We start from the raw sequence: 54,284 nt of genomic DNA on the forward strand, positions 1-54,284 counted from the left end.
CGGCCGCCAACCCGACGTCGTTCGGCGTTGCCCGCGTCGGACCGGTCTACACGCCACCCGAGCAGCGCGGACGCGGCTGGGCCGGAAACGCGGTCGCCGAGGTGTGCCGGCTGCTCACCGCCGAGGGGGCGCGGGTGTGCCTGTTCACCGACCAGGCCAACCCGGTGTCGAACCGGCTCTACGCCCGGCTCGGCTTCCGCCCGGTGGTCGACATGGCCAACCTGACTCTGGGCGACTGAGACGAGTCCGCCGCTCCGGTCAGCCGGCGAGGCCGAGCGCGGCCAGCCGGTGCGGGTCGGCGATCACGTCCACGGCGGCGATCCGGCCGCCGGTGACGGTGAACGCCATCACCGACAGCGGGCGGTCGCCGGCGGTCACCAGCACCCCGGCGGCGCCGTTGACGAGCACCGGCCGGGCGTGCGGGAACAGCCGGCCGAACGTGGTGGCCTGCGCCGCCACAGTCGCCGCGCCGGTCAGCACGACCGTGTGGCGGGCGTGGGCGCTCCCGGCGTCGGAGCGCAGCACCACGTCCGGGTGCAGCACGGCGATCAGCGCGTCGATGTCGCCGTCGCGGGCGGCGGCGAGGAAGGCGTCGACCACCGCTCGCTGCCGGGTCAGGTCGGGATCGGGCGTGGGCGCCTGTCCGCGTACCCGGCGGCGGGCCCGGCTGGCGAGCTGCCGGGCCGCCGCCGGTGAGCGGTCGACGAGCGGGCCGATCTCGTCGAACGGCACGCCGAACATGTCGTGCAGCACGAACGCGAGCCGCTCGGCCGGGGTCAGCGTGTCCAGCACCACGAGCAGCGCCAGGCCCACCGAGTCGGCGAGCACCGCGGCCTGCGCCGGGTCGCCCGCGCCGGCGTCCACCACCGGGTCGGGCAGGCGTACGTCCAGCGGGTCCTCCCGGCGTGCGGCGCGGGACCGCAACGTGTTGAGGCTGACCCGGGCGACCACAGTGGTGAGCCAGGCGTCCAGGTTGTCCACCGAGGCCGCGTCGGCGCGGGACAACCGCAGCCAGGTCTCCTGCACCGCGTCCTCGGCGTCGGTGAGCGACCCGAGCAGCCGGTACGCCACCGCCCGCAGCCGCGGCCGCTCCCGCTCGAACCGCTCCGCCAGCCCGGTGTCCATCACCTGAGCCTCCCCTCCCGCACACCGTCTCGACCCGCCGGGGAGCGCCGACGTGACCGGACGTGACGGCGCTCACACCTGTCACCGCGGCGGGCGGGCGCGGGTCGACGTGGCAGCACCGACAACGGGAGGACGACGATGAACGCACCCATTCTGGTCACCGGCGGCACCGGCACGATCGGCCGGCACGTCGTACCGCTGCTGCGCGCCGCCGGGCACCCGGTGCGCGTGCTCAGCCGGCGCGGCGGTCGCCCCGGCGACGGCGTCACCCACGTGACCGCCGACCTGCTCACCGGCGCGGACCTCGACCACGCCCTGCGCGGGGTGTCCACGGTGCTGCACCTGGCCGGCGGCGCGAAGGGCGACGACCGCGCCGCCGCCGACCTGGCCCGGGCCGCGCGCCGGGCCGCTGTGACGCACCTGGTGCACATCTCGGTGACCGGCGCCGACCGGGTGCCGCTGGCCTGGACGCGGTCCAAGCTCGACGCCGAACGCGCGGTGGCGGACTCCGGCGTGCCCTGGACGGTGCTGCGTGCCGCGCAGGTGCACGACCTGGTGCTGTCCATGCTGGCGGCGATGACGAGGCTGCCGGTGGTGCCGGTTCCGGGCGGGCTGCGGTTGCAGCCGGTCGACGCGGCCGAGGTGGCGGCCCGGCTGGCCGAACTGACGCTGGGCGCGCCGGCCGGGCTGGTCCCGGACCTGGCCGGGCCGGACACGTACGGCATCGGCGATCTGCTGACCGGATACCTGGCGGCCACGGGGAAGCGCCGGGCGCGGCTCCCGGTGCGCATTCCCGGACGGGCCGGCCGGGCGTATCGGGACGGCGCGAACCTGGCCCGGCCGGGTGCCGCGAGGGGCGTGCGGACCTGGGCCGGCTTCCTGGCCGACCGACTGCCGTCGCGGCCGATCGCCTGACCCGCCGCGGCGACCCTCGCCGCCGGTCAGGCGCCGGCGCGCGCAGTCGGGTGGAACTGCTCGAACATGACCTCGTAGCCGTCCGGGTCGAGCCCGTAGAAGATCCGCGCCCACCCCACGTCCTCCGGCTCCAGCGTCACCGGCAGCCCTTCCTCGCGCCACAGCGCGTACGTGGCGTCCAGGTCCGCGGTGGGCACGGTGAGCACGACACCGAGCCCCGGCGGCCCGGCCTTGACCTCGCGTTCCCGCTCCGCGTTGTGGTGCCCGTGGCGGTGCAGGTCGGACAGGATCAGCCAGGTGTGGCCGAACGTGAGGTAGCGCAGGTTCGGCTGATCCGCGTTCGGGATCTCCTTGAAGCCGAGTCGCAGGTAGAGCCGGTGGGAACGGTCCAGGTCACGGACCCGGAGCCCGAGCTTGAGCTGTCTGGCGGCCATCCCGCCGAGGCTAGCGGACTCCGGCTCACCAGCCGACCGAGCCGAGGCCGACCGGGGTGAGACGGCGCACCTGCGGCTCGATCCACTGTGCCGCGGTGACCAGTTTGACCAGCCGGTCGATGGTCTCCGGTGGCCCGGCCACGAAACTGCGCCGGTCGGCCGGGCAGCCGTACCGGTCGTCGAACGTGCCGCCGTCGAGCGCGCGTACCGCCATGCCGGCCTCGACGGCGAGCAGCATCCCGGCGGGCAGGTCGACCGCCTCGGGGCGGTAGCCGACGATGCCGTCGATGTCGCCGCGGGCCAGCATCACCCAGGACAGCAGCGGCGCCCACAGTTGCAGCACCCGGCGCGCGCTGGTGTCCAGCACCACCTTCAGCGCCCGGGCGGTGCTGTCGTCCCGGCGTACCTCGTGCCCCTGGGTCCAGGCCAGCACGGGCGCGGACGGCACCGGGCGGCGCGCGGCCCGCAGCGGCCGCGCGGCCGGGCCGGACGCGTGCACGAACGCGCCCCGGCCGCGCACCGCCGACCAGGTACGGCCCGCGACCGGGTCGTGCACCACGCCGAGCACCGGCGAGCCGCTGTCGCACAGGGCGATCCCGACCACGTACGCGGGCAGCCCGATCGCCACGTTGTTGGTGCCGTCGAGCGGGTCGACGAGCCACGCCCAGGTGGTGTCCGGGGCGTACTCGCCGCCCTCCTCGGCGATCACGCCGTGCTCCGGCCAGCGGGCCCGGATCCGGTCGACGATCAGCCGCTCGGCGGCCAGGTCGAGGTCGGTCACCAGGTCACCGGTGTCGTTCTTGGCCCGGGCGTGCACCTCCCCCCGGGTGCCCCGGCGCAGCAGGCGGCCCGCCGCCTGGGCGGCCTCCACCGCGAAGCGGTGCGCGTCGCGCAGGTCGGGCCCGCCTCTGCTCGGCTCCACGTCCATGGCTCCTCCAGCCAGTCAGCCCCGTGCCACCAGTCGCGCGATCTCCCGCGCCATCCGCGCGGTCTCCGCCGCGTCGCAGCGGTCCCGGCGTACCCGGTGGCTGCGCCCGTCCACCGCGCCGAGGCTCAGGTCGCACGCGCCGGGAGTGGTCCGGCCGAGCGCCACAGTCACCGCCGGCTCACCGGCGTCGACCTCCGAGGTGTGGAAACCGCCGGCGCGCAGCGCGTACGAGTCGCCGGCGGAGTGCGTCTCCACCGCCGCGGTCATCGCGGTGACCAGCCGGTCGGTGGCGGCCATCTCGTCCACCTCGCCGAGGCTGTGCACCTCGTAGACCCGCCAGGACGGGTCGGCCGGCGCGTCGTCGACCTCGATCAGCTCGTTGCGGACGGTGCCGTGCAGCACGTGGCTGAGCAGGTCCCAGCTGTGCGAGTGCATCGTGGAGGTGGTCGGGCGCACCGGCGGCGGGTCGGCCGGCCAGGCGTGCACGCAGATGCCGTCCAGGCCGTCGCGTTCCACTGGCAGGCAGGTGAAGCCGAGCGGGTGCCGGACCGCGCGCAGCGGCCGCCGCCCGTCGGCCACGTCGCCGAGCACGTCCAGCACCCAGCCGCGCAGCATCTCCGGCCGGGTGCCCCGGTCGATCTCCCGTTCGAGGTCGGCGTAACTGGTCATGAGTAGGGGTTCCTCGCCTGGACGGCCTTGCCGATGATGTCGGCGACCTCGCGGTCGCCGAAGGACCGGGGCAGCGTCAGGCCGAGGGCGGTGAACAACCGCCGTACCTGCTCGACCGACGGCTCGTCGTCGAGCTTGACCTGGGCCGCCGCCTCGATCGGCACGCGCCGGCTCTGCCGGCGGCTGTAGTCCAGCTCGATGTTGAAACGGTTGTAGTAGACCTCGCCGCGGTCGATGCGCAGCGCGGGCGTCTGCGGGTTCTCCTGGGTGATGACGACGCAGGAGGAGGAGAGGTCGTAGCGGAACGTGGTCATCTGCGCGGAGAGCCGGACGTCTATGGTGAGCAGGCCGGAGCGTTGCAGGTGCCAGCAGGCGGCCAGCACCGTCGCGTACGACTCCTTGCGGGTGCGGTCGACGGTCCACGGCTCGCCCGGCGCGTCCGGGTCGAGGCTGCGCCGGAAACGCGCGTACCGCTCGCAGACCTCCTCGTCGGTCGGGTCGATGATCTCGATCGCGACGGTGAGCGTGGCGTTGCGCCGACGGGCGTGTTCCAGGCAGTCGGGCAGCGTGACCGCGCGCAGGAAGGTGCCGGTGCCGCCCTTGAAGCTCCACTGGTCGGTGTGCCGCCGCGCCTCGGCGAGCGCCTGCCCGACCTCGCTGCCGTGCAGCACGCGCACCATGGAGACACTGTCGATGGCCTCGCGGGCCCGGTTCAGCGCGCCCTCCGGCCCGGTGATCTCCTGCATCTGCGGCACCAGGTCGGTCAGCCGGTCACGGGTGTCCGAGATGACCTGGCGGACCTCCCGCTCGGTGGTGCGCCGGCGCAGCCGGTCCCGCAGCATCGCCTGCGCGAGCAGGCCCAGGACCAGCAGGATCGCGCTGTTGACGACCTCCTGGTCGACCGCGTTGGTGAGGCCGAGCACGGACACCGTGAGCGCCAGGACGAGGCCGATGAACGCGTCGAGATTGGTCACGACCCAGGCGAGCAGGCGCGTCATGACATCCCCCGGTCGACGACGGAACCTCCATGATAGCCCGCTGTCAATGTCGCCATCACGCCCTGTTCCGCGGCGGTGGCGGTGCGCCGTGCCGGCGGGCGGCGCAGATCAGCGAACCGCCGAGCCCCGGCGCGGCACGGGCCAGCCGCCGCGAGGCCACCCACCGGCCGCCCGGCAGCCGCCAGCCGACCTCGTTGGACCGCAGTGCCACCGGCGTGAACCCGGCCCGGCGCAGCGTCCGGCGCAGCAGCGAGGCGGTGAACGGGCGGATGTGCAGCCACAGGTACGGGTGCAGCGGGTCGACCTGCCGCGGCGCCCGGCCGGCGAGGAACGCCAGCCGGTCCTGCACCGGCGCCAGGTTCGGGGTGGTGAGCACCAGCAGGCCGTCCACGGCCAGCACCCGGTGACATTCCCGCAGCAGCGTCAGCGGGTCGTAGACGTGCTCGATCAGCTCCCCGGCGAGCAGCCCGGCGAAGCTGCCGGCCCGGAACGGCAGCCCGCGGGTGGCGTCCAGCCGGACCGGCAGCGCCCGCCCGCCGGCCGCCGCGCGGGCGGTGCGCAGCGCCGTCTCGGCCATGTCCGCGAGCACCACCGGGCCGGGCAGCGCGGCCGGGTCGAGCATGCCGCGCGGCCCGCAGCCCAGTTCCAGCACCGGCCCGCGCCGGGTCACCCCCTCGGCCATCAGCCGGGCCGCGACCGCGCGGCGCACCCGGTGGTACGGGTCGTCGACGTACCCGTCGACCTCGGCGCCGTCGTGGTAGCGGTGATGGTTGGCGTGCCTGCCGTGCGCCTGCGCGCGGTGCGACGACGTCCCGGTCGGCGGCTCGGCCATCACCCCTCCACAGCGGACGCCGGCCCCTTCGGCGGCGTCCGCTCCAAGCCTCGCACCGCTTCCGCCTTCCAGGGTGTACATCCGCCCGGGGTACGCCGACGCGGCGGCCGGTCGTCCGGCCGCCGCGTCGGTGGGGTGCGTCAGACGGCCGGCGCCCAGTCGAGCCGCATGCTGTCGTCGTACTCGTCGCCCGGGATCCACCACGGCTCGCCGAAGCCGCTGGTGAAGACGATGATGTTGCCGCCGTCGGGCTCCGGGTTGCTGTCCGGGACGGACAGCGCGGCGCAGTAGCGCCCGTCCGGGGAGAACACCGGCGAGACGATGAACCGCGGTTCGTCGGTGAGCAACTTGAGCCCGGTGCCGCCGAGCCGGACCGATGCCAGCGACTGGTTGTGGCGTTCCTGGTCCAGATACCACCGGTTGGTGCTGAACACGATCCGCTGGGAGTCGGGCGTGAAGACCGCGTGATCCGCGAACTCGCCCGGTACGCGCTGGTAGACCAGTCGCGCCTTTCCGGTGGCCAGCTCCAGCACGCGCAACTGCCCACCGTCGGACCGGCTGAACCACTCCGTCACGATCATCGAGCCGTCCCGGGACCAGTTCGGACGCGCCATGTGGTGGCCCTCGACGAGGACCCGGCGGGCGCCGGTGTCCACGTTCACCGCTACCAGGCGGGAGTCGCCGATCACCATGGCCACCTCGGTGCTGTCCGGCGACCAGGTCGGCCACTCGTAGTGGAGGCCGAGCGGGTCGGTGATCAGCGTGCGGCTCTCCCCGGTGGCCCGGTCGTACAGGTCGAGAGTGGGGTCGAAGGCGGGACCGGGCTTCTGGCCGATCACGGCCAGGTAACGCCCGTCCGGCGAGGCGGCCGCGTCGGCGCCCGGGGGCAGCAGCACCTGCGGGGTGGTGCGCCCCGGGTTGATCTGCAGCACGCCGGCGCTGCCGGTGACGATCCACGGCCCGTTGACGCCCGCGGCGGCCGAGGCGGCCGGCCCGCCGGCCAGCCCGGTCGCGGTGACGGCGCCGGTGAGCGCCGCGGCGCGCAACAGCGTACGACGGTTCATCGTGGTCATGCCGCCACCTCCGTGGGGATCGCCGCGGCCCAGTCCAGCCGGGTGCTGTCGTCGTACTCGTCGCCGGGGATCCACCACTGCTCGCCGAAGCCGCTGGTGGACACGATGATGTTGCCGCCGTCGGGGTACTCGTTCTCCGGCGGGATCGACAGCGCCGCGCAGTAGCGGCCGTCCGGGGAGAACACCGGCGACAGGTAGAACCGGGGCTCGTCGGTGAGCTTCTTCAGCCCGGTGCCCCCGATCCGCACGGACGCCAGGGAGTGGTTGCTGGACTCCAGTTCGGGATACCAGCGGTCGGTGCGGAACACCACGCGTCCGGAGTCGGGCGCGAAGACCGGCGAGCCGAACAGCTCACCCTGCGCGCCGGGCGTGTAGAGCCGCCGCGCCGTGCCGGTCGCCAGTTCGAGCACACGCAGTTGCGGACCCTCCGAACGGCTGTGCCACCGCAGGACGATCATGGAGCCGTCCCGGGACCAGTCCGGGTCGGCCATGGAGTGAGCCTGGACCAGCACGCGGGTGCCGCCGGTCGCGACGTCGACTGCGATCAGCCGGTCGTTGTTCTCCCCGGTGACCAGGGCGATCTCCGAACCGTCCGGCGACCAGGTCGGCGCGCCGTAGCGGACACCGAACGGGTCGGCGAGCAGCGTGCGCTTCTGGCCGGTGATCCGGTCGTACACCGCCACGAACGGCTCCAGCGTGCCGTCGCCCGAGCGGGCCGTGTTGACCCAGGCCACGTACCGGCCGTCCGGCGACGCCTTCGCGTGGTCCCCGTTGGGCAGCAGCTCCCGCGGCGTGGTCCGGCCCGGGTCGACCTGGAGCACACCCCAGCCGACGCTGACCAGCCACGACCCGTTCACCGCGTCGGCGGTGGACACCGGTGCGGCGGACGCGGCGGAGGGCGCGGCGGCCAGCCCGGTCGCGGCGGCCAGGCCGGTCAGCGCCGCGGTGCGCAGCAGGGCACGACGATTCATTGCGGTCATTCGACAACCCCCGTGATAGACGTGGCCCCCACCCTCGCGAGTGGATCGACGCACCGGAATCGGGCGAGTGGCCGCTTCACGTTCGGCTGCTCGTCCATCACCGCCGGTGAACCGGGAGCGGCCCGGTACGCTCGCCCCGATGACCTCCGACGCGCTGCGCCGCGCCCTCACCGAACCGGGCGACCCGCCGCTGCTCCCGCTGCCCGGCGTGGTGGTCGAGCTGCTGGACGCCCTGGCCGCCCCGCCGCGCCTGGGCGCGCACCTGCGGCTGGTGCACGACGTCGCCTGGCACCTGACCGCCGCGTTCGCCGACCGGTTCGCCGCGGTGCCGTTCGACAGGCAGGCGGTGCTGTTCGGCGCCGCCGTGCACGACCTCGGCAAGGTCGAGCATCCCGCGGAGCTGACCGGCCCCGGATCGGCGCACGAGGAGGCGGGCTACCAGTTGCTGCTGCGCTTCGGCGTACCGGAGGAGCGGGCCCGCTTCGCGGTCACCCACGCCGCCTGGCACTCCCCCGGCGTGCAGCTGGAGGACCTGCTGGTCAGCCTCGCCGACAAGGTGTGGAAGGGCCGCCGCGTCACCGACCTGGAGCAGCTCGTGGTCGACCGGCTGGCCGCCATCACCGGCCGGGAGCGCTGGCAGACGTTCCTGGACCTCGACGACGTGCTCGCCGAGCTGGCCGCCGGCGCGGACCGGCGGCTGGCGTTCCAGGCCGAGCATCCGGTGTACGGCTGACGCCGCACCGACGCGGCGATGAGTCCGGCGCCGGCCGGCGGTCTTCCCTGGGTCCGTGTGCTCCGAATCTCCGGGAGGAAACATGAGCACCAGCGAAGCGCGAGGCCGGGTACGGGCGTTCGTCACCGTCTCCCTGGACGGGTACGTCACCGGCCCGGACGACCACGCGGGCCAGGGGCTCGGCGTCGGCGGCGAGCGGCTGCACCACTGGGTGATGGGCGGTCCCTGGACGTACGACTCGCCGCGCGAGCCCGGCGCCGGCATGACCGACGAGGACCGCGCGTACTTCGACGAGATGCTGGCGGGCACCGGTGCCGCGCTGTGCGGCCGGGGCATGTACGACAGCGCCGGCGCGTGGGGCGGCCGGAACCCGTTCCAGGCGCCCCTCGTCGTGCTCACCCACCGCACCGCCGACCAGCCCGACCCGAGCGCCGGTTTCCTCATGGTCGACGGGTTCGACGCGGCGCTGGCGGCGGCCCTGCGTACGGCCGGTGACGGCGCGGTGGTCATCGGCGGGGGCGCCGACGTGATCCGGCAGGCGCTCGCGGCGGGCGTGGTCGACGAGCTGGGCCTGTCCACCGCGCCGGTGATCCTCGGTGCCGGGAAGCGGCTGTTCGAGGGCTTCGACCGCGACGTCGACCTGGAGATCCGTGCGGTGCACCACTCGCGGTACGCCGTCCACGTCCGATACGCCGTCGGCCGCCGCGCGAGCGATACCGATTGACTTTCGATAGTTTCCGCGCGATAGTCGATGCATGTTGACGGCGCAACGCGCGGTGACGCCACTCCGCGCATTCCTGGTCCTGCTGTTCGCGATCCTGGTGCTGTTCCAGACCATGTCGCTGCCCGGGCAGTTCGCGCACATGGCGCGCGAGAACCCGGACATGGCGTACCTGCGGTGGCCCGCCACCGCGGTGACGATCTTCTGGGTGCTGTGCGTGCAGGTGGTGATCGTCTGCACCTGGCACCTGCTCACCCTGGTCAAGAACGACCGCATCTTCACCGAGGCGTCCCTGGGCTGGGTCGACGGGATCGTCTGGGCGGTCGCCGCCGCCTGGGTGGTGCTCGTCGGCGTGTTCCTCTACGTCGGCTTCAACGCCGACGACCCGGGGCTGCCGCTGCTGCTGTTCCTGCTGGTCACCGGCGTCAGCGTGCTGGGGCTGCTGATGGTCGTCCTGCGCGCGCTGCTGCGCCAGGCCACCACGCTGCGCACCGACATGGAAGCGGTGATCTGATGCCGATCGTCGTGCGCATCGACGTCGAACTGGCCAAGCGCAAGATGAGCGTCGGCGAGTTCGCCGAGCGCGTGGGGCTCACCCCGGCGAACGTCGCCGTGCTCAAGAACGGCCGCGCCAAGGCCGTCCGGTTCAGCACCCTGGAGGCCATGTGCCGGGTGCTCGACTGCCAGCCCGGCGACCTGCTCGAATGGGTCGCCGACGAGGAGGAACGATGAGATACCTGGCCGCCACCCTAGCCCTGCTCGCCGTCGCGCTCGGCGTCGCCGGCTTCGTGTACGGGGAGGCCGACGACTCGCCCGGCCTCCAGCTCCTGTCCGCGCTGCTCGTCATCGGCGCGGTCGCCATCGGCGTACGCGTCGCCCGGCGTACCCGATAGGGCCGGCGCCCCCTCGACGCCGGCCCTGTCGCTCAGCCCTTCACGCAGACGACCTGCTTGAGGTGGGCGACCACCTCGACCAGGTCCTCCTGCTGGGCCATCACCTCGGTGATGTCCTTGTACGCGCCGGGGATCTCGTCGACCACACCGGCGTCCTTGCGGCACTCCACCCCGGCGGTCTGCGCGGCCAGATCCGCGGTGCTGTACGTCCGCTTCGCCTGCCCCCGCGACATCCGCCGCCCGGCGCCGTGCGACGCCGAGCAGTACGCGTCCAGGTTGCCCTTGCCGCGCACGATGTACGAGCCGGTGCCCATCGAGCCGGGGATGATGCCCAGGTCCCCCTTCCCGGCCCGGATGGCGCCCTTGCGGGTCACCAGCACGTCCACCCCGTCGTAGGTCTCCTCCGCCACGTAGTTGTGGTGGCAGGAGATCGGCTCGTCGTAGCCGACGTGCGGGAACGCGTCCCGGACCACCTGGCAGAGCAGCGCGAGCATGACCGCCCGGTTGCGGCGGGCGTACTCCTGCGCCCACCACAGGTCCCGCCGGTACGCCTCCATCTCCGGCGTGCCGGCGAGGAACACCGCCAGATCCCGATCCGGCAGGCCGGTGTTGTGCGGCAGGCCGCGCGCCACCGCCATGTGCCGCTCGGCCAGCTCCTTGCCGATGTTGCGGGAACCGGAGTGCAGCATCAGCCAGACCCGGCCGTCGTCCGCGCCGCCCTGCTCCAGGCAGACCTCGATGAAGTGATTGCCGCCGCCGAGCGTGCCGAGCTGCCGCTGCGCCCGCGTCTGGAGCTGGGCCACCTTCCGGTCCAGCGTCGCGAACCGCCGCCAGAAGTCGTCCCAGCCGGCCTGCTCCAGCCCCCGGACCCGGCGCGGATCGACCGCGTCGTCACGCATCGCGAAGCCGACCGGGATCGCCGCCTCGATCGCCGAACGCAGCGGCGCGAGGTCGTCGGGCAGGTCGGCGGCGGTCAGCGAGGTCCGCACCGCGGACATGCCGCAACCGATGTCCACGCCGACCGCGGCCGGCGACACGGCCTGCCGCATCGCGATCACCGAGCCGACGGTGGCGCCCTTGCCGAAGTGCACGTCCGGCATCACCGCGACACCCTGCACCCAGGGCAGCGCGCCGATGTTGCGCAGCTGCCGGGCCGCCTGCGCCTCGATCGCGTACGGGTCGGTCCAGACCCGGACCGGTGCCCGGGTACCGGCCAGCGGGGTGAAACCCATCGTCGTCTCCTTGCTCATGTCCGTCTGACGTAGGCCGTACGGGACTCGAACCCGTAGCCTCCCGGGTGAGAACCGGGTGAGCTGCCAATTGCTCCAACGGCCCTCCGGCGGCGTGACGCCGTCGGCGGATCCACCCCGGACACGGAGAACCGCCCGGCTCCGGTCTGGGGGCGGGCGGTTCGCGCGGATCGTCGCGCCGGCGCTAGACGCGCCACCACCCTGGTTGCCACTGCCGTCGCCGGCCCGTGCCCGATTCGGGCAGCAGGACACCGGCGCGCGGCGCTTGCCGCTCGGCGCGGGTGCGGTTCTGCTGCGACACGGCAGGCTCCTCTGGTGGATCAGATCGACGTTGCCCGCTCACGGTACGGCCGCCGCACTCGGGCGGCAATGCGATATTCCTTCGGGCGCGTTGGTCACCGCGAGGGCGACGACCGGCGCACCCGCACCGCGGTTCCACTGTGCCGGGCGAGCCCGGCGGCCCGGCTGTCAGCCGGCGTGCGCCACCGGGTGGCGCCGCATCTCCTCCATGAACGGATAGCGCGCGGTCAGCTCGGCCAGCGTGATGCCGACCCGCCACGCGGCGGCGACCTGCGCGACCTGGAGCAGGTCGGTGGCGTCGCCCCGGGCCTGGACGTCGCCGTCCACCCGCAGGTCGATCATGAAGTAGCGGGCCTGGGAGCCGAGGCTGACGCAGACGACGCCCCGGGCGGAGGTCATCTCGGCGCAGGTGAACCGGCTGCGCCCCTGCTCGGGCGCGGTCACCTCGCCGACGTCGAGCTGGTGCGCGGCGGCGGTCGCCACGAGCGCGGGGGCGAGACCGCCGGGCTCGACCAGGTCCGGGTAGAGGCGCACACCCAGTGCGGCCGACACGTCGCTCATGACTGACTCCCACTTCCTCGTGACAGAGACCAGCAGCGCGCAGGTTACGGGTGTGTTTCCGGCACGCACGGCCATCTTTTCCCGTGCGACCGTCCCGGGGCAATAGGAACGCCCGCATCGAACCCCTCCGAGGTAGGCTGCCGCCTCATGGCGCTCATCCGGTGTGACTTCTTCTCCGAGGCGCTCGGCATGGGCACGTCGATGACGGTGCTGCTGCCCGATCGCGGCGCGGCCGGGATCGGCGTGCCGGGCACGGCCGCCGACGGTGACCCGCCGGTGCTCTACCTGTTGCACGGCCTGACCGACGACGACACGGTGTGGACCCGGCGCACCTCGATCGAGCGGTACGTGGCGCCGCTGGGGCTGGCCGTGGTGATGCCGCAGGTGCAGCGCAGTTTCTACTGCGACGAGGCGCACGGCAACCGGTACTGGACGTTCCTCAGCGAGGAGCTGCCCGAGGTGTGCCGGTCGTTCTTCCGGCTGTCGACCCGCCGGGACGACACGTTCGTCGCGGGCCTGTCGATGGGCGGCTACGGGGCGGTGAAGTGGGCGCTGCGCCACCCGGACCGGTTCGCGGCGGCGGCCAGCCTGTCCGGGGCGCTGGACGTGACGCGCCGCCGCCACCATCCGACCCATCCGGTCGACCCCGCGGTGTGGCACACCGTCTGGGGTGACGGCCCGGTGCCCGAGGACGACGACACGGTGGGGCTGCTGGAGCGCTCCGGCGACGACCGGCCGGCGCTCTACGTCGCCTGCGGCACCGAGGACTTCCTGTACGAGGACAGCATGCGGTTCCTCGACGTGGCCCGGAAACGCGACGTGCCGGTCACCGTCGACTTCGGTCCGGGCGACCACGACTGGGCGTACTGGGACGCGCGCATCTCCGACGTGCTGGCCTGGCTGCCGCTGCGCACGCGCTGAAGGCGGTGTAGCGGGCGGTGACCGCGCCGGCTCAGACGCCGACGGTGCCGTCGATCGCCTCGCGGATCAGGTCGGCGTGCCCGTTGTGGCGGGCGTACTCGTGCAGCATGTGCAGCATGACCAGGCGCAGCGAGACGTCCTCGCCCCAGCGGGCCTGGTGACCTGTCACGTCGAGCGACTCGGCCTCCCGCTCGATGCGCCGGGCGTGCTCGATCTCGCGCCGCCACGCCTCGAACGCCTCCGCCGCGTCGGCGTCGCGGGCGTCGTACGCCTGCTGGAAGTCGCCGCTGTCCGACCACACCAGCGGCACGTCCTCGGCGGCGATGACCCGGCGGAACCAGGTGCGCTCCACCTCCGCCATGTGCCGGACCAGACCGAGCAGCGACAGCGTGGACGGCGGCGACGCCGGCCGCCGCAGCTGCTCGTCGGTCAGCCCCTCGCACTTGAGGGCCAGCGTCGCCCGGTGGAAGTCGAGGAAGGCGCGCAGCGACTCCCGCTCGCCGGCGAGCAGCGGCGGGCCGATCCGTTCGGTCTCCATGAGCGCCGAGCCTAGCCGCAATCGATCATGGTGGAACGACCGCCTCACCGCAGCGACGAACCGGCCACCGGGAAGTCGAACCAGGTGTCCGGGTACGGCTCGTCGACGTACCGGTAGTGCCACCACTCCAGCGGATAGTTCTCGAAGCCCTGCGCGGACATCAGCCGGCGCAGCAGGTCCCGGTTGCTCCGGGCGGTGTCGCTGATCCGTGCGTCGGCGGTGTGGGCGCGCGGGTCGAAGCAGTCGAACCCGGTGCCCATGTCGATCGAGTCGTCGGCGAAGCGGCGGCCGGCCGGGTCGGTGCACGGCACGAGCGGCCGGCCGGGCGTGTACGCGGGCTGCGCGGCGGCGGAGACCGGGACCAGGGTCAGGTCGACGGTGCTGCCCCGGCTGTGCGCGGTGGGGGCGCCGATGTAGCCGTCGGCGAACAGCCGGTCCTTGGGTACGGCGGGGTAGAACTCCCCCTTCATCCGCTGCTCGCCGGGGAGTTTCGCCCAGGCGACGAAGTCGTCCGCCGCGCGCTGCGGGCGATAGCAGTCGTACACCTTGAGGCTGTGCCCGCCGGCGAGCGCGGCGGTCTGCACCCGGTGCAGCGCCTGCGCGGCCGGGCGGGTGAGCAGGCAGCGCGGTTCGGCGTACCCGTCGATCGGGCGGCCGACGAAGTTGTGCGGGCCCGCGTACCGGATGTCGGTGCGGACGGTGGGGTCGACGGTGGCGAGGTCCACGAAGTCCGCCGGGGCGCGCGGGCCGGTCGGCGTGGGTGACGGCGGCGCGGACGGCGACGGGGACGGCGCGGGCCGCTGGCAGGCGGCGGCGAGCAACGCGGCCGCGACGGCCAGGACCGCCGTCGCGCGTCTGCCGGTGCCCACCCGCCGTGTCTACCAGCCCGGGCGGGCCGGCATCGGCGGAACCGGTGGTCAGCCGCCCAGCACGGTACGGAGGAAGTCGACAGCGGCGGCGTCGTCGTCGATGCCGCCCGCCTCGTGGCCGTTGAACCGCCACACCGTCAGGTCCTTGTCGCCCCGGTACTCGTGGTAGGCGGCGTAGACGGTGGACGGCGGCGTGATCTCGTCCATCAGCGCGACGGAGAACCGGGCCGGCACCGTGGCGCGGCGGGCGAACGCGACGCCGTCGACGTAGCCGAGCGTGCGCAGCGCCTGCTCCTCGCGGTCCCGGTGCACGGCGAGGTAGTCGCGGATCTCCCGGTACGGCGTGGCGTCGGTGATCGTGATCGCACGCGGGATGTCGCAGAGGAACGGCACGAGCGCCACCGCCGCGCGCACCCTCGGCGCCAGCGCGGCGGCGGCGAGCGCGGCGGCCCCGCCCTGGCTGTGACCGAGCACGGCGATCCGGTCCGGGTCGACCGCCGGCAGCTCGCACGCGGCGTCCACGGCGCGGACCGCGTCGGTGAGGAAGCGCCGGTAGTAGTACCGGTTCGGGTCCTCGATGCCCCGGGTGGCCATGCCCGGCGCCTGCGGTCCGCCCGCGGCGACGTCGGGTGTGTCGCCGCGGCTCCACCCCGAGCCCTGCCCGCGCGTGTCCATCTGGAGGTGGGCGAAGCCGGCCGCGGACCAGAGCAGGTTCTCCAGCGCGTGGCCGCGCCCGCCGCCGTACCCGACGTACTGCACGATCGTGGGCAGCGGCCCGGCGGCGCCGCGCGGCACCCGCAGCCAGGCGCGGATCGGCTGTCCGGCGAAGCCGGGGAACGTCACGTCGAAGACGTCGACCCCGGTCAGCGGCGTCGGCAGCGGGGTCGCCGACACGGGGTCGCCGCACGAGCGCGCCTGTGCCAGAGTGTCAGCCCAGAACGCGTCGAAGTCCGGAGGCTCGTGCAGGTCGCTGCGGTGGGTACGGAGTTCGGCCTCGGTCAGGTCGGTGAACACGCCTCGGATTCCTCGTCCTTCGTCGGGGGTGGACGGCGAGCCGTCGAAGATGGCGGGCGCATTTCCGGAAGGTTTCCGCAACTCGTGCGAACGCTAGGGCCGGTCCGGCCTGTCGTCAAGCCCTCGGCGTACGGCAAGATGTGCGTGGGGCGGGACGGTCTACCGGTCGGTTCCGGCAGCCGGCGAAGGGAACACGGGTGAGCGCGGACGACGAGCGCAGGGTGACCATCACCGCGATCGCACGGGAGGCCGGCGTCTCGGTCCCGACCGTGTCGCGCGTGCTCAACGGGCGTTCCGACGTCGCACCGGACACCCGGGAACGGGTCGAGGAGCTGCTGCGCCACCACGGCTACCGGCGCCGGGGCAGTCGTACGGTGCGCCGGGCGGACCTGGTCGACCTGGTCTTCAACGACCTGGACAGCCCGTGGGCGGTGGAGATCATCCGCGGCGTGGAGGACGTCAGCCACGCCGCCGGGGTGGGCACCGTCGTCTCGGCGATCCACCGCGAGTCCAGCTCCACCCGGCAGTGGCTGCACAACCTGCGCGCCCGCGCGTCCGACGGCGTGATCGTGGTGACCTCGCACCTGAGCCCGGCCGTGCAGGCCCAGCTGCGGCGCCTCAACGTGCCGGTGGTGGTGGTCGACCCGGCGGCCGGCGTGGCCGCCACGGACGTGCCGGCGATCGGCGCCACCAACTGGACCGGCGGCCTGGCCGCCACCGAGCACCTGCTCAAGCTCGGCCACCGCCGGATCGGTTTCGTGGCCGGCCCGCCGCACCTGCTGTGCAGCCGGGCCCGGCTGGACGGCTACCGGGCCGCGCTGGCCGCCGCCGGAGTCGCCGCCGACGACCGGCTGGTGCAGCCCGGCGACTTCTACCACGCGTCCGGCTTCACCGCCGGTGGCGCGCTGCTCGACCTCGACGACCCGCCGACGGCCATCTTCGCCGCCAGCGACCAGATGGCGTTCGGGGTGTACGAGGCGGTGCGCCGCCGCGGGCTGCGGGTCTGCGACGACGTGAGCGTGGTGGGCTTCGACGACCTGCCCGAGGCGCGGTGGGCGTCACCGCCGCTGACCACTGTGCGCCAGCCGCTGGTGGAGATGGGCCGGCTCGCCGCGCGCACCGTGCTGCGGCTGGCCCAGGGCGACGAGATCGACTCGCCCCGGGTCGAATTGGCCACCGAACTCGTCGTACGGGACAGCACCGCCGGGCCCGCCTGCCGCTGATCCGGGCCGCTCCTTTCAGTCCTGTTCCGGAATTTCCGGCTCCCGCAGGGCCGACCCGGTCGACATGGCGACGGCGGCGGCGTGGCGGCGACGCCGGGCCAGCAGCAGCGCTCCCCCGGCCGTCAGCACCGCGCCCACCGCCACTGTCACACCCGCGCCCGGTCGCGGCCCGGGTGCCGATCCGCCGCCGGTCAGGCCGGCGTGCCCGGCCAGGGCCGAGGCCGCCCCGCCCGCCGGAGGCGCGGACCGGTCCAGCTCCCCCGGCTCGACCAGCCGTCCCACGGAGGCGTCGCGCGGCTGCGCGAACCCCCAGTCCAGCAGCGCCGCGCCCTGCTGCCAGCCCCGCTGCGTGGTCACCTCGGCGCCCAGCAGCGTGACCACCAGGCGCCGTCCGCCGCGCTCGGCCGCCCCGACGTACGTGTGCCGGGCCAGGTCGGTGAAGCCGGTCTTGCCGCCGAGCGCGCCCGGATAGTGGTCCAGCAGCATGTTGTCGTTGGAGATGGCGAACGCCTTCGCCCGCTGCGCCGGCTGGGCCGGTATCTGCGCGGACCGGGTGGCGGCGTACCTGCGGAACGCCGGGTCGGCGAAGCACGCCCGCGCGATGAGCGCCAGGTCGTACGCGCTGGTGAACTGCCCCGGTCCGTCCAGCCCGGACGGGGTGACCGCGTGCGTCTGCCGGGCGCCGAGCCGGTGCGCCTCCTCGTTCATCGCCCGTATCCCGCCGGCCAGTCCGTCCGGGCCGCCGCCGAGCCGGGCGAGCGCGTTGGCCGCCTCGTTGCCGGAGCGCAGCAGCAGGCCGAGCCAGATCGTCTCGATCCGGTAGCGCCCGCCCTCGACCAGCCCGGCCGCCGAGCTGCCCGGTTCGACAGCCAGGTCCCCGGCGGTCACCGTGACCTCCCGGTTCGGGTCCAGCCGGGGCAGCATGGTGGCGGCAAGCAGCAGCTTCTGCACGCTCGCCGGTACGCCGTACTCGTGCGGGCCGCAGCCGCCGAGCACCGCGCCGCTGTCCAGGTCCGCGACCACCCAGGAGGTGGCGGTCACCGCCGGTGGCGCGCTCGACGCGGGCGGGACGACCAGCCCGGCGGTGTCCAGCGCCGCGCCGCCGACGGCCCGCGCGGCCGGGTCGGGCGCCGGCGGCGGCTGCGGTGGCCGGGTCGACGGGGCCGGCACGTTCGGGCAGGGCGGCGCGGCCGGCAGCCGGCGTACGGGCGCGCGGACGGCGGCCGCCGCCGGTGTCGCCGGCGCCGGCAGCAGCAGGGCGGCGGCCAGCGCCACGAAGGGTCCCCAGGTCCTCATGACCCGGACGGTAGCCACGCCGACCCGAACGGGTCACCGGCTCCGGGATTCGCGTTCCGGCGCCGGGACCGCGCGGTAGGGTGCCGCCCGCTCAGGCGCGGCGGCGTCCCCGCCTGCGGGCGCGGCCCCGGCGGGCGGCGAGCACCGCCGCCACCCCGCCCACGGTGAGCGCCAGCAGGCCGGCGACCGGCACGATCACCCGCCAGTCCCCGTCGCCGATGCGTTGCAGCGCCGTCCCGGCCGGCCCCCGCCACGGCGGGGAGGCGGTACGGGTGGGCTCGGCGGCCGCCGCCTGCCGGGGCTGCGCCGCCTCGGCGTCCCGCTCGCCCGGCTCGACCAGCCGGCCGACCGAGGCGTCCCGGGGCAGCCGGAAGCCCCAGTCGAGCAGCTGGGCGCCCTGCTGCCAGCCGCGTACCGGGCGGGCCTCGGCGCCGAGCAGCGTCACCACGAGACGGCGTCCGTCCCGCTGCGCGGCACCGACGTAGCTGTGCCGGGCCAGTTCGGTGAAGCCGGTCTTGCCGCCGAGCGCGCCGGGATAGCGGTAGATGAGCTGGTTCTCGTTCTGGATCTGGAACCCGCCCTTCTTCAGCGCGGGCTGGGCCGGGATCTGCGTGCGCTCGGTGAGCGCGTACCGGCGGAACGCGGCGTCGGCGAAGCAGGCCCGCGCGATGAGTGCCAGGTCGTACGCGCTGGTGAACTGGCCGGGTCCGTCCAGGCCGGACGGTGTGACCGCGTGCGTCTGCCCGGCGCCGAGCCGGCGGGCCTGCTCGTTCATCTCGGCGACGCCGGCCTGTGCGCTGCCGGCGCCGAGGCGGGCCAGCATGTTCGCGGCGTCGTTGCCGGACTGGAGCAGCAGGCCCAGCCACAGCGTCGCCACGCTGTAGCGGCCGCCGACGAGCAGGCCGACGGCCGAGCTGCCCGGCTCGATGTCCAGGTCGGCGCGGGTGGCGACGGCGACCTGCTCGGGGTCCAGCCGGCTCAGCATGGTGGCGGCCAGCAGCAGTTTCTGGGTGCTGGCCGGGGTGCCGGGGACGTGTGGGCCGCACGCGCCGAGGACCGCGCCGGTGTCCAGGTCCGCCACCAGCCAGGTGGTGGCGGTGACCGCCGGGGGCGCGGGGCTGCCGGGTGGCATGACCAGCCCGGTGCCGGCCAGCGCCTCGCCGCCCACCGCCGCCTGTTCGGGTGTCGTGGCCGGCGGTGTCGGGCGCGGCGGCCGGCTGACCTTCGGCGCGGGCAGGCGCGGGCAGGGCGCGGTCGCGGGCGCGGCGGGGGCGGCGGGTGTGGTGGCCGGGGCGGCGGCGGCCGGGGCGGGCGCCCCGGTGGCGAGCAGGGTGACGGCGGTGGCGGCGGCCAGGACCCGGGCTCTCATGAGAAGGCACCCTACCGACACCGATGATCAGGTCCGGACGGCTCACCGGTGTCGTGACGCCGTGCCGATCGGGCGGTCCCGTTCGGTGACCGGCGCGGGTGTCAGCGCACGCCGCGCAGCCACCACCGCTGCCACGGTGTCTCCACCGCGCGCCGGTGATAGTGGGACCGGACCCAGGCCACCGCCCGCGCGGGCGGCAGCCCGTCCAGCACGGCGAGCGCGGCCAGCGCGGTGCCGGTGCGCCCGACGCCGCCGTGACAGGCCACCTCGACCCGCTCCCCCGCGTACGCCCGCCGCCGCGCCTCCCGCAGCGCGTCCAGGGCGTCGGCGCGGTCGGACGGGATCCAGAAGTCGGGCCAGCGGACCCGCCGGGCCGGCCACTCCGGCTCGGGACCGGGCGCCAGCAGCAGCGCGAAGTCGGCGGGCGAGGCGGGCGCGGCGACCTTGCGCCCGCGTACGGTGGCGCCCCCGGGCAGCGTGAGCAGGCCGGTCCGGTCGGTCCACGGTGTCGCGTCCATGGCTCATTGTGTCGCGTCGCCCGGACACGTGAGTGCCCGCCGGACGAGGTCCGGCGGGCACTCACGATCGAGCCGGGTCGTCCCCGGCGCGCCCCGGATCAGCCGAGGCGACGGCGGCGCCAGGCCATGGACGCCAGCAGCAGCACCGCACCGGCGGCGGCGAGGCCCCCACCGAGCTTCAGCGGCGTGCCGATGCTGTCACCGGTCACCGGCAGACCGCCGTGGTGCGGCGACTTGGTCGGCCGCGGCGGCAGGACGGTGCCGGTGGCGCTCGCGATCCGCCCGGACGTCAGGCCGGTGGCGGTGAACGTGTACCGGCCCGGCCGGGTCGGCCGGTAGGTGACGGTGAAGTTGCCGTTGGCGTCGGCCGTCACGGTGAACGTGGTCGGCGCGGGCTGCGGCTGGGCGCGGTTGGGCGTGTAGGCGACCGGCGCCATCGCCACCGTGCTGCCGTCGCTGCGCCGCGCGGTCCCCTCGGCCGGGGCGGCCGCGGGCAGACCCGAGATCGCCACGTCGATCCGCACCGTCTCGTTCGGCGCGAAGTTCGAGCCCCGCAGGGTGAACGTCTCGCCGAGCCGGATGGTGGTCGGTGAGACGGTCAGCGACGCGACCTCGGGCGGGTAGACCGGGGGCTGCGGCTGCGCCGCCCCGGCCGCGGTCGGCACGGCCGCTACGGCCAGGCCCACCGTGAGCGCCATGATGATGCGGGATAGCCGCATGATGGATTCCCTCCTACTGTTCACAGCTTGGTGCGTTGACTACTTGGGTGGTCCATGGGGTGACGGTGGGCGTGTGCACCAGCTCGGCCGTCCCGGCGCCGGTCTTGCCGGTGAGCACCGTGACGTCGAGCGTCCGGGTCTGTCCCGGGCGGGCCTCGACCTTCGCGACCGCCACCTGGCGGCGGCCGTCGGTGCCGCTGCCCATCGCGGTGTCCCGTCCGTCCAGCCGGCCGGTGAGGACGGCGCCGCCGGTGGGCGTGTGCACGGAGACGAAGGTGCGTGCGGTGTACTTGTCGCCGGCCAGAGCCAGCCCGGTGACCGACTTGCTCAGGCCCGACTTCGGGGCGGTGGAGTGCACCGTGACCTTCAGCCGCAGCTCGCGGCGTCCGTCCGGGTGGCATTCGCCGACCGTCACGGTGGCCGAGAACCTGAGGTAGTAGCCGAGCTTCGCGCCGCTGCCGTCGTTGAGGAACACGCCGACGGTCGGCACGGTGTCCTTCTCCGGAAGCTGACCGGCCAGCCGGCTGCCGGCCAGTGCGCGTTGCTCCTCAGATCGGACACTCCAGAACAATATCCGACGTTCATTGATTGAACGGGTAAAAACGGTCAAAAGTGCGCGTGGGTCTACCGTCTTGGTGAACAGGGTGTCGAAGACGCCCGAGGCCGCCTTGGTGAAGTACTCGTCCTGGTCCTTCGTGTCCAGGTCCCGGTACGAGTCACTGAGGAGCGTGCGGACGGCGGTGGCGGCGGCGAGCGCCGGCCCGTCCGGCACGTTCACCGGACCCACGACGCCGAGCAGGTACGACAGGACCACCGGGTCCACCGCCAGCACCCCGTCCACAGTGGTGCCGGTCCGGCGACGCACCATGTCCCGGTAGAGCGCGGCGGCGGCCGGGAAGTCCGGGTTGAGGTTCACGTCCGCCGGATAGATGCCCGGCAGATCGCCCCAGAGCCGCTTCGCCTCCGCGTCGATCTTGAGTGGCGGGTCGAAGAACCGCAGGTCGGACGAACTGCCCTGCTTCACGAGGCGGATCCGTCCACCCTCGGCACGCAGGACGGCGTACGCGCCGAACATGCCGCCCGTGGCGCGCAGCTCGGCCGGGTTCTGCGAGACCAGCAGATAGCTGCGCGGTCCGTCCGCGCCGAGAAGTGGCGGCAGCAGCCGCGCGCCGCGATCAGCCGCGGAGGTCAGCTCGCCGAGCTGGTCCAGCTCCGCGCGCAGCGCGGTGACCGCGTCGCGTACCTGCGTCACAAGGTCGCCGGTGGGCACCTTCCGCAGCCGGTCGGCCGTCGTGCGCACCGCCTGGTCGGCGGCGGAGACCTCGGCCGAGACGGCGCGCAGGCGGGCCAGGTCCAGCTTGCCCTGCTTCGGCACCAGCGAGGCGAGGTCGACGCGCAGCAGCGTGGGGAACGCGAGCCGGGCCAGGTCGTCCACCGCCACCGAGATCTGCCGTACCGCGGCCAGGTTGTCCCCCGCGTACGGGGTCTGCTGGCCCACCCACCACACCGGATCCCCGGTCTCGCCGCGCGCGGCGGCGGCCTGCTCCTGCAACGCGGCGAGCGTGCGCTGGGCCCGGGCCACGTCGCCGTCGAGCACCTGGGCGCTGAGCTCCCGGGCCAGCCCGGCGGCGTTGACCAGGTGGGCGCGGGCCTGCCAGCCCCGGAACGCGACCCAGCCGCCGGCGCTGAGCAGCACCGATACGACGACCAGCCCGGTCAGCAGGATCCGGCGGACCCGGGCGCGCCGACGCCGGCGCGAGCGACGCCGCCGGACGGGCGTGGCACCAGGTCCGGTCACGGATTCCCCCTACTTGTCGGTCGAATCGGACACTATTCGCGATCGAGTGCTTTTTAGCACGAAAAAGTGCCTGTTCGAGGCGTTATTCGACACTCTGGTGAATTAGTTGCTGTGTGCGAGTTTTGTTCGGTTCGGCGTCCGCTCGGCCGCCTCGTGCAGCAGCGCCTCGATCCGGTCCACACCGGCCCGCATCGACATGTCCCGCAGGTACGCGTCGCGGCCCCGCCGGCCCATGTCGATCCGGGCGGCCGGCGGGATGGCGGCGGCCAGCCAGAAGCGGTCGGCCAGCGCCGCCCAGTCCTCCGGCGGGCAGGACAGACCGGCGCGGGCCCGCTCCACCACCTCCGCCGTCTCCCCCGCCGCGGAGGCGACCACCGGCGCGGCGCAGGACAGCGCGGCCTGGAGCTTGTCGGGCACCCGGCCACACAGCTCCGGCAGGTCGCGCTGGGCCACGAGCTGGTAGTCGGCGGCGGCGTAGAGCTGCGGCATGTCCACGGCGGACCGTCGTTCCAGGAACCGGACGTTGTCCGCGCCGAGGTCGGCGGCGAGCCCTCGGACCTGCCGCTCCTGCGGGCCCGATCCCACGAGCACCAGGTCCATCCGGTCGCCGAGCGCCGCCGCCGCGCGGACCGCCGTCTCCAGATCCTGGCGGGCGCCGATCGTGCCGGCGTGCATCACCACGCAGCGGTCGTCCCGGCGGACCAGCCGCCGCACCGCCGGGCCGGCCTGGGTGGGGCGGAAGATGCGCTCGTCGGTCCAGTTCGGCGCCGTGCGCACCCGGCCCGGGTCGGCCCCGCCGGCACGGACCAGATCCGCCATGGACGGCGAGCCGACCGCCACCACCGCCGCCTCCCGGTAGAGGCGACGGGTCGCGGCCTCCAGCCGCGCCGGCCGCCCGCCGTCCCGCTCGGCGCGCCCGTCCCGCCCGGTCCACACGTCCTGCACGTGCAGCACGGTGGGCGTACGGCCGAGCAGCCGCAGCAGCCCGGTGGCGGCGAACGTGACCGCCGGGTGGCCGTAGACGTAGAGCACGTCCACGTCGCGCAGCAGTCCCCGACCGGCGAGCGCGGCACTGCCGGCGAAGGACAGCCAGCTCGTGGTGCGGGCACGGGCGGAATCGTCGCCCGCGGCGTACCGGGGCACCCGGCGCACGGTCAGCCGCTCGCTGTGCGTCTGGTGCCGCCAGCGCTGCCGCCAGCCGGGATAGACGTGGCCGCCCGGGTAGTCCGGGAAACCGGTGACCACCCGTACCTCGTGGCCCCGGGCCACCAGCTCCTCGGCCAGGCTGCCCGGGACGAACGCCGGCTCCGGCGGGAAGTGGTAGGTGAGGATGCCGACCCTCATGGCCGCGCTCCCGGCGCGGCTTTCCGGACGGCCGGGCGCCGCACCGCGTACGATTCCCGCATCCCCTCTGCGTCCGGCCGCGACCGCCGGAAGAGCGCCGTCGCGGCACCCTCCGTCGCGACCGTGCCGACGAGAGGGGTGCAGATGGTCGACGAGGTGCTCTTCGTCTGCCACGCGAACATGTGCCGGTCACCGATGGCGGAGTTCATCGCCCGCCGGATGCTGGCCGGCCTGCCGCTGGCGGTGGCCAGCGCGGGGACCGACGCGATCGACGGGGCCGCGATGCACCCGTATGCGGTCGAGGTGACAGCGGCCACCGGCGCGGACCCGGCGGCCTTCCGGACCCGCCGGCTGCGCCCGGAGCACCTGACCGGAGCGGCGCTGGTGCTGACCGCGACCCGCCGGCAACGCTCGGCCTGCACCGCGCTGGCGCCGGCCGCGCTGACCCGGACGTTCACGCTGCGGCAGTTCGCCCGGCTGGCGGCCGAGGCCCGCCCCGCCGAGGCGGAGACGGACGCGGGCACGCCGTTGCGGGCGGCGGTGTCGGCCGCGGTCCGCGCCCGGGGGCGGCTGCAACCCGCCGCCCCCGACGCGGAGGACCTGCGCGACCCGATCGGCGGCTCGCCGGCCGACTTCCGGCGCTGCGCCGAGGAGATCGAGCGGTCGATCCGGCCCGTGCTCGCGCTCATCGCGACAGCCGGGTGAGTTCCTGCGTCCGGTCGCCCACGGCCTTCGCGCCCCGCCGGGAGCCGGCCCGGTCGGCCGGCACGGACGGCGCCGCGGGCGGCACGACCACCTTGTACGCCTCGTACTGGTAGGCGTCCGACTTGGCCACCTTGGCCATGTTGAGCACGCAGCCGAGCAGGCGTACCGAGACCGAGCTGAGCGCGTGCGCCGCCGCCGCGACCTGGCTGCGGGAGGTACGCCCCTGCTGGGTGACCAGGAGCGCGCCGTCGGCCTGCACGGCCACCACCACTCCGTCGGTGACCGCCAGCAGCGGCGCGGTGTCGATGACCACGATGTCGGCCGAGTCCCGCAACGCGACCAGCAGGTCCGCCATGGACTTGGAGCCGAGCAGCTCGCTCGGGTTGGGCGGGGTGGCGCCGCTGGGCAGCACCAGCAGGGACTTCTCGCCCCAGCGCTGCACCACGTCACCGACCTGGACGTCACCGACGAGCACGTCGGTGAGGCCGACGCCGCCGTCGAGCCCGAGGTAGTCGGCGACCTTGGGGCGGCGCAGGTCGGCGTCGATCAGCAGCACCCGCCAGCCCGCCTCGGCCAGCGCGATGGCGGTGTTGCAGGCCATGGTGGTCTTGCCCTCGCCCTGCAGCGCGCTGGTGACCGCGATGACCCGGGCCGGCTCGTGCACGTCCACGAAGCGCAGGTTGGTGCGCAGCTTGCGGACCGCCTCGGCCCGGGCCGAGGTGGCCGCTTCACCGACGATCAGCGGCGCGGACCGCGCGCCGGTCTCGTACGGGATCTCGCCGAGCAGCGGACTGCCGGTCACCCGTTGCAGCCCGGCGCCGTCGCGCATCCGGACGTCGGCCACCCCGCGCAGCACGGCCAGCCCGACGCCGGCGAGCAGGCCGAGCAGACCGCCCAGGACCAGGTTGCGGGTGGGCTGCGGCGAGACCGGGTTGGAGGTGACCCGGGGACCGCTGACCACCTCGATCTTGATCGGCGGGGACTTGCCGTCCGGCGGCGTCTCGACCTTGCGTACCAGCTCGGTGAACTTGGTCGCGAGCATCTCGGTGGTCTTCAGCGCCCGGGTCTGGTCGGTGTCGGTGATCGTCGCCTTGAGCAGGACCGTGCCGGTCGTGGCGGTGGTGTGGATCCGGCTGCGCACCTGGTCGGCGGTGAGGCCGAGCGGCGCGTCGGCCACCACGCTCTGCGCCAGCCGGTCGCTGGTGAGCAGGTCACCGTAGGACTTCACCCGCTGCTGGAGGAAGAGGCTGCCCTGGTAGGCGTCGGTGACCCCCTGGCTGGGCGTGGTGACGAAGAACGTCACCGAGGCCTCGTACCGAGGCGCCGTCCGGACCGTCACCAGCGCGGCGGTGCCCAGGCCGAGCATCACCGTCACCAGCACGATCCACCAGTGGCGTCGGACCAGGCGCAGGTAGCCGAGAACGTCCATCACGCTCCCCCTCGCGACACGCCGGTCTGCCGATGAAACTGCACGAAAGCCCCCTAAAAACCCCAGTCGCCGTGCCAGGATCGAATCGCCTATTCACGACGTTACGTGACTGGACGACAGTAAACGACCGAACAGGCACAGACGGTCTAATCCTTTCAATACGGATAGGACACAGAGGGCAGCCCATGGATCGTGACGCGATCACAGCCGTTCGACCCCCCGGCCGGATCACCCACCGCGCCGCCACCCTTTCCCTGTTAACGCTGGACACGGCCGCGTGGTGCGGAGGTTTTCTCGGCGCGGCCTGGACGCGGTACGAGTTCGACCTCACCGCCGCCGCCAGCGCCCGTACGCTCGGCGTGGCACTGGCCTGCGCCGCGCTGTACGCCGCGCTCACGCTGCTGCGGTCCCGGCTCTACGGCCGGTATCCGATCGGCAGCGCCGGCGACGCGCAGGGCCTGGCCGTCACCGTCGCGCTCGTCACCGCCGTCGGCTTCGTCGCCGTCCTGCCGTGGACGCAGCACCCGGTCCCGGCCAGCACGCCGCTGGTCGGCGGTGCGGTGGCGCTCGTGGTGATGGCGGCCGCCCGGGGACTCTGGCGGGCCCACGCCGACCGCCGGCCGCCCGCCGCCCGACACGCCGAGCGCTGCCTGATCTACGGCGTGGACGCCGCGAGCGAGCGGCTCGTCCGGGTGCTGCTGCACGACCCGGACAGCAGCTACCGGCCGGTGGGCCTGCTCGACGACGCGCCCGACAGCCGCGGGCTGCGGCTGGAGCGGCTGCGCGTGCTCGGCGGCCGGGAGCAGATCGCCGCCGCCGTCCGGGCCACCCGGGCGAGCACGGTCATCTTCTCGATGAGCGGCTTCGACCCGCAGCTGCTGCGCGACGTGCGCACCCGCACGCTGGAGGCCGGGGCGGCGTTCAAGGTCCTGCCGCCGGTACGCGAGGTGCTCGACCGTCCGGTGACCGCCACCGATGTCCGCGACCTCCAGCTCACCGACCTGCTGGGCCGCGCGCACCGGGTGGCCGAGCTGAGCGTCGAGCGCGGCGGGCTGGCCGGACGCCGGGTGCTCGTCACCGGCGCGGGTGGCTCGATCGGCTCGGAGCTGTGCCGCCAGATCGCCCGCTGCGAGCCGGACGAGCTGATGATGCTCGACCGGGACGAGTCCGCGCTGCACGCCCTGCAGATGTCCCTGTACGGGCGCGCTCTGCTGGACGGGCCGGAGCTGATCCTGGCCGACATCCGCGACGCCGAGGGCATCGCCCGGGTGATCGCCGACCGGCAGCCCGACGTGGTTTTCCACGCCGCGGCGCTCAAGCACCTCACGCTGCTCCAGCGCCACCCCGGCGAGGCGATCAAGACCAACATCCTGGGTACGCTGAACGTGCTGGAGGCGTGCCGGGACGTCGCCGAGTTCGTCAACATCTCCACCGACAAGGCGGCCAACCCGGCGAGCGTCCTCGGCTACTCCAAGCGGATCACCGAGCGGCTCACCGCGTACCAGGCGCAGCGGCTCAACGGCCGGTACCTGAGCGTCCGGTTCGGCAACGTGCTCAGCAGCCGCGGCTCGGTGCTCACCGCGTTCCAGGCGCAGGTCCGGGCCGGGGTGCCGATCACCGTCACCCACCCCGACGTGACGCGGTACTTCATGACCGTGCAGGAGGCGGTGCACCTCGTGCTCCAGGCCGCGACGATCGGCCGGGGCGGCGAGGCGCTGGTGCTCGACATGGGCGAGCCGGTCCGGATCGCCGACGTGGCACGCCGGCTGGCCGCCGAGGCGGACCGCCCGGTGGAGATCGTCTTCACCGGCCTGCGCCCGGGCGAGAAGCTGCACGAGCACCTGTTCGGCGCCGACGAGGTGGACAGCCGGCCGCTGCACCCGCTGATCTCCCACGTCCCGGTGCCCGAGCTGGACCCGGACGAGATCCGCGGGCTCGACCCGTACGCCGACCCGGACGAGCTGATCAAGCGGATGGCCGCGTTCTGCGACCCGGCCGGGGTGTCCCTGCCGGCGCTGCCCGGACAACGCTGACCCGCCGGCCGATGGGACGCCCCGCCCAGGTGGTGAGACGGGCGTCCCATCGGCCGGCTCGGCTCGCCGCCGGTGGCGGCACCCGTTAGGGTTGGTTCCGGTGTGCCGGGAAGCCTGGTCGGCGATTGTTCCGCCGACCCCAGCTTCCGAACGGACGCCGCATGCCCCAGCACACCCCGCACCGGTCCCGCCTGCTGTCCCGCCGCTCCTGGCCGGAGGCCCGCTTCCTGGCCGACGTGCTGCGCACCGAGACGGTCGGCGGCGGCCTGCTGCTGCTCGGTGCGGTGCTCGCCCTGATCTGGGCGAACTCGCCGTGGCGTGCCGCGTACGCCGAACTGAGCCACTGGGTGCCGTGGCCCGGCGGCGCCGGCCTGCACCTGGACCTGGACCTGCGCACCTGGGCCGCCGACGGGCTGCTGGCGATCTTCTTCTTCGTGGTCGGGCTGGAACTCAAGCGCGAGTTCGTCGCCGGTGACCTACGCGACCCCCGGCGGGCCGCGCTGCCCGTGATCGCCGCGCTCGGCGGCATGATCGCGCCCGCGTTGATCTACCTGGCGGTGACGCTCGGCGCCGGCGGCGCCGGCCTGCGCGGATGGGCCATCCCCACCGCCACCGACATCGCCTTCGCGCTCGCCGTGCTCGCCGTGGTCAGCTCCCACCTGCCGCAGGGACTGCGCGCGTTCCTGCTCACCCTCGCGGTGGTCGACGACCTGTTCGCGATCACCATCATCGCGGTGTTCTACACCGCCGACTTCCAGCCGCTGCCGCTGCTCGGCGCGCTGCTGCCGATCGCCGCGTTCGGGCTGCTCGTGCAGCGCCGGCGGACCTGGTGGTGGGCGCTGATCCCGCTGGCGGTGGTCGCCTGGACGCTGGTGCACGCCTCTGGCGTGCACGCCACCGTGGCGGGCGTGCTGCTCGGTTTCACGGTGCCGGTGCTGCGCGGCCGCGACGGCGCGCCCGGCCTGGCCGAGCGGCTGGAGCACCGCTGGCGGCCGGTCTCCGCCGGCCTGGCCGTGCCGGTCTTCGCCTTCTTCGCCGCCGGGGTGACGCTGGTCGGCGTGGACGTGGGCGGCGTGCTGACCAACCCGGTGGTGATCGCGGTGGCCGCCGGCCTGGTGCTCGGCAAGGTGATCGGCGTGTTCGGGTCGACGTACCTGCTCGCCCGGTTCACCCGGGCCGAGCTGGACGAGGAGATCACCTGGGCCGACCTGCTCGGGCTGGCGCTGCTGGCCGGCATCGGCTTCACCGTGTCGCTGCTCATCGGCGAGCTGGCGTTCGGCGCCGGCAGCCCGGAGGAGGACGGCGTCAAGGTGGCCGTGCTGCTCGGCTCGTTGATCTCCGCCCTGCTCGCCTCGGTGGTGCTGGTCCGCCGCAACCGGGTCTACCGGCGGATCAGCGAACGGGAGAGCCGGGACGCCGACGGTGACGGCATCCCGGACGTCTACCAGGAGGGCCCGGCCTGAAGCCGGCGCGGCGGGTGCGACCAGCCGGTCACACCCGCCGCACGTGCCACGCGGTTACGCCTCAGCTCCGGCGCTCGGCCGGGCGCGGCTCGCGCTTGCGCTCCGGTTCCTCGAGCGCCTCGGCGGCCGGGCCGGTGAGGTCGTCACCAGGCACGGCCACCTGCTCGGCGCGGTCCTGCTCGTCCTCGCGCCCGCCCGGCGGCGGCTCCGGCGCGGTGGCGCCCCCGGCGAAGCCGTACTCGTTGGGCTCGTCGTGCCTGCTCATGGGCGGAACCTCCCGGTCGTGCCGATTCGTCCTCCGCCGGGCGGTCACCGCCACGGCGCTCACCCGGCTACTTACCCACCGAAGCGGTCTCCGATCATCGGGCGCGGGGTCGGCTCAGGTCAGCTCGGAGACCGCCTCGAAGATCAGCCAGAGGCCGCAGATGGCGAACAGCACCGCCGCGCCGTAGCGGATGGTCCGCTCCGGCAGGTGCCGGCCGAGCATCCGGCCCACCAGGATCGCCAGCGCGTCCGCGGCCACCATGCCGAGCGTCGACCCGAGCCAGGTGCCGAACCAGCCGTACTTGGTGGCCAGCGTGATGGTGGCGAGCATGGTCTTGTCGCCCAGTTCGGCCAGGAAGAACGCCACGCCCACGGCGATGACCGCGGACCGGCCGCCGCGCTCGGCCTTGCGCTTCTCCTCCTCGGTCAGCCTGTCGCCGCGCAGCGTCCACGCGCCGAAGCCGAGGAACGCCAGACCGGCGATCAGCGAGATCCAGTCGGTGGGCAGGGCGGCGTTCAGGCCGTACCCGATGGCCACCGAGGCCAGGTGGACGACGGCGGTGGCGATCGTGATGCCGATGAGCACCGGCACCGGCTTGAACCGCGTGGCGAACGTCAGTGCCATGAGCTGGGACTTGTCGCCCAGCTCGGCGACGAAGATGACGCCGAAGCTGACCACCAGCGCGACGAGGAAACCCTCCATGTGAACCTTCCCGATCAAGCCGGGAGGAGGAACGGGGGCGCCCTCGACCCGGCTGCGACAGCCTGAGTCGAAGGTCTCGCCCGCCCCGGAGACCGGGGCCGCGTGGCCGGATGCGGAACGCACCAGTGTGTCGACCACGACATTGGGGGCTACTCCCCTTCGCGCCGCCCAGCCTAGCCGATCACCGGCGGGCCCGGTCACCGGGTGTGGGCGGGGCCACGGCGGCGCTCAGTCGGCCCGCGCCAGGCTCACCCCGAACAGCCTGTCCGGGTCGGTCCAGAACGCCCGCCGGTCGAACCCGGCGGCGGTCAGCTCGGCCGCGATGCCCTCCGGCCGGAACTTGGCCGACACCTCGGTCCGCAGCTCCTCACCGGCGGCGAACACCACGTCGGTGTCCAGGACCCGCACCCGGGTCGGGTGCTCGGCGCGCAACCGCATCTCGATCCACTCCCGCCGCGGATCCCAGACCGCCACGTGCCGGAACGCGTCGACGTCGAAGTCCGCGCCCAGCTCGCGGTTGATCACCCGGAGCACGTTGCGGTTGAACTCGGCGGTCACGCCCGCCGCGTCGTCGTACGCGGGCACGATCACGCCCGGGTCCTTGACCAGGTCGGTGCCGACCAGCAGCCAGTCGCCGGTCTCCAGCGCCGCGCGCATCGCGGTGAGGAACTCGGCCCGCTCCACCGGCAGCAGGTTGCCGATCGTGCCGCCGAGGAACGCCACCAGACGCCGGCCGCCGGTGGGCAACCGGTCCATGTGGCGGGTGAAGTCGCCGACGATCCCCCGCACCCGCAGCCCCGGGTACGCGGCGGCGATCTGCTCGGTGGACGACCGCAACGCGCTCACCGAGACGTCCAGCGGCACGAACGTGCCCAGGCCACCGTGGCGGGTGAACGCGTCGAGCAGCAGCCGGGTCTTCTCCGACGAGCCCGAGCCCAGCTCGATCAGCGTCTTCGCGCCGGTCATGGTGGCGACGTCGTCGGCGTGCGCGGCCAGCACCGCCCGCTCGGCCCGGGTCGGGTAGTACTCCGGCAGGCGGGTGATCTCCTCGAACAGCTCGCTGCCCCGGGCGTCGTAGAACCACTTCGGCGGCAGCCACTTCGGCGTCGCGGCCAGCCCGACCCGTACGTCCTCCCGCAACCCACGGTCGAGGTCCTGCTGCTCCAGGTGGATCTCCAGCGGCTCCGCGCTCATCGAGTGTCCTCTCTTGCGGTGGGTACGGATCGTCAGGCGGCGGTCGTCTCCCGCACGTCGAACCCGCCCGTGGTCGCCACCACGAGCCGGCCGTCCGGCACGGCCCGCCAGGCCGGGTCGTCGTCGAACGGTTCGGACGCCAGCAGCACCGAGTCCGGGCCGCGGCGCACCGACAGCGCGTGCCCGGCCGTGCTCGCCACCACCGTCGTACCGTCGGTGAGCAGCAGGTTCAGCCGCGAGCCGGGAGCGGCGGCGGCGACCGCCGCGACGGTGTCCGCCACCGCCTCGTCCAGCGGCGCGCCGGCCCGCAGCCGGTGCCGGACCAGCGCCCACAGCAGCGCCGAGTCGGTCGGCACGTCGAGCGTGATCAGGTCGCGGACGGGCAGGCCGGCGGCGAGCGGGACCAGGCTGTCCGGCCAGCCCCGCACCACGCCGTTGTGGCTGAACAGCCACCGCCCCTCGGCGAAGGGCGCCGCGGCGGTCTCGTGCAGCGGCATGCCGACCGTGGCGGAGCGGACCGCGGCCAGCACCGCCCGCACCCGCGTCACGGCGGCCAGCTCCGGCAGCGTCGTGTCGCTCCACATCGGCTGGGCCCGCCGGTAGCGGACCGGGTCGCCGTCGTCCGGGTACCAGGCGACGCCGAAGCCGTCGGCGTTCATCGTGCCGCCGCCGCGCATGTCACGCGGCGCCCACGACTGGCGCAGCAGCCCGTACGGCGGGTCGAACAGCAGGCTGCCCAGGAGCACGGGTGGACCGAGGTACGCGAGGTGACGGCACATCGGGCCGGCTCACTCCTCCGGGCCGGCGTCACGGGCGCAGCGGAACCCGCTGAAGATCTGCCGCCGGATCGGGTAGTCCCAGTTGCGGAACGTGCCCCGGCAGGCGGACCGGTCGGTGCCGAACGACCCGCCCCGCAGCACCCGGTGGTCGTCGCCGAAGAAGACCTCCGAGTACTCCCGGTACGGGAACGCGGTGAAGCCCGGGTGGCCCCGGAACGACGAGGAGGTCCACTCCCAGACGTCGCCGACGAGCTGGTGCACGCCCAGCGGCGAGGCACCGGCCGGGTACGCGCCCACCGGCGCCGGCCACAGGTGCCGCTGCCCCAGGTTGGCGTGCTCGGTGGTGGGGTCCTCGTCACCCCACGGGTAGCGCCGGGACCGGCCGGTCGCCGGATCCCAGCGGGCCGCCTTCTCCCATTCCGCCTCCGTGGGCAGGCGCTTGCCGGCCCACGCCGCGTACGCCTGCGCCTCGTACCAGCAGACGTGCACCACCGGCTCGTCGTCGCGTACCGGCGACCAGCGGCCGAACCGGCGGTACGCCCAGCCGTCCCCGTCGCGCCGCCAGTGCATCGGCGCGCTCAGGTCCGCTTCGACGCGGTGCCGCCAGCCCGCCTCGCTCCACCAGCGCGGCTCGTCGTACCCGCCGTCGGCGATGAACGCCCGGTACTGCCCGTTCGTCACCGGGGCGGCGTCGATGAGGTACGCCGGTAGGTCGACGGTGTGGGCCGGGCGCTCGTTGTCCAGCGCCCACGGGTCGGTGGAGGTGCCCATGGTGAACGGCCCGGCCGGCACCCGTACCTCCCCGCCGGCCCGGGCGCGGGGCTCCGGCGGGGGCGGCGCGTCGAGCACCGGGGCACCCGCGCGCAGCTGGTGGGTGGCGAGCATGGTCTCGTCGTGCTGCTGCTCGTGCTGCACGATCATGCCGAACGCGAACCCGTCGGCGACCAGGGGACGCTCGGTGAAGCGGATGCCGTCGAGCAGGTCGAACACCTTGTCCCGCACCGTGCGCACGTACGCGCGGGCCTCGGCCGGCGGCAGCAGCGGCAGCGCCGGCCGGTCCTTGCGCGGCTGCTTGAACGCGTCGTAGAGGTCGTCGATGTCGTGGCGCACCGGGTCACGGCCGCCGACGTCGCGGACCAGCCACAGCTCCTCCTGGTTGCCGACGTGCGCCAGGTCCCAGACCAGCGGCGACATCAGCGTGGAGTGCTGCCGGACCAGGTCGTCGTCGTCCACCGCGTCGGTCAGCAGCGCGGTACGGGCCCGGGTGCGCTCCAGTTCCGCGGCGATCCGGTCGCGTAGTCGCTCGGTGGTGGTCACCGGTGTCCCCTCTCCGCGGCGGCGCGGTGCCGCCGGATCGCTCGCCGGGTCTCGTCGTGGATGCCGGCCGGCAGGTCGAGCCGGGGCAGGGCCGTCAGGGCCAGGTCGAACAGCGTCGCCGCGGCGGTCGCCAGCGGGCGCTCGGCGAGCCCGCACCGGGCCGCCGCGCGCCACCGGTCGGCGACCGGCGCAGCAGCCGCCAGCGCGTCCCGGGTGGTGGCCGGGTCGGCGAAGATCGCCGCCAGCACCGCCAGCGGCACTGTCCACTCCGGGCCGGGCTGGGTGTCCAGGTAGCGCAGTTCGAGGTAGCCGCGCGGGCGTACCGGCGGGAACAGCGTGCTGAGGTGGTAGTCCAGGTCGTCGGTGGTGGGCGGGCGGGGCAGCGCACCGGCCAGCCAGTCGGCGAACGTGACACCGGGCGGTGCGGTCCAGTCCGGGCCGTCGCCGCGGACGCAGAGCAGCGGCGCGGCGAGCGCGTACCCGGTCCAGGCCGCCACCGGGTCCTCGCCGGCGCGCTCGGGCGACCAGACCGGACGGGTGCGGGCCGGGTCGATGGCCAGCCAGGTGGCCATCCGGGCGGAGGCCCAGCCGGTACGGCGCCCCGCGTGCCGGTCGGCGGTGGCGAAGGCGGCGAGCAGCGGCGGGCCGACGGCGTGTGCGGTGGCCCACCGCTGCGCCAGATGGTCCGGCTCGCCCGCGTCCAGGCAGACCTGGAGGCCGGCGGTGCTGTACATCATCGCCCGTCCCGCCGGGCCGCGGCGGTCGAAGGCGCACCGCATGGCCCGGTAGCGCGGGGTGTCCACGACCGGCCGGGGAAGGCGCCAGGGGTCGATGCCGCTGCGGCCGAGCACCAGGCCGGCCGCGTCCAGCCGGGCCCGCAGCTCGGCGACGTCGGCCTCGGTGGCCAGGATGAGCGCGGCTACCGACGATCGCGGTGTCGCGGAGATCTCCACCTGCCCGCCGGGCTCCACGGTCACGGCGCCGCCGCGCCGGAGCTCGTCGGCCGGGCTGGTGGGGTCGAGGGTCACGGGGCTGTGTCGCCCCAGCGCCTCGCGTAGTCGCTCGCGGTCGACCGGCCGGGCCGGGTCCGCAGCGTCGTGCACGGTCCATTCCAGTTCGACGCCGACGAGTGCGGGTGGCCCGGTCTTGAAGCAGATCCGGGCCAGGTGGCCCCGGGCTGCCTCCTCGTCTCCCAGGACGACTGCCCGGTCCAGATCCGGCGACATCACCATGGGACGGCTCCTCCTCGGCGATGGGCGACGACGTCGTGGCGACGCGCCCGGCCGGGACGGCACGGGACGCCGCCCCACCATCCTCTGTCTAGCAGACGAGTTCCGCTTGCCCGGAGAGATGAATTTTTGTCCGGAATCTGATTGCGCGGTGGCGGTCAGTCGCCCGTCCGCGGACCTGGGCGCTCGGGCTCCGGGTCGTCGTGCGGGTGGTCCGCCGGAGGGCCGACCAGGTTCCGGCAGTACCTCTCCACCTGCTCGGGACCGCCCGCGGCGGCCACCAGGTCGGCGAAGCCCGGCGTGGTGAGCGCCTTCTCCCGCTGCCGCTCCGACTTGGCCAGGTAGGCACGGCAGTGGCCGGCCAGGCCGGCCCCGTCCACCGGGGGTGCGGGTGGCCGGGCCTTGGCGCTCGGCGTACCGGAGGGCACCGGCGTCGGCGCCGGTGGCGACGCCGCTCCGGACGCGTCGCCGGCGGGGGTGCTCGGCGCCGGCCGCGACGGCCCGGTGACGGCGGGACCGGTGGGTCCGGCTGTCGTCGCGGGCGGGAGCACCGGCTCGGGGTTGCCGTCCAGGCGTACGGCGGCGAACGCCACCCCGGCGACCGCCGTGGCGGCCAGCCCGGACAGCGCGGCGGCGATCCGCAGGCGCCGGCGCGGCGCGGCCACCGCCGGGGCGGCCCCGGCCGCCGCGCGGGCCGCCCGGAAGGCGGCGAGCGCCCGCTCCTCCCCGGCGACCTCGCCGGGGGCCGCCGGTCCGGCGGCGGCGGACAGCAGCCGGCTCAGCGGGTCGGCCTCGGCCCCCGGCGGCGTGCCGGCGCGCGCGGCGTCGAGCAGGCGGTCGGACTCCGCCCGGTCGGCGGGCCCGCCGGACCGGCGAGCGTGCATGCCGTCGTCTCCCCTCACGTCAGCCCTCCGCCGGCTCGGCCTCGGGCGCGTGCGGCACCTGGCGGTCGGTACGGGGACGCGGCGCGACGGCGTCCCGGGTGTCGTCCGGCGCGGTCTGCGCCGCCGAGCGCTCCAGCATCGCGGCCAGCCGGCGCAGGCCCCGGTGTGCGGCGGTACGCACCGCGCCGGCCCGCCGGCCCAGCACCCGCCCGGCGGTCTCCGCGTCCAGGCCGATGACGGCCCGCAGCATCACCGCCTCGGCCTCGGCCGGCGGCAGCGTGCGGATCAGCGCCAGCGCGCTCTCGGTGGCGATGGCCTCACCCGCCCGGTCGGCGGTGTCGACGTCGGCGGCCAGGTCGTTGAGCGCCTGCACGGGCACCGGCACGGAGGGACGCCGCCGCTGCCGGCGCAGATGGTCCATGGCCCGGTTACGGGCGATCGTGACCACCCAGGCGCGGAACTCGCCGCCGGTGAACGACGGCAGGTCACGCGAGATCTGGAGCCACGCCTCCGAGGCCACGTCCTCGGCGTCGGCGCCGACGAGCGCGGTCAGGTAGCGCAGCAGCGCGGGTTGCAGGCTGCGGTAGAGGAACCGGAACGCCTCCTCGTCGCCCGCCTGCGCCCCGGCGACCGCCTCGTTCAGCTCGGCCGTCACGCTCGCCGTCCCGTGGCGGCCCGGCGCCGGACGTCGACGGGCGTCGGTGACCACACCGCCATCCGCACTCGGCCCCCCGGTGAGCTGATCAGGCACGCGCACGAGGGTGCGGTGCGCCTTGGACACTGCCGCGCGGCATCGGGCGTCGGCGGGACATACCGTACCGGCGTCCGGGGGCGGCCGGGAGTCGGGCCGACACGGGGACCGGCGAGCTGCGTCGGCAAGCCGTCGGAGGCCGGAAAAACAGAGAGAAATGTCTACCCCTGGCACCGGCGTGTCGGGGTAACACTCAGGACGACCGCGACGCTCCCCCGGACGGATCACCGCCGGCACGGCGGACCGGGAGCGCGGGGGCGCGTGACTTCCTGGCCGATCGTACCGGGTCGATCACGATCAGCCGATCGGCGTCCCGGCTGCCGCACACCCGGCCGAACGGCCCGCCGAACCGGCCGCGGATATCGCGGGAAATACTTCGCGCCCGCAGTGGGTACGGTATGGGGGTGCTGTCCTCAGACGTCGTACTCAGCGGTCGGTACCGCCTGGATGACCGTGTCGCCACCGGCGGCATGGGCGACGTCTGGCGTGCCACCGACCTGGTCCTCGGTCGCCCGGTCGCGGTGAAGGTACTGCTTCCCGCCCTGGTGTCCGACCCCGACTTCATCGCCCGGTTCCGCTCCGAGGCCCGGATCATGGCCTCCCTGCGCCACCCCGGCGTGGTCCAGGTCTTCGACTGCGGCGAGGACGACCTGCCCGGCGGCGGCCGGGCCGACTACCTGGTGATGGAGTTCGTCGCCGGTGAGCCGCTGTCGCGGCGGATCGAAACCGCCGGGCAGCTCGAGGTCGCCGAGACCATGTCGATCGTGGCCCAGGTGGCGCAGGCGCTGCACGCGGCGCACGGCCGGGGCATCGTCCACCGGGACGTGAAGCCGAGCAACCTGCTCGTGCAGGACGACGGCACCGTGGTCCTGGTCGACTTCGGCGTGGCCCGCTCGACCAACGTCACGAGCATCACCAGCACGAACGCGGTGCCCGGCACCGCCCTCTACATGGCGCCGGAGCAGGCCGCCGGCCGGCCCGTCTCGGGTGCCACCGACGTGTACGCGCTCGGTGCCGTCGCGTACTGCTGCCTCACCGGCAGCCCGCCGTTCACCGGCGACAACCCGCTCCAGGTGGCCGTACGCCATCTCGACGACGAGCCGCCGGAGCTGCCGGCGGAGATCCCGGCGTCGGTGCGGGAGCTGGTGTCGCGGGCGCTGGCGAAGGATCCGGCCGACCGCTACCCGAGCGCGGCGGCGATGGCCGACGCGGCGCGGGCCGCGCGTACCGACTCGCCGACGGCGACGGTGGCGCTGCGCGGCGCGGCGGGTCCGGCGCGGTCGCGGGACGACCAGCCGGCGGTCCGCCCGGGCGCCGCGGTGGCGACGTCGCGGCGGCGGAGCCGGCGCGGCACGCTCGTCGGGGCGCTGGGCGCGGTGCTGGTGGCGATGGGGGCGCTGGGCGCTCTGGTGGCGGCCGCGAACGACACCGCCGAACCGGCCACGAAGATCGACAAGACCGCCCCGGCGGTGGCGCCGAGCGAGCAGGCCGCCGAGCCGGTCGTCGACGAGCCGTCGGCGGACGACGACTACACCTACCGACCGGTCGGTCCGGGCGACAGGCCGTCGGCCACGCCCTCGGTGACGCCGAGCTCCTCCCCGACCCCGTCGGCGCAGCCGAGCGTGACCGACGAGCCGGCCCCGACGGACGAGCCGAGCAGCACGCCGTCCAGCGCGCCGACGACGACGGCGCCCACCACGCCGCCGGCGCCCGACCCGACCACCGCCGACCCCGGCACCGGCACCGGTGGTGGGGACACCGGCGGGCAGCCGGTCACCCAGCCCTGACCCACGGCATCCACGAGCCGGCCCCGCCCACGGCGGAGCCGGCTCGTGCGTGTCCGGGCGGTCAGTCCGCGCCGAGCGACGCCACGACCGGCCTGGACAGGGCGCGGCGGGCCGGCAGGACCGAGGCGAGCAGCGCGGCCACCACCGCCACGGCGACGATCAGCCCGATCCGTCCCCAGGGCAGCACCAGCGTGAAGTCACCGCCGATGCGGGCGACCACGGCCGTCGCCCCGGCCGCCGTCCCGGTGCCGAGCGCGATGCCGAGCAGCGTGCCGACGAGCGCGGTGAGCACCGCCTCGACCGCGAGCACGCCCCGCATCCCGGCCCGGCTCAGTCCGACCGCGCGCAGCACCGCCGTCTCCCGGGTGCGTTCCACCACGGACAGGCTGAGCGTGTTGGCGACCCCGACCAGCGAGATCACCACGGCCAGGCCGAGCAGCGCGGTGACGAACCCCAGGACCAGGTCGACGGTGCCGGTGAGCATCTTCTTGTACGCGGCCTGGTCCATCACGTTCACCGTCGGGTAGCGGGCCAGCACCGACTCGACGGCGGCCCGGGCCGCGTCGACGCTCACCCCGGAGGCCGGGTCCACCTCGGCCAGGTAGCCGCGCTCGGCCGGGAACATGGCGGTGAAGTCGGCGTCCAGCACGTCCACCAGATGCCCGGCGGGCACCGGGCTGCCGGCCAGGACCGGCTCCTCGTCGGCCACCACCGCGGCGACCCGGAACGGCCGCCCGGCGAGCGTGATCGTGGAGCCGGCCGTCCAGCCCCGGGCGGCGGCCAGTTCGCGGTGCACCAGCACCGCTCCCGGCCCCAGATCCGCCGGGTCACCGGCGTCCACGGCGGACAGCGTCCGCCGGACCAGCGCCGGATGCGCGGCGCGCAGCTGCACGTCGCCGACCACCCGGCTGCGCTGCTCGTGCACCACGCCCAGCTCCGGGCGGGCGGCCAGTTCGCCGGCGACCGTGGCCGGCAGGTCACCGCCGATGCCGGTGACGAGGAAGTCCACGCCGATCCGGGCGTCCACCGCGCGTTCGATGCCGGACTTGACACTCGCCGCGCCGACCACGAAGGCCGAGACCAGCCCGATGCCGATCACCATGGCCGTCGCGGTGGCGGCGACCCGGCGCGGGTTACGCACCGCGTTCGACACCGCCAGCCCGCCGGTGGCGCCGAACGCCGCGCGGAACGGCCCGCCGAGCACCCGTACCAGCGCCGGCACCAGCACCGGGCCGAACGCCACGATGCCGCCGAAGGCCAGCAGCCCGCCCGCCGCGACCAGCACCACCTGGCCGGTGGCGCCGGCGCCGGCCAGCGCCGCCACACCGGCGGCGAGCGCCAGCGCGCCGACCGCCAGCCGGATCCGACCGGCCGGGCGGACCGGGTCGACCGCCGCGTCCGTGAGCGCCGCCACCGGGGCGACCCGGGTGCCCTGCCAGGCCGGCAGCGCGGCCGACGCCACCGTGAGCAGCGTCCCCAGCCCCAGCGAGACCAGCAGCGTACGCGGGGTCAGCGTGAGCCCGCTGCCCAGCGGCACGCCGGTGCCGGCGAGCAGGAGGCCGAGGCCGCCGGCCACCGCCGCGCCGGCCAGCACTCCGACCACGGAGGCGAGCAGGCCGGTCACCGCCGCCTCGGACAGCGTGGCCCGGTAGATCTGCCCCCGGGTGGCGCCGACCAGGCGCAGCAGCGCGGTACGCCGGGAGCGCTGGGCGAGCACGATGGCGAAGGTGTTGGCGATCACGAAGCCGGCCACCACCACGGCGACCGCCGCGAACGTGCCCAGCAGCATCCCGAACTGCCGCAGGTCGCGTACCGCGTCGTCGACTGCCGCGTCGAGGACGGCGTCCCGGTCCCGGACCGTCACGTCCGGCCCCACCACGGCGCGGATCCGGTCGGCCAGCGCCGCCGCGTCGACACCGGGCCGCGCCGCCACCATGATCCGGCCGTAGCCCTTCTCGCCGCTGACGGTGAGCGCGTCCGGGCCGGTCAGCCCGATGTACGGGCCGCCGACGTCGCGGGAGCTGCCGTCCACGTCGACGGTGCCGACCAGGGTGTACGGGCGGGCCGCGCCGTCCCGCCCGCCGATCGACACCGGTCCGCCCAGTGTGAAGCGCTGCTCGGCGACGGTCCCGTCGTCCAGCACCACCTCGCCGGGGCGCTGCGGCAGCCGCCCGGCCACCACGTCGTAGGACTGGAGGTCCGCCTCGGTGGGGATCGCGGCGAGCACCGCGTACCCGAGCACGGGACGTCCGTCGGTGCCGACCACGCCCGCGGAGCCGGTCAGCTCGCCCGCGGCGGCGGCCACCCCGTCGACGGCGCGTACCCGGTCCACGAGCGCCGGCGGCAGCGGTTCGGTCCCGGCGTACGCGGCCAGGTCGGTGTGTCTGTCGAACTCACCGGCCCGCTCGTACGCCCCGGCGCGCATGCCGTCGACGAACATCAGCGTGCCGGCGACGAACGCGACGCCGAGCACGATCGCCAGCGAGGACAGCAGCAGGCGCAGGCCGTCGGCGCGGACCTGGCGCAGGGTCAGGCGCAGCATCCCGCTCACCGCCCCGCCGGCGCCACGGCCGGGTCGAGCCGGCTGAGCGCGTCCCGGACGTCACCGACTGTCGGCTCGTGCAGCTCGTCGACCAGCCGGCCGTCGGCGAGGAAGACCACCCGGTCGGCGTGCGCGGCGGCGGCCGGGTCGTGGGTGACCATGACGACGGTCTGGCCGAGCGTGTCCACCGCCTCGCGCAGCAGCCGCAGCACCTCCGCGCCGGAGCGCGAGTCGAGGTTGCCGGTCGGCTCGTCGGCGAAGATCACCCACGGCCGGGTGATCAGCGCGCGGGCCACCGCGACGCGCTGCTGCTGCCCGCCGGACAGCTCGGCCGGGCGGTGCCCGAGGCGGTCGGTCAGGCCCACCGCGGCGACCACCTGACGCAGCCACGTCGCGTCCGGCCGGCGGCCGGCGATCGCCAGCGGGAGGACGATGTTCTCCTCGGCGGTGAGAGTGGGCAGCAGGTTGAACTTCTGGAAGACGAAACCGATCCGGTCCCGGCGCAGCCGGGTGAGCCGCTTGTCGTCCAGGCGCGTCAGGTCGGCGTCACCGATGTGGACCGCCCCGGCGGTCGGCCGGTCGAGGCCGGCGAGGCAGTGCAGCAGCGTGGACTTGCCGGAGCCGGACGGGCCCATGACGGCGGTGAACCGGGCGGCGGCCAGGTCGAGGTCGACGCCGTCGAGCGCGACGACGCGGGACTGCCCGTCGCCGTACTCCTTGCGCAGCGCGCGGGCGGCGAGGGCGACGCCTGTGGTCGGTGGTGCGGACACGGTGGTGCTCCTGTCGGACACGGTCTTTCGGACACCTCCGACGCTAGGTCCGGCACCGGTCAGTTGATCTCCACCTGCGCGCTCGACCTCGGTGCGACCACGGTCGTCCCCCACCGGGCAAACCCGTACGACCTGAGACGTACGGCCGGTCAGCCGCCGGGCGTGACCAGGCCGCTCTCGTACGCCAGGACCACCGCCTGGACCCGGTCGCGGAGCTGGAGCTTGGCCAGGATCCGGCCCACGTGGGTCTTCACGGTCGCCTCCGCGACGTGCACCCGGGCGGCGATCTCGGCGTTGGAGAGCCCCTGCGCCACCAGCAGCAGCACCTCGCGCTCCCGGTCGGTGAGCTGGGCCAGCCGCGGGTCCGCCGTCGGCGCGGGGCCGAGCTGCCCGGCGAACCGGTCGAGCAGCCGCCGGGTGATCGACGGGGCCACCACCGAGTCGCCCTGTGCCACCACCCGGATCGCGGCCATGAGCTCCTCCGGCGGCACGTTCTTGAGCAGGAAGCCGCTCGCCCCGGCGCGCAGCGCGGCGAACGCGTCGGCCTCGGTGTCGAACGTGGTGAGCACCAGCACGCGCGGGCCGCCGGCCGAACCGGCGCAGATCCGCCGGGTCGCCTCCACCCCGTCCATGGTGGGCATCCGCAGGTCCATCACCACCACGTCGGCCTCGACCCGGTTCAGCACCCGCAGCGCGTCCGCGCCGTCGATGGCCTCGCCGACCACCTCCAGGTCCGGCTGGGAGTCGAGCACCATCCGGAACCCGGCCCGCACCAGCGCCTGGTCGTCGACGATCATCACCCGCACGGTCACGCCGCCGCGCTCCCTTCCTCGGTGCCGGCCGCCGCCGGCAGTGGCAGCCGCGCCTGCACCCGCCAGCCACCGGCGAGTGTGGGGCCGGCGGCGAGGCTGCCGTCGTACACCCCGACCCGTTCCCGCATGCCGACCAGGCCGTGCCCGCCGGACGGCGCCGGCCGGACCACCGGAGCGCCGCCGCCGTCGTCCACCGCCCGGACCACGACGGCGTCCGCGGCCCAGTCCAGCGTCAGCTCCACCGACGCGCCGACGCCCGCGTGCTTGAGCGCGTTGGTCAGGCTCTCCTGGACCACCCGGTAGACGGTCAGCTCCAGGCCGGGCGGCAGCGCCCGCGGGGTGCCGGCGCCGCCGCAGTTGATCCGCAGCCCGGCGGCACGGAACCGGTCGAGCAACGCGGGCAGCTCCACCAGCGCGGGTCGGCGGTGCGCCGGCTCGGCGGCCGGCTCGTCCGCCGCCGGCAGCGGCTCCGGACGGTCGGGTTCCCGGAGTACGCCGACCAGCCGCCGCATCTCCTCCAGCGCCGCCCGGCCGGTGTCCGCGACCACCTTGGCCGCCTCCCGGGCGGTGGCCGGATCCCGGTCGAGCGTGAACCGCACCCCGTCCGCCTGCACGATCATCACGGCCATGCTGTGGGCGACCACGTCGTGCAGCTCACGGGCGATGCGGGTGCGTTCCTCGGCGACGGCGGCGCGCGCCTCCGCCTCCCGTTCCCGCTCCAGCGTGGCGGCACGCTCCTCCAGGCTGACCACGTAGAGCCGGCGGGTCCGCAGGTTCAGCCCGGCCAGCCAGACCGCGCCGACGATCAGGGCGTAGAAGAACGCGCCCATCCACCAGGGCCCGGTGCCGGGCGACTGGAGCGCGGCGAGCACCCCGCCGATCGCGGCGACGACCCCGGCGACGATGCCGTCGCGGAGCCGGTCGGCGTACTTGACCACGCTGTAGAGGGCGATCAGCACGGCGACGTCGTAGCTGAGCGGCCCCCAGCCGGCGATCACCTGGACCAGCGCGAGCGCGGCCACCAGGACGCCCACCGCCGACGGGTGGGTACGCCGGAAGAACAGCACCGCCGCCATCGCCAGGCCGACCGCGGACGCCGAGAGCCCGGTCAGCCCGGCGAGGTACCCGGACAGCACGAAGAACACGACGAGCCCGCAGACGGCGGCGTCGAACGCGACGCCCCGCAGCGGACGACCGAGGATCAGGCGGTTCACGATCCCCCAGCCTAGGCCCGCCCCCGCCGTCCCCGACCCGTCCCCGGCCCGTCCCCGGCCCGTCCCCGGCCCGTCCCCGGCCCGTCCCCGGCCCGTCCCCGTCGATCATGAAGTTGGCGGCGGTTGCTGTCCGATTTGTCGCAGCCAACTTCATGATCGACGGGGTGAGGGTGGGGTGGGGATGGGGTGAGGGCGGGTCAGGGGGTCAGGAGGGCCTGCATGCGGGTGATCTCGGCGGACTGCTCGACCGCGACCGCGGTGGCGAACTCCTGCATCGGCTGGTCGACGCCGACCTTCAGCAGGTCGGTGGACATGACGATGGCGCCGCGGTGGTGGTCGGACATCATCTGCACGAACAGCCGGTCGAACGCCGCGCCGCGCGCGTCCGCGAGCCGCCGCATCGCCTCGGCGGACTGCATCCCGCGCATGCTGCCGTGGTCGTGCCCGGGCACGTCGGCGGGCAGGTCGCGCGTGCTGAGCCAGGCGCGCAGCAGGCCGACCTCCGGACCCTGCGCGGCGCGGATCCGCTCGGCCACGGCACGGATCCGCGCGTCGGCGGCGCGCTCGGGCGCGAGCGATGCCATCTCCAGGGCCTGCTCGTGGTGCGGGATCATCATCCGGACGTACCAGACGTCGAGGCTGTTGAACCGCGGCGTGCTGGCGCCCCGGACCTGCTCGGCGGCGCGGGTCGCGGCCGGCTCCCCCGGCCGCCCCGGCACCACCACGGGTGGCGCCGACCCGGCGGCGCTCGCGCTCGGCTCGGCCACCGCGACCGTTCCGGCAGCCTCCGGGGTACGGACGTCGTCGTCGCGCCCGGTCAGCGTCAGCGCGCCGACCACCACGAGGGTCACCAGTGCTGTGACGCCCACCCACACTCGCGCCTGCCGGCTGGTCATACGACGCCTCCTCCGGTCAAGGTGACAGCGATCCTATCCATAGACGAAAGTTCCCTAGTGTGACCCAGCTCACATTGATGGGCGTCGTCAATAGGTAAGGTGTGGCGAATCATGACCCCCTTTCGAAGGGTGTTGCCGATGATCAACATCCGCACGTCCCGCATCCGGATCGTCAGCCTGGCCGCCGCCGGCCTGCTGCTCGCCGACGTGTTCACCGCGCCCCCGAGCAGCGCGCAGGAGATCCCCCGCGCCCAGGCCGCGCCGGCCACCGTGGACAACGCCGTCCCCGGTGTCGACGAGATCTCCAGCAGCCCCAACCTGCGTCAGGTGGCGAACCTGCCGAAGCAGGCGCCGTTCGACACCACGGCCGCCCTCGGCACCGACATCGCCTTCCAGGGGCGGTACGCGTTCGTCGGCAACTACGACGGGTTCGTCGTCTACGACGTCTCCCGCCCGAACCGCCCGACGATCGTGTCGCAGGTGCTCTGCCCCGGCTCGCAGAACGACATCTCGGTCCACGGCAACCTGCTGTTCCTGTCGACCGACTCCTCCCGTAGCGACGACTCCTGCGCCAGCACCACCCAGCCGGCGTCGGTCAAGGAGTCCTGGGAGGGCATCAAGATCTTCGACATCCGGGACAAGCGCAACCCGCGCTACATCAAGTCGGTGGAGACGGCGTGCGGCTCGCACACCCACACCCTGGTGCCCGGCAAGGACAAGCGGAACGTCTACTTGTACGTCTCCTCGTACAGCCCGCGGGCCGAGTTCCCGGACTGCCAGCCGCCGCACGACTCCATCTCCATCGTCAAGGTGCCGGTGAAGAGCCCCACGACGGCCTCCGTGGTCGCCACGCCGAACCTGTTCCCGGACGGCGGCTACCCGGGCGTCCCGGGCCAGTCGTCGGCCACCACCGGCTGCCACGACATCACCGCGTACCCGTCGAAGGACCTGGCCGCCGGCGCCTGCATGGGTGACGGCGTCCTGCTGGACATCTCCAACCGCGAGGCGCCCCGGGTGATCGAGCGGGTCACCGACGCGGAGAACTTCGCGTTCTGGCACTCGGCCACGTTCAACAACGCCGGCACCAAGGTCGTCTTCACCGACGAGCTGGGCGGCGGCGGCGCGGCCACCTGCAACGAGGTGGTCGGCCCGAACCGCGGCGCGGACGCCATCTACGACATCACCGGCCGCGGCGACGCTCGCAAGCTGGAGTTCCGCAGCTACTACAAGATCCCCCGCGTCAACACGGACACGGAGAACTGCGTGGCCCACAACGGCTCGCTGATCCCGGTGCCCGGTCGCGACATCATGGTCCAGGCCTGGTACCAGGGCGGCATCTCGGTGTGGGACTTCACCGACTCGCGCAAGCCCAAGGAGATCGCCTACTGGGAGCGCGGACCGCTGGACGCCTCGCAGCTGCGTACCGGCGGCTCCTGGTCGGCCTACTGGTACAACGGCCACATCTACTCCAGCGACATCCAGAAGGGACTGGACGTGCTGGAGCTGCGTGACCCGCGCACCTGGCTGGCGCAGTTCCTGCTGGTGCCCGAACTGAACGTGCAGACCCAGGCCGGTTACCTGAGCTGGTGACCCGCTGACCCGTCCCGGGCCCGGCACTTCCCCTCGCGGGGGTGCCGGGCCCGGCGCGTGCGGCGGCCCGTAAACCCCTGGCCGCACCGGCTGCCGCGGGCGATCCTGTCTTCCGTGAAGCGGTACGTGAGCGACCCGCTCGACGGCGCCGACGTCGTGCTCGTCGGGCTCTTCCCGGCCAAGGACAAGGACTACGAGGCCCGCCTCGACCGGCTCGCCGCCGTGGCCGAGGAACGCGGCGCCCGGGTGGTGGGCCGGTTCGTGCAACGTCGAGGCGTCTCCGACCGGTGGCACGCGCGGCCCGGCGGAGCTGCCCGCATGTCCCAGCCGTTCTCCCGCCGGACGCTGCTGACGCACGGCAGGCTCCGCGAGATCGCCGAGGCGTGCCGGGAGGCCGGCGTCGACGCCGCCATCTTCCTGAACACCCTGACGCCGGTCCACCGGACCGTGCTCGCCGACCTGCTGGGCTGCCTCGTGATCAGCGGCGACGACCTCGGCCGGAGCGGTCCCCCCGGCCCGGATCAGCTCATCGGCAGCCGGTAGTCGCGGGTGCCGCCACCCGCCGTCACCACCCGCACCTCGCCGCTGCGTAGCCCGTACGTCACCGACCAGCGGGTGTGCGACTGCCGTACCGCGTTCAGCAGCCGCAGCGCCCCGGCCGTGTCGACCACCCCACCGGTGCGGTCCAGTTCCTTCGCGAGCACCCCGTACCTGTGGTCCTGCCGCAGTTCCCGGTCCGGCACACCCACGGCCGGCACGTTCGTCAGCGCCTGCCACGGGGCCTGTCGCCGATCCACTGTGAGCTTGCCGTCGACGAACTCCACCACCGCGGACGCGCCGGTCGCGTCGGCCAGCAGGTAGTGCAGCGGCGGCCCGCCGTCGAAGTCCAGGTTGTAGCGCTTGAACACGGCGACCGCCTCGTCGACAGTGGCGGCCGAGTCGAGCACCAGGCGCAGGATGCGCACCGATCCCACCTTGGGCAGGCCGGGCACCGGCTCGGCGCGCGCCCCGTCGTCGGCGGCCAGTCCGACGGCGAGACCCCGCTCGTTCATGCCGTCGAACGGCAGCAGCGGCGCGTCCAGCAGCCGCCGGTCCCCCGTCGGGTCGGCGGACACGCCCAGGTACGAGATGTCGACCAGCGAGATCGAGGCGTACCCGTCCGGCGGGTCGGTGCGCAGCACCAGCGCGGGGTTCGGCTCCCAGTCGAAGTTGCGGGCGAACACCGGCCGGTCGCGGTCGGCGAGCGCGGCGAACAGCGAGCAGCCGAACGGGCTCGGCGGCGTCGACCCGGCCAGCCCGGCGGTCGGGTCGTAGTCGCCGTCGTACGTCATCTCGTACATCGGCAGGTCGTCGATCTTGCGGAGGCTGGCCAGGGTCCGTTCGACCTGCCCCGGGTCCTGCCGCGACGCGGTCGGCGAGCCGGCCGCGGCCGGCGGGTCGGACCGGCGGCTCTCCCCGCAGGCCGTGCCGAGCAGGAGCAGCGCGAGCCCGCCGGCGATGAGGGTCCTCCGCATGACAGCGACGCTAGAAGAGGCGTCCGCCGATGTCCATCCGGGACCCGGTCAGCTCCGCACGACGGCGAACATCCAGCAGCCGTACACGACGTTGCGGCTGTGCAGCAGGTCCACCGCCGGGTCGGCGAACAGCTCCGCGATCACCGCCTCCGGGTCGCCGCCGTCGTGTCGCCGTCCGCCCACGATGCGGCCCCGGCTGTCGTACGCGCGCAGCACCTGCTCGCGTCCGCGCCACCCGGACGGGTACGCCGTCACGTCGTCCGGGCCGGCGCAGCCGGTGGCGTGCGCGAACACCGGCCCCACCTCGCGGTACGGGCCCGGCGGCAGCGGCGGGGCGTACCCGAACAGCAGCAGCGCCTCGTCCGGCCGGGCGTCGCGAAGGCAGCAGCGCAGCGGCTCGCCGCCGGTGGCGCGCCGGTGCTCGGGCGGCTTCCCGGTGGCGTCGCGGCCGGTGCGTCGCAGCTCGGCGAGCGTCGCGGCGGGCAGCGGGTGGATCCGGAACTCGGTACGGGTGGTCGTCACGGTTCCAGCCTGGCGCGGCCCGGACCGCGGCGCTGGCGGTGATCGGACCTGGCATTCGGGTGCCGGGAAATTGCGCGCCGAGCGGGCACCCGCCGGCCGGGTCCGGCGCCGACAATGGCCGGATGGACGTCGACGACTACCGGACCCACTCCCCGTACAGCGATCCCCGCCACCACGCGGCGCTGCTCGACGCCGTGCCCGCCGACCTGCCCACCGTCGCGGCGATCGCCCGCAACGTGATCGTCCACTACCGCGCCGGTGGCGTGGAGCTGCCGGACGTCCGCCGGGCCGAGGTGAACCTGCGCTGGATGGACCGCATCCTCGACGCCGACCAGTCCCGGTTCCCGCTGCCGCTGGCCGCCGAGCGCCCGGCGGCCGAGCGGGTCGCCGGCTGCTGCCGGGACCACACGCTGCTCACCGTCGCGGCGCTGCGCCAGCACGGGATCCCGGCTCGCAGCCGGATCGGGTTCGTGAGCTACTTCGTGCCCGGCTGGCACCACGACCACGTGGTCGCCGAGTGGTGGGACGGCGAACGCTGGGTCTGGTCCGATCCGGAGCTGGACCCGGCCGGCGACCGGCCGTTCGACGGCTACGACATCGACCCGGAGGCGGGGCACTTCGAGTCGGCGGCCCGGGTGTGGCTGGCGTACCGGGCGGGCCGGATCGACCCGGACACCTACGGCGTGGACCCGTCGCTGCCGATCCGGGGCGACTGGCTCGTCCACGACTACGTGCTGCTGGAGCTGGCCCACCGGCACAAGGACGAGGTGCTGCTCTGGGACGGGTTCGGGGCGATGACCGAGGACCTGACCGGCGCCGACCTCACGCTCGTCGACGAGGTCGCCGCGCTGCTGGTGGCCGCCGACCGCGGCGACGCCGCAGCCGAGCGGGAGCTGGCCCGGCGGTACGCCTCGGACGCCCGGTTGCGTCCGGGCCCGACGGTCCACTGCGTCGACCCGGTCTCCGGCACGGCCGCCGACGTCGGCCTGCGGCGCTGACCGGAGCGGCGGCCGTGCACCCGCTGACCGGCGTGACGGACGGCCCGGCGCTGACCGGGCTCACCCGGGCAGGGGCGCCTCGTCGCCTCGGGTGCGGCGCGGGTTGACCAGCCGGCGGACCATCGGCGCGGCGTTCCAGCGGGCCGCGCCGACCAGGTCCCGGGCGTGTTCCAGCACCGTGTAGTCGGGCCGGGCCATGCCCTCCGCGATGGCCCGGTCGAGGTCGTTGCCGCAGCGGGTGAGCACGCTGTCGAAGTCCCGGCGGACCGGTTCGAGCAGGTCGTAGCCGAAGGAGCGGTGCAGCCGGGCGAACAGCGGCTTGTAGAGGCGGGCCCGCTCGTGCAGCCCCGACGAGTACGACATCGGGTTCTTCGGCCGCTGCCGGACGTAGGAGGGCAGCACGTCCGCGAAGGCCCGCCGGACGATCCACTTCTCCTGCCCGTCGCGCAGTTTCACGTCCAGCGGCAGCCGCATGGCCAGCTCGACGACGCTGAGGTCGAGGAACGGCACGCGGGCCTCCACGCCGTGCGCCATGCTGGCCCGGTCCACCCGTTGCAGCTCGGTCCGGCACAGGTTGCGGATCTTGTGCAGGAACAGGCGGCGGGACCGCTCCGGCCCGACCCGGTGGTACATCGGGTACCCGCCGAACAGCTCGTCGGAGCCGTCGCCGGTGAGCACCACCCGTACGCCCAGCTCGTGCAGCCGCCGGAAGATCGGCACGGAGACGACCGCGTTGATGATGTCGCCGTACTCGGTCAGCTCGGAGATGCGGATCGCCTCGCGGACGTCGGCGAGCCGGATGTCGCGCGGGCGCAGTTCGATCACCTCGTGCGGTACGCCGAGGTCGGCGGCGAGCCGCCGGGCGTACGCGACGTCCGGGCTCTCCGGCACGCCGATGGTGACCGCCACGCAGTCGGGGTGCAGTTCCCGGGCGTGCAGCAGCGCCAGTGAGCTGTCCAGGCCGCCGGAGAGCACCACGCCGACGGTGAGGTCGGTGTCCAGCCGGGCGCGCATCGCGTCGGTGAGCGCGACGCGGACCAGCAGGGCGGCCTCGTCCGGGTCGTCGATCACCGGCAGGCCGTCGCCGAGGGTGAGCAGGTCGACGTGCGGGCCGAGCCGGACCGGGCGGCCGGGCTCGACCCAGCCGTGGTGGCCGGGCGCCACCTCGCCGATCGGCGCGCCGTGCCCGACCAGCGCCTTGACCTCGGAGGCGAGGTGCAGGCAGCCGGGCAGGCGGGACCAGTACAGCGGCTTGACCCCGAGCGGGTCGCGGGCCAGGTACGCCCGGCCGGTGTCCCGCTCGACGATCACGAACGCGTACTCGCCGCGCAGCCGGCGGACCGCGTTCCCGCCCCACTGGTGGAACGCGGTGAGCACCACCTCGGTGTCGCCCGTGGTGCGGAACCGGTGCCCGAGCCGGGTCAGCTCGGCGCGCAGCTCGTGGTGGTTGAAGATCTCGCCGTTGAAGCAGAGCAGGTGCCGCTCGTCCGGTGACATCCACGGCTGGACGGACCGTTCCCGGTCCACGATCTTCAGCCGCCGTACGCCGGCGAGGAGGCCGTGTTCCTGCCGGGTCTCGGTTACCTCACCGCGCGGTGCGAGCGCGGCGAGCATCCGCCGGAAGGTGGCCGGATCCGCCTCGGGGCCGATGCTCAGCGCGATCCCGCACACCGGGTCACACCCCCATCTCGGCCTCGTACGCCCGCCGGTACCGGCGGCGGGCGTCCGGGGCGAGGCACACGTGCCAGGCCTGTCCCTCGTCGACCACGTTCACCTCACCGGCGTCCTGGCGGGCCAGCAGTAGTCCGGCGAGCGCCGGGCGGGCGCCGAAGCGGTCGTACCACTCCAGTTCGACGTCGGCGGCCCAGCCGAGGCAGTGCCCGCTGGGCACCATCGCGGCGTACCCGAGGCGGCGCAGCCGGTACTGGTGTTCGGCGCTGCGGGCCAGGCTGGTCACCCACAGCGGCGGCGTGCCGTCCGGCGCGACGGCGGTGAACTCCCGGGCCAGGTCGTTGAGGAAGCCGATCATCTCGCGCCGGGCCCGGCGGAACAGCAGCCCGGCGGTACGCGGGGTGGCGTCCGGGCGCAGCCGCCGCCGGACCGCCCGCAGTCCGCGTCCCACCACTGTGGCGGGTTGTTCCTGGTAGCGGAACTCCAACAGGCCGCGGCGGCGCAGCCACTCCAGGTCGACCAGTTCGGTGCTGGCGCGTACCTGGTCGTCGGTGAGGAACGTCGGGCTGTCCCGCCACCAGAGGACGTCGACGCGGGAGAGCAGGTAGATCCGGACCAGCGCGGTGAGGTCCTGCGCCGAGCTGCGCGCGTTGGGCTGGTAGCGGGCCATCTCCAGCAGCAGCGTCTCCCGGGCGCCGATCAGCCCCTGCGGGGTGGCGTCGAGGACGGCGGCGATGGCCGGTTCGCGCAGCCGCTGGTCGAGCAGCACCTGACGGGCGGTGGTGGACGGCGCGTCGGCGAGCGCGCCCACCTCGACCAGGAGTTCCGCCACCGCCGCCCGGTACGCGGACAGGTCCGGCTCGGCGCCGACGCGCCGGCCGCCCGCGGGCACCCGCCGGGCGGGAGCGGTGGACGTGACGGCGGGACCGGGCTGGCGACCGGGGCTGCGGCTGGGCACTCGCATGGTCTCCGTCCCCTCTCGGTCAGGACACGGCGTGATTGGGCCTGCACACACCGTAATGAGACGAGAGGGTGACGATCGTCCCATCTCCCCCGAAGTGCCCGATCAGGTGGCGGACGGCTGCACCAGCGCTTGCACCTCCTCGTACCCGGGCGGCGCCGGCAGGCCCGCGTCGCGCCCGGCGCCGATCGCGTCGGTCAGGTGCAGCGCCGCGCCGAGCGCGGCCCGGAACAGCAGCGATCCGGTGCTGACCCGGGCCACCCCGAGCCGTCCGAGCGCGGCCAGGTCCGGGCCGCCCGGCCGGTGGAGCACGTTCAGCGGCAACCCCACCTCGGCGGCGAGCACGCCGACCAGGTCGTCCGGCGCGCCCGGCACGAACAGGCCGTCGGCGCCGGCGGCCCGGAACGCGGCCGCCCGCCGTCGTGCCTCGGCCAGCGGCGACGGCACGCCCAGCCACCAGGCGTCGGTGCGGGCGTTCACGAAGATCTGCGGCAGGGCGGCGCGGACCGCCGCGATCACGGCGGCGACGTGCTCCACCGGGGCCAGGCGCCCGTCCGGGCGGCCGTCCTCCAGGTTCACGCCGACCACGCCGAGCGCGGCCAGTTCGCCCACGAACCCGGCGACCTCCGCCGGGTCGTCGTGGAAGCCGTCCTCGACGTCCACCGTCAGCAGCGCCGGCAGGTCCCGCAGCCGGTACGCCAGCTCCAGCGTCTCGGCACGGGTGGCGCGGACCGCGTCCGGCCGGCCGGCGGCCGCCGCCACGCCCAGGCTGGTGGTGCCGATCGCCGGGTGGCCCCGGGCGGCGAGCGCCGCGGCGGAGGCGTGGTCCCAGGCGTTCGGCAGGAGCAGCGGTTCGCCGGGCCGGTGCAGGTCACGGAATGCGCGGTACCGGTCGGTCATCGCAGGATCACCTCGAGTCGGGTCGTCGGGACGTCAGGGGCCGGGACGGCGGGACGGCAGCGGCGGCGCAGCACGCCGACCACGCCGGCGGCCAGGGCGAGCGCGTGCCGCTGCCCGGGGCAGCCGCGGGGACCGGCGCCGAACGTCAGCGCGGCGTTCGCCCGGCCGGCGCGGAAGCGGTCCGGCTCCGGGAAGGCCGCCGGGTCGCGGTTGGCGGCGTCGAACCGCAGCAGCAGCCGCTCCCCCGCGCGCACCGGTTGGCCGTCCAGGCTCAGCGGGTCGGCGGCGACCCGGCGGGTGACCCGGACCGGCGGGTCGAGGCGCAGCACCTCGGCGAGCAGCGCGTCGGTCCCGAGCCCGTCCGGCGCGTCGAGCCCGTGCCGGACGGCGGCCACGATCAGCCCGGCGGTGGCATCGGCGGCCTGCACCAGCAGCCCGAGCCGGTTCGCTGTCACCTCGGCCGGAGCGGGCGGCGACATGGCCAGCAGCGCCGCCACCGCCCGGTCCGCCCGCCGCACCGCCGCCGGTTCGGCGCCCGGGTGGTAGGCGGCGGCCACCGCCGTCACCTCCGCGACGGCCGCCGCCGGGTCGGCCAGGCCGAGCCGCTCCGCCAGCACCACGAGGGGTACGCGCCGAGCCAGATCACCGGTCACGTCCACCCGGTCACCGCCGTTGTCCCCGGTCGCGGCGCGGTCGAGGATCCGGCCGGTCAGCCGTTCCGCGGCCACACACAGTTCCCGTGGGTCGAGGGTGTCGAGCGCCGCCACCCCGACGGCTCGCCGCGCGGCATGCCGGTCCGGCGGACTGAACCGGCTCACCGAGGCGCGCAGCCATGCCAGGCCACCCTCCGGCGCCTCCTCGGCGGGCGGCACCACGCAGCGGGGATCGGTCAGGACGGAGACGACGTCCGCGTACCGGGTGACCACCCAGCCGCCGTCGTCCGAGGTCGGCGGCCCGCAGGGCGGTGTGCCCGGAGCAGCCGTGATCGTCGGTGAATCCATCGTCCGACCGTAGGGCGCCGACAGTTCGGTCCGGACCGAACGATCCGGCCGGGCACATCCGGCGGCCCGGCGCGGGCGGGACGGGTGCCGCGAGGCACGGGCGGGTCAGGCGCGGGCGGGACCGCTGTCGCGGGACGCGGGCGGGGCCAGCAGCGCCGGGTCGAGCGCGAGCGCGTCGGCCAGCGCGTCCCGGCCGGACGGCGTGAGCCGTACCGCTCGCCCGGCGCCTCGCACGGTCCAGCCGAGGTCGAGGAAGCGTCCGCACAGCGCCGCTCCGAGCGCGCCGGCCAGGTGCGGGCGCCGTTCGGTCCAGTCCAGGCAGTCGCGGACGAGC

General features: G+C 74.7%; 56 protein-coding genes and 1 tRNA gene (2 of these 57 running past the window's edge). 16 read left to right on the top strand and 41 right to left on the bottom strand.

Going from position 1 to position 54,284, the window contains the following annotated elements; genetic code table 11:
• Positions 1-239, top strand: partial view of a GNAT family N-acetyltransferase gene (locus M8C11_RS08110; RefSeq protein WP_252449098.1) — the 3' end only. It extends 661 nt beyond the left edge of the window; only the last 239 of its 900 coding nucleotides appear in the window; its start codon lies off the left edge, out of view; it ends in the stop codon at positions 237-239.
• 19 nt (positions 240-258) lie between these two features.
• Here M8C11_RS08110 and sigJ read toward each other — a convergent pair whose 3' ends face one another.
• Positions 259-1,125 carry an RNA polymerase sigma factor SigJ gene (gene sigJ, locus M8C11_RS08115; protein WP_252449099.1) on the bottom strand — a complete coding sequence of 289 codons (867 nt, stop codon included), beginning with the start codon at positions 1,123-1,125 and terminating at the stop codon, positions 259-261.
• A gap of 138 nt (positions 1,126-1,263) precedes the next feature.
• On the opposite strand from sigJ, the gene M8C11_RS08120 reads away from it, so the two are divergent.
• Complete coding sequence (locus tag M8C11_RS08120) at positions 1,264-2,040, top strand: SDR family oxidoreductase (protein ID WP_252449100.1); 777 nt, start codon at positions 1,264-1,266, stop codon at positions 2,038-2,040.
• 26 nt (positions 2,041-2,066) lie between these two features.
• Here the strand turns inward: M8C11_RS08120 and M8C11_RS08125 are convergent, their stop codons facing one another.
• The 7 genes from M8C11_RS08125 to M8C11_RS08155 all read right to left on the bottom strand — a co-directional run bounded on the left by M8C11_RS08125 (position 2,067) and on the right by M8C11_RS08155 (position 7,945).
• Positions 2,067-2,474, bottom strand: coding sequence for a VOC family protein (locus tag M8C11_RS08125; protein ID WP_252449101.1), 408 nt, complete (start codon positions 2,472-2,474; stop codon positions 2,067-2,069).
• 25 nt (positions 2,475-2,499) lie between these two features.
• Positions 2,500-3,402 (bottom strand): inositol monophosphatase family protein, encoded by a 903-nt coding sequence (locus M8C11_RS08130; RefSeq protein ID WP_120569719.1) that lies wholly within the window; start codon positions 3,400-3,402, stop codon positions 2,500-2,502.
• Between the two features lie 15 nt (positions 3,403-3,417).
• On the bottom strand, positions 3,418-4,071 hold the full coding sequence (locus M8C11_RS08135) for a hypothetical protein (RefSeq protein WP_252449102.1): 654 nt from the start codon (positions 4,069-4,071) through the stop codon (positions 3,418-3,420).
• Positions 4,068-5,069, bottom strand: a complete 1,002-nt coding sequence (locus M8C11_RS08140) for a hypothetical protein (protein ID WP_252449103.1) — start codon at positions 5,067-5,069, stop codon at positions 4,068-4,070. Before M8C11_RS08140 ends, M8C11_RS08135 begins: the two co-directional genes overlap by 4 nt.
• A 55-nt stretch (positions 5,070-5,124) precedes the next feature.
• On the bottom strand, positions 5,125-5,901 hold the full coding sequence (locus tag M8C11_RS08145) for a class I SAM-dependent methyltransferase (RefSeq protein ID WP_121685246.1): 777 nt from the start codon (positions 5,899-5,901) through the stop codon (positions 5,125-5,127).
• Between the two features lie 140 nt (positions 5,902-6,041).
• Positions 6,042-6,974 carry a hypothetical protein gene (locus tag M8C11_RS08150; RefSeq protein ID WP_252449104.1) on the bottom strand — a complete coding sequence of 311 codons (933 nt, stop codon included), beginning with the start codon at positions 6,972-6,974 and terminating at the stop codon, positions 6,042-6,044.
• Positions 6,971-7,945 carry an LpqB family beta-propeller domain-containing protein gene (locus M8C11_RS08155; protein ID WP_252449105.1) on the bottom strand — a complete coding sequence of 325 codons (975 nt, stop codon included), beginning with the start codon at positions 7,943-7,945 and terminating at the stop codon, positions 6,971-6,973. Before M8C11_RS08155 ends, M8C11_RS08150 begins: the two co-directional genes overlap by 4 nt.
• Before the next feature lie 148 nt (positions 7,946-8,093).
• Here M8C11_RS08155 and M8C11_RS08160 point away from each other — a divergent pair, with 148 nt between their 5' ends.
• The 5 genes from M8C11_RS08160 (at position 8,094) to M8C11_RS08180 (ending at position 10,301) form a co-directional block, all read left to right on the top strand.
• A complete protein-coding gene (locus M8C11_RS08160; protein WP_252449106.1) occupies positions 8,094-8,687 on the top strand; it encodes an HD domain-containing protein in 594 nt (197 codons plus the stop codon).
• 82 nt (positions 8,688-8,769) lie between these two features.
• Positions 8,770-9,411 (top strand): dihydrofolate reductase family protein, encoded by a 642-nt coding sequence (locus tag M8C11_RS08165; RefSeq protein ID WP_252449107.1) that lies wholly within the window; start codon positions 8,770-8,772, stop codon positions 9,409-9,411.
• A gap of 31 nt (positions 9,412-9,442) precedes the next feature.
• Positions 9,443-9,922 (top strand): DUF2975 domain-containing protein, encoded by a 480-nt coding sequence (locus tag M8C11_RS08170; protein ID WP_013476640.1) that lies wholly within the window; start codon positions 9,443-9,445, stop codon positions 9,920-9,922.
• A complete protein-coding gene (locus M8C11_RS08175) occupies positions 9,922-10,140 on the top strand; it encodes a helix-turn-helix transcriptional regulator (RefSeq protein ID WP_013476639.1) in 219 nt (72 codons plus the stop codon). The genes M8C11_RS08170 and M8C11_RS08175 overlap by 1 nt, the downstream gene beginning before the upstream one ends.
• Positions 10,137-10,301: a hypothetical protein gene (locus tag M8C11_RS08180; protein WP_252449108.1), complete on the top strand. Its 165-nt coding sequence runs from the start codon at positions 10,137-10,139 to the stop codon at positions 10,299-10,301. Before M8C11_RS08175 ends, M8C11_RS08180 begins: the two co-directional genes overlap by 4 nt.
• A 32-nt stretch (positions 10,302-10,333) precedes the next feature.
• Here the strand turns inward: M8C11_RS08180 and M8C11_RS08185 are convergent, their stop codons facing one another.
• The 3 genes from M8C11_RS08185 to M8C11_RS08195 all read right to left on the bottom strand — a co-directional run bounded on the left by M8C11_RS08185 (position 10,334) and on the right by M8C11_RS08195 (position 12,412).
• Positions 10,334-11,533 carry an RtcB family protein gene (locus tag M8C11_RS08185; protein WP_252449109.1) on the bottom strand — a complete coding sequence of 400 codons (1,200 nt, stop codon included), beginning with the start codon at positions 11,531-11,533 and terminating at the stop codon, positions 10,334-10,336.
• Between the two features lie 30 nt (positions 11,534-11,563).
• Positions 11,564-11,636 (bottom strand) — tRNA-Glu (locus tag M8C11_RS08190).
• A gap of 383 nt (positions 11,637-12,019) precedes the next feature.
• Positions 12,020-12,412: a hypothetical protein gene (locus tag M8C11_RS08195; protein WP_120569714.1), complete on the bottom strand. Its 393-nt coding sequence runs from the start codon at positions 12,410-12,412 to the stop codon at positions 12,020-12,022.
• Between the two features lie 147 nt (positions 12,413-12,559).
• Between M8C11_RS08195 and M8C11_RS08200 the strand changes: the two genes are divergently transcribed.
• Positions 12,560-13,333 carry an alpha/beta hydrolase family protein gene (locus M8C11_RS08200; protein ID WP_252449110.1) on the top strand — a complete coding sequence of 258 codons (774 nt, stop codon included), beginning with the start codon at positions 12,560-12,562 and terminating at the stop codon, positions 13,331-13,333.
• A 31-nt stretch (positions 13,334-13,364) separates the two neighbouring features.
• On the opposite strand, the gene M8C11_RS08205 is transcribed toward M8C11_RS08200, so the two are convergent.
• From M8C11_RS08205 to M8C11_RS08215, 3 genes are read right to left on the bottom strand one after another with little or no spacing between them, the layout of a single operon-like run.
• Entirely contained in the window at positions 13,365-13,871 is a 507-nt protein-coding gene (locus M8C11_RS08205) for a DinB family protein (protein ID WP_091418060.1), read from the bottom strand.
• A 44-nt stretch (positions 13,872-13,915) separates the two neighbouring features.
• A complete protein-coding gene (locus tag M8C11_RS08210) occupies positions 13,916-14,740 on the bottom strand; it encodes a M15 family metallopeptidase (protein WP_252449111.1) in 825 nt (274 codons plus the stop codon).
• Positions 14,741-14,788: 48 nt separating this feature from the next.
• Positions 14,789-15,754: an acetylxylan esterase gene (locus M8C11_RS08215; RefSeq protein WP_120569711.1), complete on the bottom strand. Its 966-nt coding sequence runs from the start codon at positions 15,752-15,754 to the stop codon at positions 14,789-14,791.
• 197 nt (positions 15,755-15,951) lie between these two features.
• Between M8C11_RS08215 and M8C11_RS08220 the strand changes: the two genes are divergently transcribed.
• A complete protein-coding gene (locus M8C11_RS08220; protein WP_120569710.1) occupies positions 15,952-16,977 on the top strand; it encodes a LacI family DNA-binding transcriptional regulator in 1,026 nt (341 codons plus the stop codon).
• Between the two features lie 15 nt (positions 16,978-16,992).
• Here M8C11_RS08220 and M8C11_RS08225 read toward each other — a convergent pair whose 3' ends face one another.
• From M8C11_RS08225 to M8C11_RS08250, 6 genes are all read right to left on the bottom strand, one after another.
• The gene (locus tag M8C11_RS08225; protein ID WP_252449112.1) at positions 16,993-18,273 is read right to left on the bottom strand and encodes a D-alanyl-D-alanine carboxypeptidase family protein; all 1,281 of its coding nucleotides are present in this window, start codon (positions 18,271-18,273) and stop codon (positions 16,993-16,995) included.
• A gap of 91 nt (positions 18,274-18,364) precedes the next feature.
• On the bottom strand, positions 18,365-19,642 hold the full coding sequence (locus M8C11_RS08230) for a D-alanyl-D-alanine carboxypeptidase family protein (RefSeq protein WP_252449113.1): 1,278 nt from the start codon (positions 19,640-19,642) through the stop codon (positions 18,365-18,367).
• A 101-nt stretch (positions 19,643-19,743) separates the two neighbouring features.
• A complete protein-coding gene (locus M8C11_RS08235; RefSeq protein WP_252449114.1) occupies positions 19,744-20,160 on the bottom strand; it encodes a protein-tyrosine phosphatase family protein in 417 nt (138 codons plus the stop codon).
• Between the two features lie 98 nt (positions 20,161-20,258).
• A complete protein-coding gene (locus M8C11_RS08240) occupies positions 20,259-20,879 on the bottom strand; it encodes a hypothetical protein (protein WP_091418035.1) in 621 nt (206 codons plus the stop codon).
• A gap of 13 nt (positions 20,880-20,892) precedes the next feature.
• Positions 20,893-22,677, bottom strand: coding sequence for a DUF4012 domain-containing protein (locus M8C11_RS08245; RefSeq protein WP_252449115.1), 1,785 nt, complete (start codon positions 22,675-22,677; stop codon positions 20,893-20,895).
• A 102-nt stretch (positions 22,678-22,779) separates the two neighbouring features.
• A complete protein-coding gene (locus M8C11_RS08250) occupies positions 22,780-24,021 on the bottom strand; it encodes a glycosyltransferase family 4 protein (RefSeq protein WP_252449116.1) in 1,242 nt (413 codons plus the stop codon).
• Between the two features lie 123 nt (positions 24,022-24,144).
• Here M8C11_RS08250 and M8C11_RS08255 point away from each other — a divergent pair, with 123 nt between their 5' ends.
• A complete protein-coding gene (locus tag M8C11_RS08255) occupies positions 24,145-24,726 on the top strand; it encodes a low molecular weight phosphatase family protein (RefSeq protein WP_252449117.1) in 582 nt (193 codons plus the stop codon).
• On the opposite strand, the gene M8C11_RS08260 is transcribed toward M8C11_RS08255, so the two are convergent.
• Positions 24,707-26,155, bottom strand: a complete 1,449-nt coding sequence (locus tag M8C11_RS08260) for a polysaccharide biosynthesis tyrosine autokinase (protein WP_252449118.1) — start codon at positions 26,153-26,155, stop codon at positions 24,707-24,709. The genes M8C11_RS08255 and M8C11_RS08260 overlap by 20 nt on opposite strands.
• A gap of 185 nt (positions 26,156-26,340) precedes the next feature.
• Between M8C11_RS08260 and M8C11_RS08265 the strand changes: the two genes are divergently transcribed.
• Positions 26,341-28,188: a polysaccharide biosynthesis protein gene (locus M8C11_RS08265; protein ID WP_252449119.1), complete on the top strand. Its 1,848-nt coding sequence runs from the start codon at positions 26,341-26,343 to the stop codon at positions 28,186-28,188.
• A gap of 161 nt (positions 28,189-28,349) precedes the next feature.
• Entirely contained in the window at positions 28,350-29,651 is a 1,302-nt protein-coding gene (nhaA, locus tag M8C11_RS08270) for a Na+/H+ antiporter NhaA (RefSeq protein ID WP_120569702.1), read from the top strand.
• A gap of 61 nt (positions 29,652-29,712) precedes the next feature.
• Here the strand turns inward: nhaA and M8C11_RS08275 are convergent, their stop codons facing one another.
• The 8 genes from M8C11_RS08275 to M8C11_RS08310 form a co-directional block, all read right to left on the bottom strand.
• Entirely contained in the window at positions 29,713-29,916 is a 204-nt protein-coding gene (locus M8C11_RS08275; RefSeq protein ID WP_091418011.1) for a hypothetical protein, read from the bottom strand.
• Positions 29,917-30,030: 114 nt separating this feature from the next.
• On the bottom strand, positions 30,031-30,618 hold the full coding sequence (locus M8C11_RS08280; RefSeq protein ID WP_013286559.1) for a TMEM165/GDT1 family protein: 588 nt from the start codon (positions 30,616-30,618) through the stop codon (positions 30,031-30,033).
• A 228-nt stretch (positions 30,619-30,846) separates the two neighbouring features.
• The gene (gene egtD, locus M8C11_RS08285) at positions 30,847-31,812 is read right to left on the bottom strand and encodes an L-histidine N(alpha)-methyltransferase (protein WP_252449120.1); all 966 of its coding nucleotides are present in this window, start codon (positions 31,810-31,812) and stop codon (positions 30,847-30,849) included.
• 32 nt (positions 31,813-31,844) lie between these two features.
• Positions 31,845-32,591, bottom strand: a complete 747-nt coding sequence (gene egtC / locus M8C11_RS08290) for an ergothioneine biosynthesis protein EgtC (protein ID WP_252449121.1) — start codon at positions 32,589-32,591, stop codon at positions 31,845-31,847.
• Between the two features lie 9 nt (positions 32,592-32,600).
• The gene (gene egtB, locus M8C11_RS08295) at positions 32,601-33,908 is read right to left on the bottom strand and encodes an ergothioneine biosynthesis protein EgtB (RefSeq protein ID WP_252449122.1); all 1,308 of its coding nucleotides are present in this window, start codon (positions 33,906-33,908) and stop codon (positions 32,601-32,603) included.
• Positions 33,905-35,140: an ergothioneine biosynthesis glutamate--cysteine ligase EgtA gene (gene egtA, locus M8C11_RS08300; protein ID WP_252449123.1), complete on the bottom strand. Its 1,236-nt coding sequence runs from the start codon at positions 35,138-35,140 to the stop codon at positions 33,905-33,907. Before egtA ends, egtB begins: the two co-directional genes overlap by 4 nt.
• Before the next feature lie 155 nt (positions 35,141-35,295).
• Complete coding sequence (locus tag M8C11_RS30400) at positions 35,296-36,021, bottom strand: hypothetical protein (RefSeq protein WP_305884535.1); 726 nt, start codon at positions 36,019-36,021, stop codon at positions 35,296-35,298.
• Between the two features lie 19 nt (positions 36,022-36,040).
• Positions 36,041-36,676 (bottom strand): RNA polymerase sigma factor, encoded by a 636-nt coding sequence (locus M8C11_RS08310; protein WP_252449124.1) that lies wholly within the window; start codon positions 36,674-36,676, stop codon positions 36,041-36,043.
• A gap of 500 nt (positions 36,677-37,176) precedes the next feature.
• Here M8C11_RS08310 and M8C11_RS08315 point away from each other — a divergent pair, with 500 nt between their 5' ends.
• On the top strand, positions 37,177-38,559 hold the full coding sequence (locus M8C11_RS08315; protein ID WP_233586128.1) for a serine/threonine-protein kinase: 1,383 nt from the start codon (positions 37,177-37,179) through the stop codon (positions 38,557-38,559).
• A gap of 61 nt (positions 38,560-38,620) precedes the next feature.
• Here M8C11_RS08315 and M8C11_RS08320 read toward each other — a convergent pair whose 3' ends face one another.
• The 5 genes from M8C11_RS08320 to M8C11_RS08340 form a co-directional block, all read right to left on the bottom strand.
• Positions 38,621-41,101, bottom strand: a complete 2,481-nt coding sequence (locus tag M8C11_RS08320; RefSeq protein ID WP_252449125.1) for an ABC transporter permease — start codon at positions 41,099-41,101, stop codon at positions 38,621-38,623.
• A gap of 5 nt (positions 41,102-41,106) precedes the next feature.
• Positions 41,107-41,871, bottom strand: coding sequence for an ABC transporter ATP-binding protein (locus tag M8C11_RS08325; protein ID WP_252449126.1), 765 nt, complete (start codon positions 41,869-41,871; stop codon positions 41,107-41,109).
• A gap of 149 nt (positions 41,872-42,020) precedes the next feature.
• The gene (locus M8C11_RS08330; RefSeq protein WP_252449127.1) at positions 42,021-42,683 is read right to left on the bottom strand and encodes a response regulator transcription factor; all 663 of its coding nucleotides are present in this window, start codon (positions 42,681-42,683) and stop codon (positions 42,021-42,023) included.
• Positions 42,680-43,897, bottom strand: a complete 1,218-nt coding sequence (locus tag M8C11_RS08335) for a sensor histidine kinase (RefSeq protein ID WP_252449128.1) — start codon at positions 43,895-43,897, stop codon at positions 42,680-42,682. Before M8C11_RS08335 ends, M8C11_RS08330 begins: the two co-directional genes overlap by 4 nt.
• A gap of 197 nt (positions 43,898-44,094) precedes the next feature.
• On the bottom strand, positions 44,095-44,793 hold the full coding sequence (locus M8C11_RS08340) for a DUF305 domain-containing protein (protein WP_252449129.1): 699 nt from the start codon (positions 44,791-44,793) through the stop codon (positions 44,095-44,097).
• 138 nt (positions 44,794-44,931) lie between these two features.
• On the opposite strand from M8C11_RS08340, the gene M8C11_RS08345 reads away from it, so the two are divergent.
• Positions 44,932-46,383, top strand: a complete 1,452-nt coding sequence (locus tag M8C11_RS08345; RefSeq protein WP_252449130.1) for an LVIVD repeat-containing protein — start codon at positions 44,932-44,934, stop codon at positions 46,381-46,383.
• Between the two features lie 114 nt (positions 46,384-46,497).
• Positions 46,498-46,926, top strand: coding sequence for a hypothetical protein (locus tag M8C11_RS08350; RefSeq protein ID WP_252449131.1), 429 nt, complete (start codon positions 46,498-46,500; stop codon positions 46,924-46,926).
• On the opposite strand, the gene M8C11_RS08355 is transcribed toward M8C11_RS08350, so the two are convergent.
• On the bottom strand, positions 46,905-47,897 hold the full coding sequence (locus M8C11_RS08355; RefSeq protein WP_252449132.1) for a carcinine hydrolase/isopenicillin-N N-acyltransferase family protein: 993 nt from the start codon (positions 47,895-47,897) through the stop codon (positions 46,905-46,907). The two genes, M8C11_RS08350 and M8C11_RS08355, sit on opposite strands and share 22 nt — an antisense overlap.
• A 48-nt stretch (positions 47,898-47,945) precedes the next feature.
• Positions 47,946-48,419, bottom strand: coding sequence for a DUF1203 domain-containing protein (locus M8C11_RS08360; RefSeq protein WP_252449133.1), 474 nt, complete (start codon positions 48,417-48,419; stop codon positions 47,946-47,948).
• A gap of 122 nt (positions 48,420-48,541) precedes the next feature.
• Here M8C11_RS08360 and M8C11_RS08365 point away from each other — a divergent pair, with 122 nt between their 5' ends.
• A complete protein-coding gene (locus M8C11_RS08365; protein WP_252449134.1) occupies positions 48,542-49,417 on the top strand; it encodes a transglutaminase-like domain-containing protein in 876 nt (291 codons plus the stop codon).
• A gap of 60 nt (positions 49,418-49,477) precedes the next feature.
• Here the strand turns inward: M8C11_RS08365 and M8C11_RS08370 are convergent, their stop codons facing one another.
• The 5 genes from M8C11_RS08370 to M8C11_RS08390 all read right to left on the bottom strand — a co-directional run.
• A complete protein-coding gene (locus M8C11_RS08370) occupies positions 49,478-51,088 on the bottom strand; it encodes an asparagine synthetase B (protein WP_252449135.1) in 1,611 nt (536 codons plus the stop codon).
• A 4-nt stretch (positions 51,089-51,092) separates the two neighbouring features.
• Positions 51,093-52,052 (bottom strand): hypothetical protein, encoded by a 960-nt coding sequence (locus M8C11_RS08375; RefSeq protein WP_252449136.1) that lies wholly within the window; start codon positions 52,050-52,052, stop codon positions 51,093-51,095.
• A gap of 102 nt (positions 52,053-52,154) precedes the next feature.
• Positions 52,155-52,949 carry an isocitrate lyase/phosphoenolpyruvate mutase family protein gene (locus M8C11_RS08380; RefSeq protein ID WP_252449137.1) on the bottom strand — a complete coding sequence of 265 codons (795 nt, stop codon included), beginning with the start codon at positions 52,947-52,949 and terminating at the stop codon, positions 52,155-52,157.
• The gene (locus tag M8C11_RS08385; protein WP_252449138.1) at positions 52,946-53,950 is read right to left on the bottom strand and encodes a cytochrome P450; all 1,005 of its coding nucleotides are present in this window, start codon (positions 53,948-53,950) and stop codon (positions 52,946-52,948) included. Before M8C11_RS08385 ends, M8C11_RS08380 begins: the two co-directional genes overlap by 4 nt.
• A gap of 105 nt (positions 53,951-54,055) precedes the next feature.
• Positions 54,056-54,284 carry the end of a helix-turn-helix transcriptional regulator gene (locus M8C11_RS08390; protein ID WP_252449139.1) on the bottom strand. Its footprint extends 515 nt past the window's final position, so only the last 229 of its 744 coding nucleotides appear in the window; its start codon lies off the right edge, out of view; the stop codon is at positions 54,056-54,058.

This window comes from Micromonospora sp. CPM1 (genome assembly GCF_023896895.1).
Taxonomy (GTDB): domain Bacteria; phylum Actinomycetota; class Actinomycetes; order Mycobacteriales; family Micromonosporaceae; genus Micromonospora; species Micromonospora tulbaghiae.

Excerpts from the sequence above, each read along its gene's own strand:
- sigJ (WP_252449099.1), bottom strand. The coding sequence starts at position 1,125 with ATGGACACCGGGCTGGCGGAGCGGTTCGAGCGGGAGCGGCCGCGGCTG.
- M8C11_RS08120 (WP_252449100.1), top strand. The coding sequence starts at position 1,264 with ATGAACGCACCCATTCTGGTCACCGGCGGCACCGGCACGATCGGCCGG.
- M8C11_RS08125 (WP_252449101.1), bottom strand. The coding sequence starts at position 2,474 with ATGGCCGCCAGACAGCTCAAGCTCGGGCTCCGGGTCCGTGACCTGGAC.
- M8C11_RS08130 (WP_120569719.1), bottom strand. The coding sequence starts at position 3,402 with ATGGACGTGGAGCCGAGCAGAGGCGGGCCCGACCTGCGCGACGCGCAC.
- M8C11_RS08135 (WP_252449102.1), bottom strand. The coding sequence starts at position 4,071 with ATGACCAGTTACGCCGACCTCGAACGGGAGATCGACCGGGGCACCCGG.
- M8C11_RS08140 (WP_252449103.1), bottom strand. The coding sequence starts at position 5,069 with ATGACGCGCCTGCTCGCCTGGGTCGTGACCAATCTCGACGCGTTCATC.
- M8C11_RS08145 (WP_121685246.1), bottom strand. The coding sequence starts at position 5,901 with ATGGCCGAGCCGCCGACCGGGACGTCGTCGCACCGCGCGCAGGCGCAC.
- M8C11_RS08150 (WP_252449104.1), bottom strand. The coding sequence starts at position 6,974 with ATGACCACGATGAACCGTCGTACGCTGTTGCGCGCCGCGGCGCTCACC.
- M8C11_RS08155 (WP_252449105.1), bottom strand. The coding sequence starts at position 7,945 with ATGAATCGTCGTGCCCTGCTGCGCACCGCGGCGCTGACCGGCCTGGCC.
- M8C11_RS08160 (WP_252449106.1), top strand. The coding sequence starts at position 8,094 with ATGACCTCCGACGCGCTGCGCCGCGCCCTCACCGAACCGGGCGACCCG.
- M8C11_RS08165 (WP_252449107.1), top strand. The coding sequence starts at position 8,770 with ATGAGCACCAGCGAAGCGCGAGGCCGGGTACGGGCGTTCGTCACCGTC.
- M8C11_RS08170 (WP_013476640.1), top strand. The coding sequence starts at position 9,443 with ATGTTGACGGCGCAACGCGCGGTGACGCCACTCCGCGCATTCCTGGTC.
- M8C11_RS08175 (WP_013476639.1), top strand. The coding sequence starts at position 9,922 with ATGCCGATCGTCGTGCGCATCGACGTCGAACTGGCCAAGCGCAAGATG.
- M8C11_RS08180 (WP_252449108.1), top strand. The coding sequence starts at position 10,137 with ATGAGATACCTGGCCGCCACCCTAGCCCTGCTCGCCGTCGCGCTCGGC.
- M8C11_RS08185 (WP_252449109.1), bottom strand. The coding sequence starts at position 11,533 with ATGGGTTTCACCCCGCTGGCCGGTACCCGGGCACCGGTCCGGGTCTGG.
- M8C11_RS08195 (WP_120569714.1), bottom strand. The coding sequence starts at position 12,412 with ATGAGCGACGTGTCGGCCGCACTGGGTGTGCGCCTCTACCCGGACCTG.
- M8C11_RS08200 (WP_252449110.1), top strand. The coding sequence starts at position 12,560 with ATGGCGCTCATCCGGTGTGACTTCTTCTCCGAGGCGCTCGGCATGGGC.
- M8C11_RS08205 (WP_091418060.1), bottom strand. The coding sequence starts at position 13,871 with ATGGAGACCGAACGGATCGGCCCGCCGCTGCTCGCCGGCGAGCGGGAG.
- M8C11_RS08225 (WP_252449112.1), bottom strand. The coding sequence starts at position 18,273 with ATGAGGACCTGGGGACCCTTCGTGGCGCTGGCCGCCGCCCTGCTGCTG.
- M8C11_RS08230 (WP_252449113.1), bottom strand. The coding sequence starts at position 19,642 with ATGAGAGCCCGGGTCCTGGCCGCCGCCACCGCCGTCACCCTGCTCGCC.
- M8C11_RS08235 (WP_252449114.1), bottom strand. The coding sequence starts at position 20,160 with ATGGACGCGACACCGTGGACCGACCGGACCGGCCTGCTCACGCTGCCC.
- M8C11_RS08240 (WP_091418035.1), bottom strand. The coding sequence starts at position 20,879 with ATGCGGCTATCCCGCATCATCATGGCGCTCACGGTGGGCCTGGCCGTA.
- M8C11_RS08250 (WP_252449116.1), bottom strand. The coding sequence starts at position 24,021 with ATGAGGGTCGGCATCCTCACCTACCACTTCCCGCCGGAGCCGGCGTTC.
- M8C11_RS08260 (WP_252449118.1), bottom strand. The coding sequence starts at position 26,155 with ATGGACGTTCTCGGCTACCTGCGCCTGGTCCGACGCCACTGGTGGATC.
- M8C11_RS08265 (WP_252449119.1), top strand. The coding sequence starts at position 26,341 with ATGGATCGTGACGCGATCACAGCCGTTCGACCCCCCGGCCGGATCACC.
- nhaA (WP_120569702.1), top strand. The coding sequence starts at position 28,350 with ATGCCCCAGCACACCCCGCACCGGTCCCGCCTGCTGTCCCGCCGCTCC.
- M8C11_RS08275 (WP_091418011.1), bottom strand. The coding sequence starts at position 29,916 with ATGAGCAGGCACGACGAGCCCAACGAGTACGGCTTCGCCGGGGGCGCC.
- M8C11_RS08280 (WP_013286559.1), bottom strand. The coding sequence starts at position 30,618 with ATGGAGGGTTTCCTCGTCGCGCTGGTGGTCAGCTTCGGCGTCATCTTC.
- egtD (WP_252449120.1), bottom strand. The coding sequence starts at position 31,812 with ATGAGCGCGGAGCCGCTGGAGATCCACCTGGAGCAGCAGGACCTCGAC.
- egtC (WP_252449121.1), bottom strand. The coding sequence starts at position 32,591 with ATGTGCCGTCACCTCGCGTACCTCGGTCCACCCGTGCTCCTGGGCAGC.
- egtA (WP_252449123.1), bottom strand. The coding sequence starts at position 35,140 with ATGGTGATGTCGCCGGATCTGGACCGGGCAGTCGTCCTGGGAGACGAG.
- M8C11_RS30400 (WP_305884535.1), bottom strand. The coding sequence starts at position 36,021 with ATGCACGCTCGCCGGTCCGGCGGGCCCGCCGACCGGGCGGAGTCCGAC.
- M8C11_RS08320 (WP_252449125.1), bottom strand. The coding sequence starts at position 41,101 with ATGCTGCGCCTGACCCTGCGCCAGGTCCGCGCCGACGGCCTGCGCCTG.
- M8C11_RS08340 (WP_252449129.1), bottom strand. The coding sequence starts at position 44,793 with ATGACCAGCCGGCAGGCGCGAGTGTGGGTGGGCGTCACAGCACTGGTG.
- M8C11_RS08345 (WP_252449130.1), top strand. The coding sequence starts at position 44,932 with ATGATCAACATCCGCACGTCCCGCATCCGGATCGTCAGCCTGGCCGCC.
- M8C11_RS08355 (WP_252449132.1), bottom strand. The coding sequence starts at position 47,897 with ATGCGGAGGACCCTCATCGCCGGCGGGCTCGCGCTGCTCCTGCTCGGC.
- M8C11_RS08365 (WP_252449134.1), top strand. The coding sequence starts at position 48,542 with ATGGACGTCGACGACTACCGGACCCACTCCCCGTACAGCGATCCCCGC.
- M8C11_RS08375 (WP_252449136.1), bottom strand. The coding sequence starts at position 52,052 with ATGCGAGTGCCCAGCCGCAGCCCCGGTCGCCAGCCCGGTCCCGCCGTC.
- M8C11_RS08380 (WP_252449137.1), bottom strand. The coding sequence starts at position 52,949 with ATGACCGACCGGTACCGCGCATTCCGTGACCTGCACCGGCCCGGCGAA.
- M8C11_RS08385 (WP_252449138.1), bottom strand. The coding sequence starts at position 53,950 with ATGGATTCACCGACGATCACGGCTGCTCCGGGCACACCGCCCTGCGGG.